Annotated in this window: 62 protein-coding genes and 3 pseudogenes (2 of these 65 cut by a window edge); 19 read left to right on the top strand and 46 right to left on the bottom strand. The window is 67.7% G+C overall.

Translation table 11 applies throughout. The features are described from left to right. Positions 1–179, top strand: partial view of a S8 family peptidase gene (locus ACZ601_RS18375; protein WP_469539502.1) — the final stretch only. 1,033 nt of this gene lie to the left of the window's left edge; only the last 179 of its 1,212 coding nucleotides appear in the window; the start codon falls outside the window, past its left edge; the stop codon is at positions 177–179. 194 nt (positions 180–373) lie between these two features. Continuing rightward, a complete protein-coding gene (locus ACZ601_RS18370) occupies positions 374–601 on the top strand; it encodes a hypothetical protein (protein WP_440574067.1) in 228 nt (75 codons plus the stop codon). Positions 602–690: 89 nt separating this feature from the next. Here ACZ601_RS18370 and ACZ601_RS18365 read toward each other — a convergent pair whose 3' ends face one another. Next, entirely contained in the window at positions 691–1,194 is a 504-nt protein-coding gene (locus ACZ601_RS18365; protein WP_469538985.1) for a DinB family protein, read from the bottom strand. Positions 1,195–1,451: 257 nt separating this feature from the next. Here ACZ601_RS18365 and ACZ601_RS18360 point away from each other — a divergent pair, with 257 nt between their 5' ends. Beyond that, complete coding sequence (locus ACZ601_RS18360; RefSeq protein ID WP_469538982.1) at positions 1,452–2,222, top strand: polysaccharide deacetylase family protein; 771 nt, start codon at positions 1,452–1,454, stop codon at positions 2,220–2,222. A gap of 140 nt (positions 2,223–2,362) precedes the next feature. Here the strand turns inward: ACZ601_RS18360 and ACZ601_RS18355 are convergent, their stop codons facing one another. Then, on the bottom strand, positions 2,363–3,040 hold the full coding sequence (locus tag ACZ601_RS18355) for a hypothetical protein (protein ID WP_469538979.1): 678 nt from the start codon (positions 3,038–3,040) through the stop codon (positions 2,363–2,365). Further along, the gene (locus ACZ601_RS18350) at positions 3,037–3,651 is read right to left on the bottom strand and encodes an RNA polymerase sigma factor (RefSeq protein ID WP_469538977.1); all 615 of its coding nucleotides are present in this window, start codon (positions 3,649–3,651) and stop codon (positions 3,037–3,039) included. The genes ACZ601_RS18355 and ACZ601_RS18350 overlap by 4 nt, the downstream gene beginning before the upstream one ends. 198 nt (positions 3,652–3,849) lie before the next feature. Between ACZ601_RS18350 and ACZ601_RS18345 the strand changes: the two genes are divergently transcribed. Next, on the top strand, positions 3,850–5,121 hold the full coding sequence (locus tag ACZ601_RS18345) for a serine/threonine-protein kinase (protein WP_469538975.1): 1,272 nt from the start codon (positions 3,850–3,852) through the stop codon (positions 5,119–5,121). 44 nt (positions 5,122–5,165) lie between these two features. Continuing rightward, positions 5,166–5,579: a hypothetical protein gene (locus ACZ601_RS18340; protein ID WP_469538972.1), complete on the top strand. Its 414-nt coding sequence runs from the start codon at positions 5,166–5,168 to the stop codon at positions 5,577–5,579. Positions 5,580–5,619: 40 nt separating this feature from the next. Here the strand turns inward: ACZ601_RS18340 and ACZ601_RS18335 are convergent, their stop codons facing one another. From ACZ601_RS18335 to ACZ601_RS18320, 4 genes are all read right to left on the bottom strand, one after another. Next, complete coding sequence (locus ACZ601_RS18335; protein WP_469538969.1) at positions 5,620–6,009, bottom strand: DUF4259 domain-containing protein; 390 nt, start codon at positions 6,007–6,009, stop codon at positions 5,620–5,622. Between the two features lie 95 nt (positions 6,010–6,104). Beyond that, entirely contained in the window at positions 6,105–6,740 is a 636-nt protein-coding gene (locus ACZ601_RS18330) for an antibiotic biosynthesis monooxygenase (protein WP_469538967.1), read from the bottom strand. 121 nt (positions 6,741–6,861) lie between these two features. Then, positions 6,862–7,620, bottom strand: coding sequence for an SDR family NAD(P)-dependent oxidoreductase (locus ACZ601_RS18325; RefSeq protein ID WP_469538964.1), 759 nt, complete (start codon positions 7,618–7,620; stop codon positions 6,862–6,864). Between the two features lie 127 nt (positions 7,621–7,747). Next, positions 7,748–8,347, bottom strand: coding sequence for a TetR/AcrR family transcriptional regulator (locus ACZ601_RS18320; RefSeq protein ID WP_469538962.1), 600 nt, complete (start codon positions 8,345–8,347; stop codon positions 7,748–7,750). A 144-nt stretch (positions 8,348–8,491) separates the two neighbouring features. On the opposite strand from ACZ601_RS18320, the gene ACZ601_RS18315 reads away from it, so the two are divergent. Beyond that, the gene (locus tag ACZ601_RS18315; protein WP_469538960.1) at positions 8,492–9,658 is read left to right on the top strand and encodes a hypothetical protein; all 1,167 of its coding nucleotides are present in this window, start codon (positions 8,492–8,494) and stop codon (positions 9,656–9,658) included. A gap of 59 nt (positions 9,659–9,717) precedes the next feature. Here ACZ601_RS18315 and ACZ601_RS18310 read toward each other — a convergent pair whose 3' ends face one another. The 3 genes from ACZ601_RS18310 to ACZ601_RS18300 all read right to left on the bottom strand — a co-directional run bounded on the left by ACZ601_RS18310 (position 9,718) and on the right by ACZ601_RS18300 (position 11,087). Then, the gene (locus ACZ601_RS18310) at positions 9,718–9,957 is read right to left on the bottom strand and encodes a DUF6243 family protein (protein WP_469538957.1); all 240 of its coding nucleotides are present in this window, start codon (positions 9,955–9,957) and stop codon (positions 9,718–9,720) included. A gap of 274 nt (positions 9,958–10,231) precedes the next feature. Next, positions 10,232–10,606 (bottom strand): hypothetical protein, encoded by a 375-nt coding sequence (locus ACZ601_RS18305; RefSeq protein WP_469538955.1) that lies wholly within the window; start codon positions 10,604–10,606, stop codon positions 10,232–10,234. Positions 10,607–10,715: 109 nt separating this feature from the next. Beyond that, positions 10,716–11,087, bottom strand: a complete 372-nt coding sequence (locus tag ACZ601_RS18300; RefSeq protein WP_469538952.1) for a DUF6193 family natural product biosynthesis protein — start codon at positions 11,085–11,087, stop codon at positions 10,716–10,718. 297 nt (positions 11,088–11,384) lie between these two features. On the opposite strand from ACZ601_RS18300, the gene ACZ601_RS18295 reads away from it, so the two are divergent. Both ACZ601_RS18295 and ACZ601_RS18290 read left to right on the top strand, forming a co-directional pair. Beyond that, positions 11,385–12,011, top strand: a complete 627-nt coding sequence (locus ACZ601_RS18295) for a hypothetical protein (RefSeq protein WP_469538949.1) — start codon at positions 11,385–11,387, stop codon at positions 12,009–12,011. Beyond that, complete coding sequence (locus ACZ601_RS18290) at positions 12,008–12,661, top strand: hypothetical protein (protein ID WP_469538945.1); 654 nt, start codon at positions 12,008–12,010, stop codon at positions 12,659–12,661. The genes ACZ601_RS18295 and ACZ601_RS18290 overlap by 4 nt, the downstream gene beginning before the upstream one ends. Before the next feature lie 27 nt (positions 12,662–12,688). Here ACZ601_RS18290 and ACZ601_RS18285 read toward each other — a convergent pair whose 3' ends face one another. Further along, positions 12,689–13,084, bottom strand: coding sequence for a winged helix-turn-helix transcriptional regulator (locus ACZ601_RS18285; RefSeq protein WP_469538942.1), 396 nt, complete (start codon positions 13,082–13,084; stop codon positions 12,689–12,691). Between the two features lie 159 nt (positions 13,085–13,243). Between ACZ601_RS18285 and ACZ601_RS18280 the strand changes: the two genes are divergently transcribed. Next, on the top strand, positions 13,244–14,011 hold the full coding sequence (locus tag ACZ601_RS18280) for an alpha/beta hydrolase (protein WP_469538939.1): 768 nt from the start codon (positions 13,244–13,246) through the stop codon (positions 14,009–14,011). A gap of 196 nt (positions 14,012–14,207) precedes the next feature. On the opposite strand, the gene ACZ601_RS18275 is transcribed toward ACZ601_RS18280, so the two are convergent. From ACZ601_RS18275 to ACZ601_RS18260, 4 genes are all read right to left on the bottom strand, one after another. Continuing rightward, the gene (locus tag ACZ601_RS18275; RefSeq protein ID WP_469538936.1) at positions 14,208–14,696 is read right to left on the bottom strand and encodes a hypothetical protein; all 489 of its coding nucleotides are present in this window, start codon (positions 14,694–14,696) and stop codon (positions 14,208–14,210) included. Next, on the bottom strand, positions 14,650–15,408 hold the full coding sequence (locus ACZ601_RS18270; RefSeq protein ID WP_469538933.1) for a hypothetical protein: 759 nt from the start codon (positions 15,406–15,408) through the stop codon (positions 14,650–14,652). Before ACZ601_RS18270 ends, ACZ601_RS18275 begins: the two co-directional genes overlap by 47 nt. Beyond that, the gene (locus ACZ601_RS18265) at positions 15,405–15,905 is read right to left on the bottom strand and encodes a hypothetical protein (RefSeq protein WP_469538930.1); all 501 of its coding nucleotides are present in this window, start codon (positions 15,903–15,905) and stop codon (positions 15,405–15,407) included. Before ACZ601_RS18265 ends, ACZ601_RS18270 begins: the two co-directional genes overlap by 4 nt. Before the next feature lie 526 nt (positions 15,906–16,431). Then, positions 16,432–16,680 carry a hypothetical protein gene (locus ACZ601_RS18260; RefSeq protein WP_469538928.1) on the bottom strand — a complete coding sequence of 83 codons (249 nt, stop codon included), beginning with the start codon at positions 16,678–16,680 and terminating at the stop codon, positions 16,432–16,434. 155 nt (positions 16,681–16,835) lie between these two features. Here ACZ601_RS18260 and ACZ601_RS18255 point away from each other — a divergent pair, with 155 nt between their 5' ends. Together ACZ601_RS18255 and ACZ601_RS18250 are read left to right on the top strand one after the other, a co-directional pair. Continuing rightward, positions 16,836–17,504 carry a DUF998 domain-containing protein gene (locus ACZ601_RS18255; protein WP_469538925.1) on the top strand — a complete coding sequence of 223 codons (669 nt, stop codon included), beginning with the start codon at positions 16,836–16,838 and terminating at the stop codon, positions 17,502–17,504. 57 nt (positions 17,505–17,561) lie between these two features. Then, positions 17,562–17,777: a DUF4287 domain-containing protein gene (locus ACZ601_RS18250; protein ID WP_469538923.1), complete on the top strand. Its 216-nt coding sequence runs from the start codon at positions 17,562–17,564 to the stop codon at positions 17,775–17,777. Here ACZ601_RS18250 and ACZ601_RS18245 read toward each other — a convergent pair whose 3' ends face one another. The 5 genes from ACZ601_RS18245 to ACZ601_RS18225 form a co-directional block, all read right to left on the bottom strand. After that, complete coding sequence (locus ACZ601_RS18245; RefSeq protein WP_469538921.1) at positions 17,778–18,758, bottom strand: sigma-70 family RNA polymerase sigma factor; 981 nt, start codon at positions 18,756–18,758, stop codon at positions 17,778–17,780. Between the two features lie 448 nt (positions 18,759–19,206). After that, positions 19,207–19,878 (bottom strand): nucleotidyl transferase AbiEii/AbiGii toxin family protein, encoded by a 672-nt coding sequence (locus tag ACZ601_RS18240; RefSeq protein ID WP_469538918.1) that lies wholly within the window; start codon positions 19,876–19,878, stop codon positions 19,207–19,209. Further along, positions 19,875–20,222, bottom strand: a complete 348-nt coding sequence (locus ACZ601_RS18235; RefSeq protein WP_469538915.1) for a transcriptional regulator — start codon at positions 20,220–20,222, stop codon at positions 19,875–19,877. The genes ACZ601_RS18240 and ACZ601_RS18235 overlap by 4 nt, the downstream gene beginning before the upstream one ends. A 324-nt stretch (positions 20,223–20,546) precedes the next feature. After that, the gene (locus tag ACZ601_RS18230) at positions 20,547–20,948 is read right to left on the bottom strand and encodes a DNA-binding protein (RefSeq protein ID WP_469538913.1); all 402 of its coding nucleotides are present in this window, start codon (positions 20,946–20,948) and stop codon (positions 20,547–20,549) included. Then, a complete protein-coding gene (locus ACZ601_RS18225; RefSeq protein WP_469538910.1) occupies positions 20,945–21,193 on the bottom strand; it encodes a type II toxin-antitoxin system CcdA family antitoxin in 249 nt (82 codons plus the stop codon). Before ACZ601_RS18225 ends, ACZ601_RS18230 begins: the two co-directional genes overlap by 4 nt. Positions 21,194–21,457: 264 nt before the next feature. Between ACZ601_RS18225 and ACZ601_RS18220 the strand changes: the two genes are divergently transcribed. After that, positions 21,458–22,162, top strand: coding sequence for a response regulator transcription factor (locus ACZ601_RS18220; protein WP_469538907.1), 705 nt, complete (start codon positions 21,458–21,460; stop codon positions 22,160–22,162). Continuing rightward, the gene (locus ACZ601_RS18215; RefSeq protein WP_469538905.1) at positions 22,159–23,694 is read left to right on the top strand and encodes a sensor histidine kinase; all 1,536 of its coding nucleotides are present in this window, start codon (positions 22,159–22,161) and stop codon (positions 23,692–23,694) included. Before ACZ601_RS18220 ends, ACZ601_RS18215 begins: the two co-directional genes overlap by 4 nt. Positions 23,695–23,897: 203 nt before the next feature. On the opposite strand, the gene ACZ601_RS18210 is transcribed toward ACZ601_RS18215, so the two are convergent. The 10 genes and pseudogenes from ACZ601_RS18210 to ACZ601_RS18165 form a co-directional block, all read right to left on the bottom strand. Further along, on the bottom strand, positions 23,898–25,151 hold the full coding sequence (locus tag ACZ601_RS18210) for a DUF1501 domain-containing protein (RefSeq protein ID WP_469538902.1): 1,254 nt from the start codon (positions 25,149–25,151) through the stop codon (positions 23,898–23,900). Positions 25,152–25,165: 14 nt separating this feature from the next. Continuing rightward, the gene (locus ACZ601_RS18205) at positions 25,166–26,605 is read right to left on the bottom strand and encodes a DUF1800 domain-containing protein (RefSeq protein WP_469538899.1); all 1,440 of its coding nucleotides are present in this window, start codon (positions 26,603–26,605) and stop codon (positions 25,166–25,168) included. Between the two features lie 234 nt (positions 26,606–26,839). Beyond that, positions 26,840–26,983 carry a hypothetical protein gene (locus tag ACZ601_RS18200; protein ID WP_469538896.1) on the bottom strand — a complete coding sequence of 48 codons (144 nt, stop codon included), beginning with the start codon at positions 26,981–26,983 and terminating at the stop codon, positions 26,840–26,842. Between the two features lie 195 nt (positions 26,984–27,178). After that, positions 27,179–27,541 (bottom strand): annotated as a pseudogene (locus ACZ601_RS18195) (hypothetical protein); the annotation flags it as partial. Positions 27,542–27,569: 28 nt separating this feature from the next. Further along, the gene (locus ACZ601_RS18190; RefSeq protein WP_469538893.1) at positions 27,570–27,764 is read right to left on the bottom strand and encodes a type II toxin-antitoxin system Phd/YefM family antitoxin; all 195 of its coding nucleotides are present in this window, start codon (positions 27,762–27,764) and stop codon (positions 27,570–27,572) included. A gap of 493 nt (positions 27,765–28,257) precedes the next feature. Next, a complete protein-coding gene (locus tag ACZ601_RS18185; RefSeq protein WP_469538890.1) occupies positions 28,258–28,890 on the bottom strand; it encodes a hypothetical protein in 633 nt (210 codons plus the stop codon). Further along, positions 28,887–29,324, bottom strand: a complete 438-nt coding sequence (locus tag ACZ601_RS18180) for a hypothetical protein (RefSeq protein ID WP_469538888.1) — start codon at positions 29,322–29,324, stop codon at positions 28,887–28,889. Before ACZ601_RS18180 ends, ACZ601_RS18185 begins: the two co-directional genes overlap by 4 nt. 652 nt (positions 29,325–29,976) lie before the next feature. Next, a complete protein-coding gene (locus ACZ601_RS18175; protein ID WP_469538885.1) occupies positions 29,977–30,465 on the bottom strand; it encodes a hypothetical protein in 489 nt (162 codons plus the stop codon). Between the two features lie 175 nt (positions 30,466–30,640). Continuing rightward, positions 30,641–30,857, bottom strand: a pseudogene (locus ACZ601_RS18170) (hypothetical protein); the annotation flags it as partial. Between the two features lie 412 nt (positions 30,858–31,269). Beyond that, positions 31,270–31,389, bottom strand: a pseudogene (locus ACZ601_RS18165) (DNA-binding protein); the annotation flags it as partial. A gap of 75 nt (positions 31,390–31,464) precedes the next feature. On the opposite strand from ACZ601_RS18165, the gene ACZ601_RS18160 reads away from it, so the two are divergent. Together ACZ601_RS18160 and ACZ601_RS18155 are read left to right on the top strand one after the other, a co-directional pair. After that, on the top strand, positions 31,465–32,133 hold the full coding sequence (locus ACZ601_RS18160) for a DsbA family protein (protein WP_469538882.1): 669 nt from the start codon (positions 31,465–31,467) through the stop codon (positions 32,131–32,133). Positions 32,134–32,243: 110 nt separating this feature from the next. Then, the gene (locus tag ACZ601_RS18155) at positions 32,244–33,035 is read left to right on the top strand and encodes an NAD(P)-dependent oxidoreductase (protein WP_469538879.1); all 792 of its coding nucleotides are present in this window, start codon (positions 32,244–32,246) and stop codon (positions 33,033–33,035) included. 256 nt (positions 33,036–33,291) lie between these two features. Here the strand turns inward: ACZ601_RS18155 and ACZ601_RS18150 are convergent, their stop codons facing one another. The 14 genes from ACZ601_RS18150 to ACZ601_RS18085 form a co-directional block, all read right to left on the bottom strand. Continuing rightward, positions 33,292–33,837, bottom strand: coding sequence for an ankyrin repeat domain-containing protein (locus ACZ601_RS18150; RefSeq protein ID WP_469538876.1), 546 nt, complete (start codon positions 33,835–33,837; stop codon positions 33,292–33,294). A 792-nt stretch (positions 33,838–34,629) separates the two neighbouring features. Further along, positions 34,630–34,875 (bottom strand): hypothetical protein, encoded by a 246-nt coding sequence (locus tag ACZ601_RS18145; protein ID WP_469538874.1) that lies wholly within the window; start codon positions 34,873–34,875, stop codon positions 34,630–34,632. A gap of 420 nt (positions 34,876–35,295) precedes the next feature. Continuing rightward, positions 35,296–35,691 (bottom strand): Imm7 family immunity protein, encoded by a 396-nt coding sequence (locus tag ACZ601_RS18140; protein ID WP_469538870.1) that lies wholly within the window; start codon positions 35,689–35,691, stop codon positions 35,296–35,298. Positions 35,692–35,696: 5 nt separating this feature from the next. Further along, the gene (locus tag ACZ601_RS18135) at positions 35,697–40,406 is read right to left on the bottom strand and encodes a putative T7SS-secreted protein (RefSeq protein WP_469538867.1); all 4,710 of its coding nucleotides are present in this window, start codon (positions 40,404–40,406) and stop codon (positions 35,697–35,699) included. A 4-nt stretch (positions 40,407–40,410) separates the two neighbouring features. Then, positions 40,411–41,061: a hypothetical protein gene (locus ACZ601_RS18130; RefSeq protein ID WP_469538864.1), complete on the bottom strand. Its 651-nt coding sequence runs from the start codon at positions 41,059–41,061 to the stop codon at positions 40,411–40,413. Next, a complete protein-coding gene (locus ACZ601_RS18125; RefSeq protein WP_469538861.1) occupies positions 41,058–41,525 on the bottom strand; it encodes a hypothetical protein in 468 nt (155 codons plus the stop codon). The genes ACZ601_RS18130 and ACZ601_RS18125 overlap by 4 nt, the downstream gene beginning before the upstream one ends. An 841-nt stretch (positions 41,526–42,366) precedes the next feature. Next, entirely contained in the window at positions 42,367–43,023 is a 657-nt protein-coding gene (locus tag ACZ601_RS18120) for a hypothetical protein (protein WP_469538858.1), read from the bottom strand. Continuing rightward, positions 43,020–43,730 (bottom strand): HNH endonuclease, encoded by a 711-nt coding sequence (locus tag ACZ601_RS18115; protein ID WP_469538855.1) that lies wholly within the window; start codon positions 43,728–43,730, stop codon positions 43,020–43,022. The genes ACZ601_RS18120 and ACZ601_RS18115 overlap by 4 nt, the downstream gene beginning before the upstream one ends. Before the next feature lie 490 nt (positions 43,731–44,220). Continuing rightward, positions 44,221–44,550 (bottom strand): nucleoside triphosphate pyrophosphohydrolase family protein, encoded by a 330-nt coding sequence (locus tag ACZ601_RS18110; RefSeq protein WP_164642703.1) that lies wholly within the window; start codon positions 44,548–44,550, stop codon positions 44,221–44,223. Between the two features lie 26 nt (positions 44,551–44,576). Further along, positions 44,577–45,899, bottom strand: a complete 1,323-nt coding sequence (locus tag ACZ601_RS18105) for a UDP-glucose dehydrogenase family protein (protein WP_469538848.1) — start codon at positions 45,897–45,899, stop codon at positions 44,577–44,579. 104 nt (positions 45,900–46,003) lie between these two features. Next, positions 46,004–47,236 (bottom strand): SIR2 family protein, encoded by a 1,233-nt coding sequence (locus ACZ601_RS18100; RefSeq protein ID WP_469539499.1) that lies wholly within the window; start codon positions 47,234–47,236, stop codon positions 46,004–46,006. 97 nt (positions 47,237–47,333) lie between these two features. Then, the gene (locus ACZ601_RS18095) at positions 47,334–47,546 is read right to left on the bottom strand and encodes a hypothetical protein (protein WP_469538845.1); all 213 of its coding nucleotides are present in this window, start codon (positions 47,544–47,546) and stop codon (positions 47,334–47,336) included. After that, positions 47,543–47,986 (bottom strand): hypothetical protein, encoded by a 444-nt coding sequence (locus ACZ601_RS18090; RefSeq protein ID WP_469538842.1) that lies wholly within the window; start codon positions 47,984–47,986, stop codon positions 47,543–47,545. The genes ACZ601_RS18095 and ACZ601_RS18090 overlap by 4 nt, the downstream gene beginning before the upstream one ends. A 55-nt stretch (positions 47,987–48,041) precedes the next feature. Further along, positions 48,042–49,271 carry a helix-turn-helix domain-containing protein gene (locus tag ACZ601_RS18085; RefSeq protein WP_469538841.1) on the bottom strand — a complete coding sequence of 410 codons (1,230 nt, stop codon included), beginning with the start codon at positions 49,269–49,271 and terminating at the stop codon, positions 48,042–48,044. 226 nt (positions 49,272–49,497) lie between these two features. Between ACZ601_RS18085 and ACZ601_RS18080 the strand changes: the two genes are divergently transcribed. Continuing rightward, complete coding sequence (locus ACZ601_RS18080; protein ID WP_469538838.1) at positions 49,498–50,337, top strand: DUF1932 domain-containing protein; 840 nt, start codon at positions 49,498–49,500, stop codon at positions 50,335–50,337. A 691-nt stretch (positions 50,338–51,028) separates the two neighbouring features. Here the strand turns inward: ACZ601_RS18080 and ACZ601_RS18075 are convergent. Together ACZ601_RS18075 and ACZ601_RS18070 are read right to left on the bottom strand one after the other, a co-directional pair. Next, positions 51,029–51,532 carry a nucleoside deaminase gene (locus ACZ601_RS18075; protein ID WP_469538837.1) on the bottom strand — a complete coding sequence of 168 codons (504 nt, stop codon included), beginning with the start codon at positions 51,530–51,532 and terminating at the stop codon, positions 51,029–51,031. After that, complete coding sequence (locus tag ACZ601_RS18070; RefSeq protein WP_469538834.1) at positions 51,529–52,380, bottom strand: GntR family transcriptional regulator; 852 nt, start codon at positions 52,378–52,380, stop codon at positions 51,529–51,531. Before ACZ601_RS18070 ends, ACZ601_RS18075 begins: the two co-directional genes overlap by 4 nt. A 166-nt stretch (positions 52,381–52,546) precedes the next feature. On the opposite strand from ACZ601_RS18070, the gene ACZ601_RS18065 reads away from it, so the two are divergent. The 3 genes in view from ACZ601_RS18065 to repSA are tightly spaced (at most 26 nt apart) and all read left to right on the top strand, a layout consistent with a single transcriptional unit that may run on beyond the window. Beyond that, on the top strand, positions 52,547–53,098 hold the full coding sequence (locus tag ACZ601_RS18065; protein WP_469538831.1) for a hypothetical protein: 552 nt from the start codon (positions 52,547–52,549) through the stop codon (positions 53,096–53,098). Further along, positions 53,095–53,304, top strand: a complete 210-nt coding sequence (locus ACZ601_RS18060) for a hypothetical protein (protein WP_469538829.1) — start codon at positions 53,095–53,097, stop codon at positions 53,302–53,304. The genes ACZ601_RS18065 and ACZ601_RS18060 overlap by 4 nt, the downstream gene beginning before the upstream one ends. 26 nt (positions 53,305–53,330) lie before the next feature. Further along, positions 53,331–53,633, top strand: the beginning of a protein-coding gene (repSA, locus tag ACZ601_RS18055) for a replication initiator protein RepSA (RefSeq protein WP_469539496.1). The gene runs 1,089 nt beyond the window's last position; the window shows 303 of its 1,392 coding nt (coding positions 1–303); its start codon is at positions 53,331–53,333; its stop codon lies beyond the right edge, outside the window.

The raw sequence follows: 53,633 nt of genomic DNA, 5'->3' as shown, positions 1-53,633 counted from the left end.
GCGACGGCACGTCCTTCGCCGCCCCGCACGTCTCCGGCGCGGCAGCGGTCTACCTGACGAACCACCCCGGCGCCTCCCCGGCGGCCGTGGCCTCGGCGCTCGTGAACGGCGCGACCTCGGGCGTCCTGACGGGCGTCGGATCCGGCTCCCCGAACAAGCTGCTCAAGCTCGTCCCGTAACGGAAGCTGCTCAAGCTCGTCCCGTAACGACCTGACGGCCGGGGGCGCGTGCGGGGTGATCCCCCGCACGCGCCTGTTCGGGCTCCGCCGGCCGGCGGCCGTCGCGGTCCAGCTGCCCACCGGGGCTCCCCCGGGCGGGCCTTGAGGCGTTCCGAGGGCGAGGGGGAACACCCCGGCCGGTAGGCTCGTCCGCCATGCCCCTGCCGATACCCGCTCGGATCACCCCGCGCGGCGCGAGAGCCGCCGCCGTCATCGCTGCCGTATTCGCGTCCGGCTGGTACCTGGGGCAGCCCGTCCTGCCGTCGCGGTGCGAGGGGCCGCCGAGGACCGTGCGGTACAGCGACCACCTGGCGGCCGACACGCTCCCGGACTGCGACGCGAGGCCGCGCCTGCTGGCCTGGTTCGGTGGAACCTTCCGCTGAGCCGGTACGGAACGCGGCGGGGCTCGGGCAGCGGCCCGGGTTCCGGCGCCCAGCCGGAAGCTGCCGGTGCATTGGTATGTGACGGAACGTCAGTAGATCCCGGTACGTCCGTCGATCGTCTCGCGGATGATGTCGGCATGGCCCGCGTGCCGGGCTGTCTCCTCGATCATGTGGTGCAGGACCCAGCGCAGATTCCGGTCCGAGAGGTCGGGGTGCGCGCACGGAGCGTCCAGGGGGAGGCCCGCGGCGATCTCCCTCGAAATGGCCGCCTGCTCCTCGAAGTACGCCGTCCAGTGCTTGACCGTGTCCCGCTCGTCGACACGGAAGTCCTCGTCGAACCGGCCCTCTTCCGCCGTCTCCGGCCACTCACCGGGGAGCACTCGCCCCGCGACGATGACCTGGAACCACCGGCGCTCCCAGAGCGCCGAGTGCTTGAGCAGACCCATCAGGGACAGCGAACTGACCGTCGGCGTCAGGAGGGCGTCCGCGTCGGACACCCCCTCGGTCTTCCGGAGCAGACCGGCGCGCTGCTTGTCGAGGAAGCCGACCAGGGCGTCCCGTTCGTTGGATAGGGAGAACTCTTCGGTTGCCATGTCCAACGACGCTACCGGACCGGTAGGACAGGCCGGGGCGGTGCGGCGCGGCCCGCCATGTCCGGTTCCTCGCAGGCGCCTTGCGTGGTTCTCGGGACCCGTGGACCTGTCGCGGATCGCCTGCGTATGTCGCCGCCCCCCTGCAGCTTTGTCCGCGGTCCGTAACGGAGGGATCTTGCCGGGGCGTTCATGTGTCTTCATAGGGGCAGCGCAGGGCAGGCAGGGCATCGGCGAAGACAACAAAGGGGTGGGCGGACATGGCGAAGCACAAGGGAAGGGGATGGCACGGCAGGCTTCTCGCGGCGGCACTCGGAGTGACGGCGGTGGCCGCGGCCACCTCGGTGTGGACCGCGCAGGCCGACACCACCGGAGGGCGGCAGCCGCAGGCGCGGGCCAGCGCCCCGGCCAACGGGCCCGCCGGCAAGGTCGCGGAGGGCATCGCGCACGCCTCCGACCGCGGCGCCCGCGGCGTCAACATCACCATCGACGACGGCCCCGACCCGACCTGGACCCCGCAGGTGCTCCAGCTCCTGAAGGAGAGCGGCGTCAAGGCCACGTTCTGCATGGTCGGCACCCAGGCCCAGGCCCACCCGGACCTGGTCAAGGCGGTCGTGGCGGGCGGGCACCGGCTGTGCGACCACACAGTCTCGCACGACACCGCCATGGACCACAAGTCCGAGGCCTACCAGTCCCAGCAGATCCTGGACGCCGAGCGCATGATCACCAAGGCGTCCGGCGGTGTCCGGCCGCAGTACTACCGGGCCCCGGGCGGCGCCTTCACCCCGTACAGCCGGCACCTCGCCGCGTCCCGGGGGATGCGGCCGCTGGGCTGGAACGTCGACACCAAGGACTTCGAGCACCCGGGCGTGGCCGCGATCGTCGCCACCGTGAAGAGCGAGATCTCCAACGGGCCGACCATCCTCTTCCACGACGCGGGCGGGGACCGCGCAGAGACCCTCGCCGCGCTGCGCGAGGTGCTGCCCTGGCTCAAGGAGCAGGGGTACACCTTCGGCTTCCCCGTGCGGTAGCAGCCGAAGCCCTCCCGCACTGAAGCTCTGAGCCCCTGCGGACACGCCCTAGCCCCGGCCCCGAGCCCCGTATGTCTGCCCCGCCGCTTCCCCGAAGGCCCCGCACGAGTTCCCCCTCGTGCGGGGCCCGCCGCATTTCGCTATGCGGCCGGCAGGCACGCGGGCACCTGCCGGGACAGGGTGGCCTCCACCATCTGCAGGTCGGGTCCGCCGGACGTGACGATGAAGACCAGATGATCTCCCTCGGGGATCGCCGCGGGATTGATCACGTGGTAGATCCCGCGGGAGTTCCGCTTCACCTCGTCGTTCGGAAGGACCTTGTCGAGCGCCTTGAGGTTGGCGTGGTCGCTGTGGAACGTGGCGTGGCACGAGGCCGAGGGCGTCATGACGGCGGCGGGTACGCCGGCCTTGCGCAGGGTGGCCTGGAGCCCGGGGGCGCCCTTGCGGCGGAACAACTGCACGGAGACCGTGCCGCCCGGTCCGGACTTCACGGCGTAATCGGCGTTGGTGACGTCGAGGCGGGTGCCCTCGCCGGTGTGCGGTGTCGGAGACGCGATGCCCGAGCCCGATTCCTGGGTGGCGGAGGCGTGCGGTGCCGGAGCGGCCTGTGTGGCGTCATCCGGGCCGGACAGCAACGGCAGGGCGGCCACCACCGCGGCGCCGACGGCGGCGAGGCCCGCGGTGAACGCCACCCGGCGGAGCGGCGAGTGGTGCCGGACCGGGGCGTGCCGGACGGTGACGGTGGAGGAGGGCAGCGTGGCGGCGTGGTCGGCCAGCTCGCGGGCGAGCTCTTCCTTGAAGTGCAGGGGGGCGTTCACTGTGCGGCCTCCATGAGGGCTTCGCTGTGGGCTTCGCGTTGGGCTTCGCGTTGGGCTTCGCGGTGGGCGGGACGGCTCGGAACGGTGCCGCGCAGCGCCTTGCGGGCGCGGTGCAGCCGTACCCGGGCGGCGGTCACGGTGATGCCGAGCGACTGGGCCGCTTCGCGGACGGTCAGCCCGTCCAGGGCGACCAGGTCCAGCACCCTGCGCAGGGGTTCCGACAGCGCGGCGTGGGCCGACGCCATGTGCCGGGCGGCGCGGTCGGCGTCGATCCGTGCCTCGATGGCACCGAGGTCCTGCTCGTCCAGCAGCCGGTGCCCGCGGATCCGGGCCACCGCCCGCTGCTCCCGGACGCTGCCCTGGAAGTGGGCGCTCAGGACGTTGCGGGATATGCCGTAGAGCCAGGCGACCGGTACGCCGCGCCGCGCGTCGTAGGTGTGCGCGCTCTCCAGGGCGGCCACGAAGATGTCCGCTGTCAGGTCGGCGGCGAGGTGGGGGTTGTCGACGCGGCGGGTGACGAACCCGAGCACAGCGTCGAACTGCTGCTCGTAGAACGCGGCGAAACCCGCCGGGTCACGTGCGGGTGGTGCTGCCGTACGGTCCGCTGGCACGGATGGCTCCTCAGGACGGATCGGAAGATGCGATCGCTTACACCTCTTCTTGGGAGCTGCGCCGGAAAACGTTACATCCGCCCCTCGCGGTCCGCCCGCCCCCGCCCCGGCAGTTCGCGCCGTCGTGGTGGGACAGCCGTGAGGGGCGGGGTGCCCTGAGTCATACTGGGGCGCCGGACGGGGAGGGGCGTACAGCGTATGAGGTATGGGGCGGACGGTGCGGGCCTGCCGGAACATATCGGCGGGTACACCGTGGAGCGGGAGCTGGGCGCCGGCGGGATGGGCACCGTCTACCTGGCCCGCTCGCGGGGCGGCCGCGCGGTGGCGGTGAAGGTGGCGCGCCCGGAGCTCGCGTCCGACCCGCACTTCCGGGAGCGGTTCCGCGCCGAGGTCGCGGCCGCGCGCAGCGTGGGCGGCTTCCACACGGCACCCGTGGTGGACGCGGACCCGGCGGCGGAAGCGCCCTGGCTGGCCACCGCCTACGTACCGGGCCCGACGCTCGCCGGACTGCTCGACGCCGAGGGGCCGATGGGCGAGGCACGGCTGCGGCAGCTGGGCGCGGCCCTCGCCGAGGCGCTGGAGGCGATCCACCGCTGCGGACTGGTGCACCGCGACCTGAAGCCCGGAAACATCATCATGGCCTCGGACGGCCCGCGGGTCCTGGACTTCGGCATCGCGAGGGCGCTGGAGGCACCCCGGCTGACGGCCACCGGAATGGCCTTCGGCACCCCGGGGTTCCTGGCGCCGGAACAGGCACAGGGCCAGGAAGTGGGCCCCGCCGCCGATGTGTTCGCCCTGGGCGCCGTGCTCGTGGCGGCGGCGGGCGGCAGCGCGTTCGGGGCGGGTACGCCGATGGGCATGATGTACCGCTCGGTGCACGAGCCCCCTGACCTGACCGCCGTGCCGGACGGCCTGCGCCCGGTCGTGGCGTCGTGCCTGGCGAAGAGCCCGGACCAACGGCCGACGCTGGGGCACCTGCTGGACCTGATCGCACCGGCCACCGCGCGGTACTCCCCGCCGGTGGCCATCCCCCCTCCGCCGCCCCATGCGCCGCACATCCCCGCCCCGATGCATCAGACCCCGGCGGGCTACGGATACGGGAACGGAAACGGCTACGGAAGCGGAACCGGGAACGGAAGCGGAACCGGGAACGGAAACGGCTACGGAAGCGGAACCGGGAACGGATGGGCGCCGCCGGCCGACGACCTCGCTTTCCTGGCGGTCGCGCCGGACAGCGCGCTCATGATCGACGAAATGGGCGTGACGATCGACTTCCGGTTCAGGTCGCTGCAGTTCGGCTGGGACGAGATCGCAACGGTCCAGTACGCGCCCGAGGGCCCCAAGCACCTCAGGATCGTCGTCCACCTCCACGACGGCACGGCCCACCCGTGCCTGCTGGCCGCCCGCAGGCGGAGCCGCCTCAAGCAGTGGCTCCAGGACCTGCCGATGATCCTGGCGTGCTTCACCTAGGGTCTTCGGTCCGGATCCGGCCTCCGGCATGAGAGCCTCGCAGCGTGGCTACTGAGGCGGAGGCAGGGGAGCTGCTGCACCGGCGCGGCTGGCGGAAGGCGTTCACGGCCACCGAGATGGTGGAGGCATGGGCCGCCCTGGTGGGGGCCATCGAGCGCGGCTACGCGCACGACATCTACGAGTACACCAACGACCTCTACAGCCGGAACTGGCTGCACGAGGCATGGCTCCTGCTGGACGATCACATCGTCCAGCTCCTGACCCCGAGGATCAAGGCCTTGGACGACCGGTACAAGGCCGCCACCGTCGACGACGACGGCCAGGCCCTCGACCGCATCCACCGCCTGCCCGGCCCCGATCTGTGGTGGTGGCGACGACACCCCCGCATTCTCACCGGAGACCTGGGCGACGAGCTTCGCGCGGCCGGCGCCATCGGTAGGGAACCGGACATGTCGTGACCTCGGACTGACGGCCCGTCCGCCAACGGAGCGGCGGCCGCTACCCCGCCGCAGCTGTTGCCGCTGTTGCTGCCGAAGCGTCGGCCAGCTGCTCGAACGTCTCGTTGAGTATCGCCCTGCGCGCGTCCTTGTACGCGGGCTTCGGCTCCAGTCCGTCGATCGTCCGCTCCCACACCGCGAGGAACATCTCCCGCCAGGTCCGGATCACCTCGGGCGGCGGGAGGGTCACGCCCGCCCAGTCCTGGCGGTGCAGGACGAGCAGCAGTTCAAGGTTGCAGGGGACGGCCACGCCCCAGTACTCGTCCGGCTCCAGCTCCACCGGATCGCCGCCCATCGCCTGCGTCACCTCGGCGACCAGCCGTTCGGCCAGCTCCGCGAGATGGTCCGCCGCCGTGTCGCTGTCGAAGTTGCCCGCGCCCCACGTACCCACTGTTCCGCCTCCGCGTTGTACGTCGTCGATCCCTTCCGCCATCACAGCAGAGGGCACTGACAGCGGGCGCCGCCCGCAGAGCCGGCGGACACGACTCAACCCGCCGAGCCAGGAACTCCCTTCGGGTCTACGGACTCACGGCGGTCATCCTCGAACGCGCGGTGGAGCGTGTACCTCCGGTAGCCGACGCCACCGGAGGAGGCGGCGTCGCGGGCGGCGGCTTCATGGGCGGCGGCGTCGGTCCATTCCGTGACGACCACGGCCTGTTCACCGTCCGGTGTCAGGTGGACGTGCGCGGCGAGCAGGCCCGGCACCGGGGCGACGGTGGCTTCCACGACGTCGTCTTCTGCCGCCACCGTGCTGACGACGTAGACGCCGACCGGCCGATCCGCGTCGTGAACCACGCTGCGGGTGAGCCGGGTGCGGATCAGTCCGGGGCGTTCGATGCCGGGCACGAGCGTGTCGATGCGGCTGACGGCCCCGGCACGGTGGGCGCGGGCCCAGGCGAGGTGGTCCTCATCGCTGGTCCACTGTGCGTAGAAGAGGAGACCGGTGCCGTCGGTGGAGAGGAAGACGTGCTGGGCCAGCCGCCCGGAAGGCGTCCCGGCCGCCGCCCACTCGCCCGCCATCGTGTCGGCGGCCAGGCGGGATCGTTCGGCGGTCCCGGTGAGCCACTCGCTCAGCAGGGCTGTTCCGGCGGCAGGGCGGACGAGGTCCAGGAAGCGTGTCATGGACGTCGACTCTCACGCATCAACCGCACTTGAGGTCAAGGCGCGTGCCGGGACGAGCCGTGCGGTTGCCGTGCCGTTGCCGTTGCCGTGCCGTCAGGGACGCCCGCCGGGAGAAGCCCCGTCAGGCCGATGCCCCGCTGTCGACGACCAGGTCGGTGCCGACCACCGCGCCGGCCATGGGTGAGGCGAGGTAGAGCACGGCAGCCGCCACTTCCTCGGCCTCCGCGACCCGGCCGAGCGGGTTCTGCGACTTCACCCGCTCGGTCCGGTCGGCCTCGGTCTCGCCCGGCAGCAGCGACATGGGGGCGGCGGAAGCACCCGGGCTGACCGCATTGATGCGGATGCCCTGGTGGATGTGGTCGAGAGCGGCGGCGCGGGTCAGCGCGGAGACCGCTGCCTTCGACGTGATGTACGGGGCGAGGTTCGGGATGCGCAGGTGCGCGCCGAGGTTGGAGGAGATGTTGACGATGACCCCGCCACCGTTCTCCTTCATGTGGGCGATCTCGTGCTTCATGGCCAGCCAGACGCCGGTGACGTTGGTCCGCAGTACCGCGTCCCAGTCCTCCTCGCTCACCTCCCCGACAGGAACGGCGCCCCGGAGTATCCCGGCGTTGTTGACCGCGATGTCGAGCCCGCCGAAGCGGGCGACGCTCTCGTGTACGAGGCCCCGGAGCCGGTCCGAGTCGGTGACATCGGCCGTGACGGCGGCAGCCGTGCCGCCGGCCGCTCCGATGAGGCCGACCGTCTCGTCCAGGGAGGCCGCGGTGCGCCCGGCGGCAACCACGGACGCGCCCTCGGCGGCGAAGGCGAGCGCGATCGCGCGCCCGAGGCCGGAGCCCGCACCGGTGACGAGCGCGGTCCTGCCAGTGAAGCGGTTCATTGTTCGGCAACTCCTTGGAATGGTGGAGATGATGGGTTTTTGACCGCTCGTTCCATTATCTGGGCGCGCGGGAGGTGGCTCGCGGATTCGGGTGGATTCCGGTGTGTGACTTGGCCGCGCGGAGGGCTCAGGCGTTGGTGTTCCGGTCCAGCAGGGTCAGGGCCTGCTCTGCCGCGTCCCGCACCCGGGCGGGATCGCCGGATGTCTTGCCGACGACCTTCACGCCCTGCATGAGGACGAGCAGCATGCGGGCCAGCGCGCGCGGATCGCGGTCCTCCGGCAGCTCGCCCTGGGCCCGCGCCCGTGCGAGCGACGACTGCAGCAGGGTCTCGAAGTGTTCCCAGCTGATCTCGACCCGGCGGGCCGCAGCAGGGTCGTGCGGGGCCAGTTCGGCGGCCGTGTTGGTGATGAGGCAGCCGTTCGACCGGTCCGGGGCGGAGGTGGCCTCCGCGGCGAAGCGGCGTACCACCGCGCGCACGGCGGGCAGCGCGGGCCCCGGCTCGGACAGCTCGGAGAGGAGGAGCGGGTCACGCTCCTCCGCGTACCGGTCCAGGGCTTTCAGGTACAGCTCGTGCTTGTTGCCGAAGGTGGCGTAGATGCTGGCGCGACCGATGCCGAGCTGCTCGACGAGGTCGGCGATCGACGTCGCTTCGTAGCCGCGCCGCCAGAACAGCTCAAGGGCCGACTGCAGCGCGGCGTCCGGATCGAATTCCTTGGTCCTGGCCACGTCGGAGACCGTAGACGAATACAGAACGATCGGTCAATAATCGCTTCGGGGTCGGCGCCGGGAAAGCCGGTTGGCCAACGGGTGCCGACCCGGAATGATCCTGATGTGCGGGGACGGAACGGGGACGGGGGAGAGGGACGGGCGATGGCTGACGTGTTCGCGTGTGCGCGGTGCGGTGAGGTGCTGACGGCCCCGGTGACGCGGGTCGCGCTTCCGTCCCGCGCCCACCACCGGTACGGACACGAGATGCTTCCCGCGCTGATGGATCCGGGTACGTACGCCGCCGATCCCGAGCCCTCCGGTCCGCCGTGGCGGCCGTGGAGCGAGCTCTTGCCGGAGGAAGCGGAAGCCCGCGGCGTTTTCGCACCGGTCCACGCGCTGTCCTTCGGCGCACCGGGGGCGGTGGTCGTCGCACCCGGCGACACACGGGGCACGGTCCTGATTCCGGAGCGGTGCGACGGCTACTGCCTGGGGCTGGACGGGCGGGACGGCCCGAACCTGGCGTGTGCCCGATGCGGTCAGCCGGTGGCGACCCGTATCGACGACTGCTCGCTGTGGCAGGCGGTGTGGCTCGCGCCGGGCGCCGTACGCCGCGTTCCCGCCGGGGACCCCACGGGCGGGAGCCCCGAGCGGGAGGCACCGGCGCGGGAGTGGGAATCCACGCCGCCGGTCGAGCCGTCCGGTCAGTGGAGCCCTCGGTGGACGGCGGCGGCCGGCGCGGCGCTGGCACACCTGCTGGCGGCCTCGGCGGGCGCTCCCGTATCGGTCCCTGACGGCCTCGCCGCCCAGACGTTCGGCCGCGCACTCGAAACGCTGCTCCCGCCGGCTCCATTGGCACCGTGGAGTCCATCGGCACCGCCGGGTCCATCGGCACCGTCGGTTTCACGGGGCCCATCGGGGCCATTGGCACCGTTACTTCCCCGAGGTCCGTCGCGTTCGTTGGCGAAGAGCGTGGCCCTTGCCGGACCGGGTCTGCCGGACACGGGTCCCGTTCCTGACATCGCCCTGGTCCCACGGCATCCGCGTACGGGTGAACCGTGGCAGCCGCAGGGCGGCGCGGAGGCCGTGCCGGTGGACGCCGATGTGTGGCAGGGGATGGCCTTCCCCCGCGAACCGCTGCCGATCCCCGCGACAGGCGGAATGCCCGACGGAGTCCTCCGCGACGACCCCCTGCCGCCGTACCCTCACGTGCTGTTCCAGCCCGACCGGAAGGTGTTTCTCCACACGCTGGCACGTCTGCCCGCCGTCCGTGAGCCGTGGCTGCGCCGGATCTACGACCGCGTGAGGCAGCGCCCGTACGACCTCTTCTGAGCAGCCGTACCCGGTCACGGCGTGGGGCTGCCCACCCGGTCGACCTCTGCGGCGGCGCGTCAGCTCTGTGCGGAGTCGTCGCCCGCCTGCCCGGCGCTCTCGGCCGCGTCCTCGGCCGCGCTCTCGGCTCCGCCGGTCTTCTCGCGCATCTTGCGCACCAGCTCCGCCTTCTGGTCGGCGGCACCCTTGCGGTCGAGGTTGCGGTGCGGGCCGTTGTTCTGCCGTTCGGCGCGGGACAGCCTCTTGCGCTGGCCGCCGCCCATGCCTACGGGATTGTTGATGTTCTTGCTCACGGTCATGGGTTCTCCCGGAATGGTGTGAAGTGATCTACGGATTCATCGGTGGGGGACGGGCACGGCGACATCGGGGGACGTCAGCGGGAGCCCGTCACGCGCTCACTCGTAAATCGGCGTCTGGAAGAAGATGGCCGTCTGGAAGAACATGCCAAAGACGTTACCCGGTTCCGTCGGCCCCGCACACCAGCTACTGCCGCCCCGTTCCGGCCGGGCTTCCGGTCGGGACCCGAGGCAGGCGAGCGCGGCCCGAACGAGTAGCGGGGCACGGCAAGGCCCTTCACTTGGACTTGGACGGCCGCAGAAGCTGGATACCGCCCTTCCACGGAAGTTCATCCTCGAAGTCGCATGCCGCGACGGCCCGTGTCTGCGCACCCCACAGAGTTTCGAGAATGCGGGATGCGGCCTCGACCGAAGCCGCCTCCCCGCGCGGTGTCATCGAATCCGTCTCGATCTGGACGGGCCACTGGACAAAGTCGTTCGACGGTTCCTCGTCGTTCCGGGCATCAGGGTTTCGGCGCACCTCGATCTCCAAGTCGCCCACAGTCGGCGTGCGCCGCTCGAAGGTTCCCTCGAAGAGACCGCCGAGAAGGCTTTGAGCTTCGGCGACCGTAACCCCAGCCACCAGGATCCTGCAGTAGGAGTATCGGCTCATTATGTTGACGGGGCCCGAACAGGAGGATTGTCAATAATGTCGAGACGGTCAATATTTCTCGCAGAATTGTGTGGGCTTCGGGGCTCCACAGGAAATGATCCTACGGTGGTCACAGGTCGTCAGCTGTTCCGTTGATTGCGGGGCCACATCCTTCGGGAAGGGTGGCGACGATCAGGTCGATCGCCTCCTCCACCGTCTCGGTCTCGCCGAGGGTGATGCCGTCGGACTGGCGGATCACCACGAACCCGCCGCCACCGCGGGGGAACAGGGAGCCCACGTCGTGCATCCGCGGAAAGCGGATGCACCGGCTGAGGTACAGGGCGCCGTGGCTGACAACGGGGAACAGTTCCCGAAGGCGAGGGTTCACATGCGCTGCCCGTGGCATGGCCGGGTCGATCAGTTCGCTTCCGGAATCGAGGACACTCTTCCATTCCGCTGCGACGATTTCTGCGGCTCGCGTACGTTCCTCATCATCTGTCATTTGATAGTCCATCCCCCTCTGGGCCCAGGTGGTTGTATCCAGGAAATGTCCGGATTCGGGACATCGATTTTCCATTACCCGAGTACCACCGTATTTCCTCCCAGGGGCATCCGAGCGGATCGGGCTCGTTGAGCATCGCGTCGGGCTCGTACATGCGCACATCGCCCGCGACGACACACACCCGAGGCAGCTGCGCCGCTGCAGGGCGCCGTGGAAGGGTCGGGCCCGCTCCGAGTCCGGTGCGGCAGCTGAAAGCCCGTGGCGGTGTAGCAGTGGGTCCTGCATCATCCCCATGTGATGGTGATGCGACCCGTTCTGGAGACCTTTGCTGCCGACGACTTCGCGCTCTGGCCGGTTGACGAGCACGAGTCGTGCGGCTACCTCGCGCTGAACGGGAAGCTCACTCCGGCCGAGGTGGGCACGGCGGTGATGCGGATCGCCGCCTGGAGCCACTTCGAGCCGGGGGAGAAGCACGGGCCGTACCCGACCGACCCGCTCGGCAGATTCCTGCACGGCCTGCTCACCATGCCTGACCTGTTCGCTGCAGGAGGGTTCCGGGTGACCGACACCACCACCGACACCGTCTTCGTCGAGCCGGGCTGCTGCAACGGCCTGGAGACCTGGCGGGACTGGCTGAACGTGCTCGACGGCACCGGCTGCTCCTACTTCGGCCACGACCCGTCCTCGGTGGCCGAACGCGTCGGCGACATCGTCCGGCTGACGCTCGACGCCGATGAGCCGGACGCCGGCCCGGCGGTCGAGCTGCCGGCGGACCAGGTACGCGGGCTCGTCGCGGGCGCCCAGCAGGAGTTGCAGGACTTCCTCAACCTTGCCGGAACCTGGGCTGAACAACACCTGCCGGCACACGCGTCCGCCGTCACGGCCGCCCTGGCACGGGCACTGGACCTGGAGCCCGAACAGTGACCAGCTTCCTGACCCAACGGGCGCACGTGCGCGACGCCCGCCTCCCCCTCCGTCGCCGGCACAGCGCGCTGCGGACCTGCGTCACCCTCTTCGCTCCGTACGGCTTCCGGGCGACGTACCACCACCTCACGCTCAGCGCCGCGATCCCCCGGCGGCTGGAGGCGGACCCGGAGGCGCTGGTGCGGGCGGTGGAGGAACTGCATGAGGCGCGGGTCCTCTGGCTCGCGCGGGCGGAGGAATACGCCGCGCAACGCCGGGCGCAGAAACGGGCGGGGCGGCGGGCCGTACCGAACCCGCGACCGTGGTGGCTGCGGAGCAGCTGGGACGGCCCGGACCGCGCCTGGTACGAAGACCCGTTCCGCCATCCGTCGCTGCGGCTGCCCGAGTACGTCCGGCGACAGAACGCGATCATGGACGGCACCGATCTCCCGGGCTGCCCCGCCTGCGGGGACGAGAGCTCGCGGGTGTCGAGCTCGACCGGGCACGCCTGGGTGGAGCGGTGCCGTGGGTGCGCGCGGGTGCTGGCGCCATGCCCCTGCGGGCAGCGCCACCGCTTCGTCCCGGAGACCCAGTCCAACTGGAAGGGGATCTGGAAGCGGGCGCACATGAGCGACGACGGCACGCCGAACCCGCATTGGCCTGCACGCTAGCGCGACTTCACGGAACAGGGGCCGAGGTCAGGCGGGCGGGGTGTCGGGGCGGGCGTCGTACGCGGAGCGGGCGGCGTCGATGTGCGTCAGGTGCGTGATGCTCCACTCCAGCAGGGGCGCGGTGGCTTCGCGGAGGGTCCTGCCCATCGGAGTGAGTTCGTAACTGACGTGCGGTGGCATGACATTGAGGACCGTCCGGGTGAGGATCCCATCGCGTTCCAGGTCGCGCAGGGTGACGGTGAGCATGCGCTGGCTGATCCCGTCGACGGCCCGCTTGAGTTCGGTGAAACGGCGTGGCCCCTGGCTGAGGTTGCGCACGATCAGCAGCGACCACTTGTCGCCGACGATGCCGAGCACTTCACGGGCCTGGCACGGGTCCGTCGCCCGCGCCGCCCGCGACTCGCCGCCCGCTGCGCCGCTCATGGTTACCTCCAGAGAACCGGGGCACCTAAATGTGCCTTATTGATCGGGATGCGGTAGGTGCAGCACGATGATTACGGTTCCTGAAGAGTACCGAGGCACGAACAGGAACCGTAATGCTCCCGTGCCTCCACGCCCCGAAGAGTAAGAAGACTTCCCCTCATGGCAACTTTTCTGCTGGTACACGGTGCCTGGCACAGCGGTCGGTGCTGGGAGCGGGTGGTCCCGCTGCTGGAGTCGGCCGGACACCGCGTGTTCGCGCCTTCGCTGACCGGCTACGGCGACAAGGCACACCTGCTCGGCCCCGAGGTGGGGCTCGATACGCACGTCGAGGACGTCCTGAAGCTGATCCACGAGGAGGACCTGAGCGAGGTGGTGCTCGTGGGCCACAGCTACGCGGGGCTGGTCATCTCGTCCGTGGCCAACGAGGCGCCGGAACGGATCGCACATCTGGTGTACCTGGACGCGATGGTCCCGGAGCACGGCGAGACGGCCGTCGACGTGCAGCCCATGAGCCAGAACCTGATCGACCTGGCCGCCGAGTCCGACAACGGCTGGCGCATCCCCCCGCTGCCCGAGATGCCTCCGCCCTTCGGGCTGTTCGGGGTCACCGACCCGGCGGACGTCGCATGGCTGCGTGCGACCCTCTCCGACCAGCCGGTGGACTGCCTGCGGCAACCGGTCCGGCTGGACAACCCCGCCCTGGACGCGGTTCCGCGTACGCACATCCACTGCGTCGGCGCAACGCCGGAAGGCATCGTGCGACGGCCCGTCCGCGCGACACAGCCCAACGGCTCCCCGGCACGGATACGGCAACTGCCGACCGGACACGACTGCATGATCACCATGCCGTCGGCCCTGAGCGAACTGCTGCTTGAATCCACTGCCGTGCTCAACGGCGGCACCAGCGGTTCGGTGCCCCGCCGGTAGCAGGGCTCACGTGGGTGTCGAGCTGTCCGAAGGGTGCCCTACTGGGTGCTTACGGTTGCCCTGTGCGCCCTGGCCTGCTGATACGTCACCAACAGGTGCTTTTGTTGTGGTCTCGCGGGACCCGAGTTCACCGCCGTTGTCAGTCCGACTGGGCACGGATGGGGCACGAGTGGAGGAGGCCAAGGCCGAGGGACCCTCACACCCAAGCTGAGCAGTCCTCCAGCGTGATTTCCGCGACGGCCGCGTCCGTGACGGCCTCCACGTCCGGGATGTAGGGGCGAACGTCGGGAAGCGGGGTGCAGAAGGTGACGTTCGAGGTGAGGAGGGCCTCTTCGGTATCGGCGAAGGAGAGGGAGACATACGCCTTCACCTGAGTGTCGCCGAAATTCTCGTGTGCCTTCCGGAGGCAGGCGCACACGTACGCCATGCAGCGTCGGACGAGGAGGGGCGTACGTTCGTGTGGTGCGGCCGGGAGGTCGTAGTCGGTCATTCCTCTCCCGTTGATCGTTGTTTCCTCCGCGAGTCGGTCGGTGTAGGTGCTGGACGTCTCCGGGCGGAGGTCGGTCAGCACCCTTCCACCGGAGGCGGTGACGGACCACCCATGTTCCGCGACCTCACGGAACATGGGAGGAATGTCCTCATCCGTCAGGTCGGAGACCTCTGTCGTCCGCAGGATCTCCCGCATCCGAGGATTGCTTCGCATGCCTATCCCTCGCCGAGTGCGGCGAGCCCCTTTCTGATCCCTGCGATGAAGCCCGGACTGCCTCCGACATCCTTCTCGACGCTGCGTGGAGGCCCTTCGAACTCCCCGTTTTCCTGCTGCTGTTGCCGGGACCGCTCCTCGGGCGACCGAAGTGGTTCATCATCTCGGTCCGCCGGCCGCCGTTCCCCTCGGTCAGCAGCGCCCGCCCGGTGTCCTTCCAGGTCTGCCCGGCCTCGTCCCTCGCCCGTTCGAACGACTCCAGACTGTAGTCGGGGCTGAGGTAGTCCGGCGTGAGCACATCACCCCAGCCCTGCTTGACGACGTCGTCCTCGGAGGCGTTCGGGTTGCCCACGCCGGCGTTGACCACGACCTTCAGCGTGCCCTTGATGTACTGGTCCTCCTCCCGCAGGACCCCGGCGGACAGCCCCAGCTCCGCCGCGATCGTGTTGGCGTCCTGGACCAGAGCCCGAACCTCCCACTCCCACCGCTCGCAGAAGTCCTCGAAATCCACCGACAACCCGAAGTAGCCGACCGCCATACCGGCCATCGACAGGTCCGACAGCCCCTTTCCCAGGACCGCTCCGGTGCCGGTACCGGCTTCCTTCAGCTCGGCCACCGCCGCCCGCAGACCGCTGGTGATCTGCTGGACGCTACCCGGATCTACGTCGAGATCCCCAGTGCCGCCGCCGCTCATCGCTCCCGCTCCCCGCCGCGGCGTGGGGTAGCCGTCGAGCCTTCCCCGCCGGCCGCGGCTTCACTGTCGACGGCGACTTCGTCCGGCACGATTCCCGTCACCGGCGGGAAGAACATTGATCCGTCCGGATCGGCGATATTCACCGCGATCCCCGCGATCCCCGCGATCCCCGCGATCCCCGCGGGTACTCCCATCGCCGAAATGACCTCGTCCAGCAACCGAGCGCCCCGCAGCTCCGCGAACTCGCACGCCCCGTCTGCATGCCCTGGCGCATGGAGCGTGCCCCGGGCCTGTGCGAACCGGGCCAGTGCCGCCTCGTCGGTGAACCCACAGACCCAGCGGACACCGCCGAACTCCGCGCTCCACAGTCCACCACCGTCGATCGGCACCAGCACCAGCACCAGCGCTCGCCGCAACTCGCCCAGCATCGCCCGTGGATCACCGGCACCGACCCGTTGCTCCGCTATCCGCTCGGACAGCGCTGTCACCTCAGCCACGGATCCCCCGTTCCTAGCCGTCGACCCTCCCGGACAGCGCAGGACGGCATCCACGGTACGAACCGGCGGCTCCGTCAGCCGTGACTGATTCCGGCCGGTACAGGACGTGAAGTGGCTCGGTGTGCATCGGCGGTGGACGGCCGGCTCTTGCGCGGACAGCGCCCCATTGGGTGGAACTCAGGAGTCGGCGGGCCCACGCGGGACGCTGTTCGTGGGTCGCACGGGAGAACTCGTGCAGCCTGGACAACAAACAATGCCCTGGTCTCCGACCAGGGCCTTCATCATGGAGCGGGTGACGAGAATCGAACTCGCGCTCTGAGCTTGGGAATCAGCGGCGCTTGGGCCGTTGAAGCGGCTCTGAACTGCGTTTTCGCACGGGCCGGGATGCATAGCTATGGGCTCTGGGGACCGCACCTGACCGCTGTAGTCCGCTCTGCTGGGCATGGATGGGGCACGGGAGTGGGCGGTGCGACGATCCAGGCCGAGAGCCGCTCCGAGTCCAGGACGACGGTCTCGATGCGCTCGCTCACGTGGCATCCGCGCCCTTGGAAGGGCTGGCGGAGCCGAAGATCTTCGCGCGAGCCTCGGTGATTTCCTCGTCGCTGAAGGGGCTGTGCTCTTCCTCATGCCGGCGGAGGTCGTTCCCCAGCAGCTGGTGCCGGATCTGGCGGGCCACGGCTTCCGCCACATAGCCGGAGACGTTGTCCGTGAGCTTGGGGAGCTCTGCCACCTGGCCGCTGGGCAGGGAGACGGTGATGCGAGTCGTGGAGGACATGACTCCAGCATGCTGGAGTATGCGCGGGGTGGCGGGCTTACCCCTGAGGGAGCTCAACCCCTCTTGTGTGAGCTAGGACACGCGCTGGAGGGCGATCATCTTGCCGCTCGTTGTCGGTCATATGGGTGACACCGTCGCAACGAGGAGGGCACGCCATGACCGGCACGTTCACCACACCTGGCCCCATCCACTCGGTAACCACCATTCAGCGATCCACGGCGCGGTGGCTCACGGTCGGTGGTGTGGTGGCAGGTCCACTGTTCCTCGCGGCCGGACTCACCCAGGGCCTCACGCGCGACGGCTTTGACTTCACCCGAAACGCGATCAGCCAACTCGCTCTGGGTGGGGGCGGCTGGGTTCAGACGCTGAGTTTCGTGTTCACCGGAGCGCTGCTGGTCGCCGGCGCGGCCGGGTTGCGTCGGACTCTGCGCAGCGGTCCTGCCGGGAAGTGGGCACCGGCTCTGGTCGGCGTGTTCGGCCTCTCCTTCTGGGCCGCAGCCGCCTTCCCGGCCGACGCCGGTGCGGGCTTCCCTGCAGGCTCCCCGGACACGACGGTGATGAGTGGGCACGGTGCAGCCCACATGGTCGCCGGGATGATCGGCTATGTCGCTCTGTGTGCCGCCTTCGTTGTTCTGGCTGGCCCGCTCGACACCCGAGGTCTCCGGGGCTGGGCCGTGGCGTCGCGTGTCATGCCTATGGCTGTCCTCGCCGGGTTCATGGCCTCTGCCGCGTCGGTTCTGGCGTTCACCACCAGTGCCGGCCTCGGTCTGTTGTGGCTGAGCGCGGTGATGGCGCGGCTGGACGACGCTCCAGGCGACCACTGACCAAACGCCGTTCTCACCGGTACCACCAAGATGATCACGATACGAAACGGAGCATCCATGACCGACAACGCCGTGAAGGGCCCTGCCAGCTACTTCCCGTCCATCGAGAAGAAGTACGGCCGTCCGATCGCCGAGTGGAAAGGGCTCATTCGTTCCTCCCCGCTCACCAAGCACATGGAGCTGGTCGGCTGGCTCAAGTCCGCGCACGGACTCGGCCACGGCCATGCAAATGCCCTCGTCGCCCATACTCTCACCGAGGACAGCACCAAGTGATCAGGTCGGGACGCCGAGGCATGCGTCACCGCTCAGGTATCCCGGCAGGCCGAACAGAGGGAAGAGGAGCGCGGTGTCACGGAATGCCGTGATGCTCGCGATGTGGTCGCCGGAGAACTCGACGACTTGGAGCGCCCAGGGCTCGTAGCCGGTCCCGTCCGTACGGGGCCGGTACTGGCCGAACGCGGGGGAGTCGTTCGCCACGGTCGGGACGAGTCGTGATCCGCGGCAGCCGATGGCTGGTCCGGTCAGCCAGGATTCGATGTCGCCCACTCCGTGCATCCACTTCGCGTACGGCGGCAGGGACAGTGTGGCGTCGACGTGAAGCAGCAAGCCCAGCTCCTCCATGTCGTACCGGGAGAATGCCGAGGCGTACCGCTCGGCCAAGACCCGCCGGACACTGCCGGGTGTCGGCGAGCCGAGTCCGTCGACCCCGTTCCGGCGATCGGCCAGAGTGACGCGGGCCCGCTGCAGGGCGCTGTTGGCGGAGGCGACGGTGCAGCCGTGCAGGTCGGCGACCTCGCGGGCCGAGAAGCCGAGTACGTCCCGCAGGATCAGCGTGGCCCGCTGCTTGGGCGGCAGGTGCTGGAGCGCGGCGACGAACGCCAGCCGCACCGACTCACCGGTCATCGCGGAAGCCGCCGGATCGCCACCGGGCAAGGGGGCGATCCACAGCGCGCTGTCCGCCGGCGCGCCTGGGGGCGCGGCGCCGTCCGACGGCCCGGACAGGTCCATCGGCAGCGCCCGCCGCCTCCCGGCAGCTAGGGCGTCCAGACACACGTTGGTGGCGATTCGGTACACCCATGAGCGCAGGGACGACCTGCCCGCGAACTGCCCGGCGTTCTGCCAAGCTCGGACGAGGGTCTGCTGAGCGGCATCCTCGGCTTCTGCGTACGACCCCAGCATGCGATAGCAGTAGCGAACCAACTCGCCTCGATACGCGTCGAGTTCCAGCACCGTAGCTGGCGCCTTGTCATCCATGTCGCTTCCCCGCTCCCGATGACGCGCCACCTCGGCATGTGGCCAGGCGTGCCCATCCGACCGCCTAACGATAGAGCGGCGGGCACGTGCGGCGATCCCGAGGGCGGACAAGGAGCGACCGCGAGTGCCGCGAAAAGGCGTCGGGTCGTACGGAGATGGTGCAAGGCGCTTAGGAAGGTCTAGGCAACGACGAACCCCAGGTCGATGACCTGGAGGTTCGTGGAAGAGCGGGTGACGAGAATCGAACTCGCGCTCTGAGCTTGGGAATCAATGGTCCTTGGGCCCATGGAAGGGCTCTGAACTGGACTTTTCTGCGGAGAAGCCTGGACTGCCATGATCTCTGGAGGCTGTACCTGACCGCTGTTGTCCGCTCTGCTGGGCACGGATGGGGCACGGCAGAGCGTGGGCCGAGTGTCCTGGCGTGCATTGTGCTGAGCGCATCCGGCCATCAGTCGTCGTGCGGAGTCTCCAGCTCTTGGAGCCGTTCGCCGATGTCGGTGGCCCATGCCTGCGCCCACTGGCGCAGCCCGGTGATCGCTTGTTCGTCGAGTCCGTAGGCGGCGAATTCCGTGTCGTCGATCCAGTCGGCTCCCATCAACCGTGCTTGGAGCTCGCTCAGGTCGAAGGAGTCGCGGGCGTGACGTCGACCGAGCTCTTCGAGTTCGATATGGCTCCAGCGGTTCGCGGCAGCCTGTACGTCGATCAGGTCCCTGGCGAGTCCGCGGTCGAAGAGTGCGCGAACTTTGGTTCCGACGACATCTTCAAGGGACAGCACCAATCCGTGGTCGGTGTGTACGGGCGGTCGCCAGAGCGCTTCCTTGAGGATGTCGACCTCGCACTTTTCGTGACTGGCGGGATCGGTGACGATCAGGCGTGCGGAGAGCGGGTCTGTTTCCAGAGCGCTGACCTGCCACCCGTGTTGTTCCAGGCCGGCGCGCACGGCAGCAGCGATGTCCTCCATGCGATCGGGGTTCTCGGTCGCTACGTCGAGGTCCTGGCTGAGCCGGTCGACCAGGCCGTGTGCCTGAACTGCGTAGCCGCCGGTAAGCGCCAGAGGGTAGGCACCGCCCACGGCGAGTACATCAGCCAGCAGGCGACGGTGCAGATCGGTGAGGTTCACGCAGCAGCCTGGGCGCTGTGAGCCAGCTCGTCGAAGGCGTGTTCCCAGACTTCACGGACATCACGGCTGATCAGTGTGCGCAGCGTGGGCCACAAGCTGACGAGGAGGCCGCGGTTGAGGTACCGGATCAGGTCGTCGTGCTGGCCCTCGGCCAACACGATGCGGTAGTAGCTCATCCGTAGCCGTGGCTGGTCGAGGTCGAACGTGGTCAGTCCCGACCATGCCAGGTGAAGTGGCAGGCGCACCGTGCCGCGCTCGGGGCCGACAAGCTCGGAGAGCGCTGCGGGCGTGCGCCGGGCAAACCTGTCACGGCGGAGATCAGAAAGACTGGGCTGTGATGCCATACGTCGATTATCCAGGGAGAGGCCACCGAAGCCGACCGGACGCATCCGAGGTGGCCCAAACGAAGAAGCCCCAGGCCTCTGAGCTGGGGCTTTCATGTGGAGCGGGTGACGAGAATCGAACTCGCGCTCTGAGCTTGGGAATCAGCGGTGCTTGGGCCGATAGAGAGGCGCTGAACTGTGCTTTTGTGTTGGTCGGCGGGGACGGCCACGGTCTGTTGAAGCCGTGCGTGACCGTTGTTGCCCGCCCTGCTGGGCACGGATGGGGCACGAGGGCGGCGATATAGCGGACCCTGCCATGGGGTGTGTTCGGGGTGGGCCGGCGGGTCAGAGAGGGATGACGCGAACCTGGCTTCCGCAGAGCTTGGTCATGTCGTCGCTGTCGGACGTCAGCAGGGCGACGGGTTTCGGCTGGCGGAGCGCGACCTCGGCGACTGTGGCGTCAATGGCGTACTTGTGCCCGTGCAGCCCGGCGCCTTTGAGGAGCTCAGCCGCCGCCTTCGCCGCCCGGTCAGTGACGGGCTCCACCTTGACACGGGACAGGGCCCAGTTCAGGCGGGGCGTGCTGGTGCGGGAGTGGCTCACTTCCACGATGGTGTTCGCCCCGATCACGAGGTCGGCTCCCATGTCGTGGAAGACCTGAAGCATCGCGAGCAGCTTGCGGTCCTGCGCGATCCAGGCGGAGAGTCCTTCCGAGTCCAGGACAACGGTCTCGACGCGCTCGCTCACGCGGCGTCCGCGCCTGTGGAGGTGCCGGCGGAGCCGAAGATCTTCGCGCGGGCCTCGGCGAGCTCCTCCTCGCTGAAGGGGCCGTGCTCCTCCTCGTGACGGCGGAGGTCGTCGCCCAGGAGCTGGTGCCGGATCTGGCGGGCTACGGCTTCCGCCACATAGCCGGAGACGTTGTCCGTGAGCTTACGGAGCTCCGCCACCTGGTCGCTGGGGAGCGTGACGGTGATACGAGTCGTCGAGGACATGAACCCAAGCATACTGGAGTATGCACGGGTCGTCCCGGATCACTGGCCCCAGTCTTGACGATCGCGGTCGCATGCCCTGGGTGGAGACGTGGGGACGGGCACGACGTCGGCAGCGCGACGAACCCTGCCGGGTGCGGTCCGGGTGGTCGGTGCATCGCTCGGCACGGGCCGGTCCCTCATCGGCTCCTCGTCCCCTGCCCCGGGGGCAAGAACCTCGGGCCCGGTCGGCTCCCCACCCGCCAGAAGATGCCACGATGCGTGTCCATGAGGACAGAGAAAGCACCATCGGGGAGTCGGCTGCTCGTCGTGGACGACGAGCCCGCCATCCTCGATGTCCTGGCGACTTCGCTGCGCTTCCTCGGGTACGAGGTGGCCGAGGCGACGACGGGGCGCGCCGCGCTCGCGGCTGTCCGGGAGCACGCTCCCGACCTCGTGCTGCTCGATGTCATGCTGCCCGACCTGGACGGCTTCGAAGTGGTCCGGCGGCTACGGCAGGGCGGCTCGGACGTGGCCGTGGTGTTCCTGACCGCCCGCGAGAACGGATCCGATGTGGTGGACGGGCTCGATCTTGGCGCCGACGACTACATCACCAAGCCGTTCCGCCTGGCCGAGGTGGCGGCCCGGGTACGGGCGGTGATGCGCCGGGGCGAGGGCAGTAAGGCAGGTGCCGCACTCGTCTGCGCCGACCTCGAAGTGGACACGGACACCTATGAGGTGCGCCGGGCAGGGCAGCGGGTGGACCTGTCTCCCACCGAGTACCGGCTGTTGTGCCATCTGCTGAGGAACCGGGGGAAGGTGCTCACCCACGCACAACTCCTGGAACACGTGTGGGACTTCGCGGACGGGGACCCAGGGGTGGTGAAGACCTACGTCTCCTACCTCCGCCGCAAACTCGACTCACTGGGACCGCCGTTGATCGAGACCCGCCGTGGCATCGGCTACACCCTGCGCGCCCCGGACGGCCGATGAGCCCGCGAAGTGCCGGACGGCTGGTTCTGCGACCCCGCTCGTTGCGCGGTCGTCTCCTGCTGGCGGTTCTGGCGCTCGCCGCAATCGTGCTGCTCGCGCTGGACGCGGTGGTCTACGGGGCCCTTCGCGGCTATCTCATCGACCGTACGGACACCACGCTGCGGGCCGTACGCCAGCGAGTGGCCCAGCAGTTGAGCGAGCCCGGGGCGGAAGCGCGACTCGGTAACGACGTCCGGCTGCTGGGGGCATCCGAGTTCCACGTCCAGCTGTACCGCCCCGACGGAAGGGTGCGAGAGCTGGCGCCGGGGCTGCGCGACCCCTCGGACGCCGCACCGAAGGTCCCCGACCCGCTTCCCCGGCCGGGCGGCCGGGAGCCGGTCACCGTGGGCCCGGCGCGGCCGGGGGGCCCGGAGTACCGCATGCTTACGCAGCGCGTTCCGGGGCGCGGCACCCTCGTCGTCGCCGTACCGCTGGACCAGACACAGGGCACACTGCGACGCCTGCTGATCATCGAGGCGACCGCCACCGGAGGCGCGCTGGTGCTGCTGGCGGGCGCCGGACTGTGGATCCTGCGGCGAGGACTGCGGCCCCTTGAGGGGATGGCGCACGCCGCGGACACCATCGCCGCCGGACACACCGCCGTCGAGGTCGGTCCGGCCGACCCGGGCACCGAGGTGGGCAGACTCGGACTGGCCCTGAACATGATGCTGGCCCGGCAACAGGCCACGCAGGACCGTCTGCGCCGGTTCGTGGCCGACGCCTCGCACGAGCTGCGGACCCCTGTGACGGCCGTGCTCGGCTACGCCGATCTGTACCAGCAGGGTGCCCTCACGGTGCCCGAACAGCGGGACCGGGCGATGGACGGCATCACCCGGGAGGCGCTGCGGATGCGACGCCTGGTGAACGACCTGCTGCTGCTCGCCCGTCTGGATGCCGTACCGACCGGGAACCACCGGCCGGTGGACCTGGCAGCGGTCGTCCACGAGGCGGTGGCGGCGGCCCGCGCCGTCGACCCCGACCGGCCGCTCTCCGTGACGGCGCGGGACGGTACCGAAGTGCACGGCGACGCCGAGCAGTTGCGGCGTGTCCTGGACAACCTGCTGGCCAACGTCCGTAATCACACCCCGCCCGGAACGGGGGCCCGGATCGCTGTACGGACGACCACCGTCACCGACGCCGCGTACGGGACAAGGCCCGGACCACCGGGGAGCGGCCGGCCGTACGACACCGACGCGGCCACGTCCGCAGGCGCGCACATCGAGATCGAGGTCGCCGATGAGGGTCCCGGTATCGGGGCGGAGGCGCTGCCGCAGGTGTTCGAGCGCTTCTACCGCGCTGCCCCGGCCGCCGGCGGCGACGGCAGCGGACTGGGGTTGGCGATCGTGGCAGCGATCGCGGAGGCGCACGGCGGGACGGTCGCCCTCACCAGTGCGCCGGGCGCGGGCACGAGGGTGACGGTGACCCTGCCTGACGACGATCTCCGCGACGACGACGTCCGCGACGACCGGCCGAGGAAGTCGTCGAACGCCTGAGGAAGTCGTCGGGCGACTGATGTACGAGGCCGGACCGGGCTGGATAGGGCGGACCGCCACACCAGGCCCCGGCACCCACCGCCACACCAGGCCCCGGCACCCACCGCCACACCAGGCCCCCGGCACCCACCGCCGCACCAGGCCCCCGGCACCCACCGCCGCACCAGGCCCCCGGCACCCACCGGCGCATAAGGCTCCGGCCCTCACAGGAACGCCAGGCTCCCGGCATGACCGTCCAGGACCCTGTCGGGTTCGGTGTCCAGAACACCGCGCAGCAGCGTGGCGTACACATCGCGGAAATCGGTCGTGGTGCGCAGGTCGTCGTCGGTCAGCTCGGTCAGACTCGGCTGGTCGCCGTAGAAGCCGCCCTTCACCGGCTCGCCGAGGACGAACACCGGCCCCGAGGTGCCGTGGTCGGTGCCCTGGCTGGCGTTTGCGTGGGGGCGGCGGCCGAACTCCGAGTAGACGGCGACGACGACCTGCCGCCCGGCCTTCGTCTTCCGTACGCGTTCCAGGAAGCGGGTCAGGTCCTTGTCGAGCCCGCCGAGCAGCCGGGACTGGGTCGCCTTCTCGTTGGCGTGCGTGTCGAAGCCGCCGAGGCTCACGCTGTAGGCGCGTGTCGACACCCCGGCCTCGATCGCCCGCGCCACGACGTCGAGTTGTGCGCCGAGCGCCCCTTGACCGCCCGCCGAAGCTCCTTCGTTCCCCTCCTTCTCGTCCTCGTCGCGAGGCTCTCCGGGGTCCTGTGTCTTCGGTTCCTCCCCGCCCCCGCCGAAGGAAGAGGAGACCTTCACCAGATCGGACAAGGAGGCCCCGGCCCGCCGGAGCAGCGGGTGGGCGTCCCGCTCGACGTCCGACAACGCGGTGCAGCGGCGCAGCCAGGCATCCGGCAGCTTCCGGCCCCCGAGCCGTACGGCCGCTCCTGCGGTGGTCTCCCCGGCCATCAACGGCGGCAAAGTGGCGCCCACGGACACCCCCTTCAGCGGATCGCCGTCGGCGGCGTGGTCCAGCCAGCGACCCAGCCAGCCGGAGGGCACCGGTCCTGAGGGCGACGCGGTCTGCCAGATTGCCATCGACCGGAAGTGGCTGTGGTCGGGCTTGGGATACGAGACCCCCCGGACGACCGCGAGCCGGCGCTCGTCCCAGAGCTTCTTCAACCCGCTCATGCCCGGGTTCAGCCCGAGCCCCTCCCCGAGGGGCAGGACCTCCTTCTCCGCGTAGGCGAGATCGCCGCGCAGGTCCTGATAGCGGGGATCGGCGGCCGGAACCAGGGTGTTGAGCCCGTCGTTACCGCCGTACAGAGTGACGAGTACGAGCACCGAGGCGTCGGAGTCCGGCTCGCCGGAGCCGGTCGCGAGCAGTTCGTCCACGCCCCACGCGGTCGCTCCGGCGGCGAGTGCGACGCCTCCGGCGACCCCGCTGGTGGTGAGGAACTTGCGTCGGGTCCAGGTGTCCACGGTCGCTGTCTCCTTCAGCTCAGTACGAGGTGTTCGGGGGCGGTCAGCGCGAGAGCCGTGACCTTGCGCGGGTCCTTTGCCGATGCGGCGAGAGCCTCGCGGGTGGCGTCGCCCCAGCCACCGGTGCCCAGCTTCCGGGCGAGCAGCTCGGGGCGTTCGCCTACGGAGGCGCGCTCGACGTCACTCAGATCGGCCTGCCGCACGAGGCCTTCCGCGAACCCGATCCGCACCTGCGCGGCCGCCGTGGTCAGCCAGGCGGCTCCGGCCGGCCAGCCGCCGACGCTCTCGGGCGCGAAGAGGACCTGCCCCAGCCCGCTCAGCGTGCGGATCAGCACCTGCCTCCGTGTCTTCTCCGGCAACTCAGAGGGCTTGACGCCCAACGCGCGCAGACTGCCCACCACGTACTCGACCGGCTGCTTGACGAGCACGCTGTCGGCGTCCGAGAAGGCGGCATCGGTGAACAGGGCCCGGAACATCGCGGTGCTGTCGCGCTGCTTCCCGTAGGCGTCGGTGATTTTTTCCAACGCCGCCTCATCCGGGCCAGTCTCGCTGCTCACGAGCGCGCGCCACATACGCGCCGCCACATGGGTGTGCGAATCCGGGAGACTGACCAGATGGTCGACGAGCGTCTGGGCGGTGAAGCCGGCCTTCACCCCGACCACGGTGCGCGGAGCCGGATCATGCCGACGTGATCGGAATCGAGCCTTCCACGGATGCGCACTGCGGTCCACGGTCCACCCGGTGAGCACCGCTGCCGCCTGCCGCACGTCGGTCTCGGTGTAGTTGCCGACACCCAGGACGAACAGCTCCATCAGCTCCCGGGCCAGGTTCTCGTTGGGTGCCTTCGCCGTACTGCCGCCGGCGTCGAGCCACACCAACAGTGCGGGGTCGACGACCATGGCACGGGCCAGCGCCCGGAAGTCACCGCCGCCGAGGCGCCGCAGCGTCTCGTTCTGCTGGAGCATCGCCGCGCCGGACTTCACCTTCTGGATCGAGGTGGCCCAGTGGTTGTGCCACAGCAGGGTGCGCTTCTCCTCCCACGGATGCTCGGTGGCCACCATCCGGTCCAGCCACCACAAGGTCAGCTCCTCCCGCTGCTCACGCAGAGCCTGGCGGTACGCCTTCCGCACGGGGTCGTCCGCCTTACTCGCGGCGTCGTCCGTTCCGCCGGCCTCTGACGCCGAGGGGGCGGGATCGGAGGCACCGCCGGAGCGCCGTTCCTGCCCGCGCCCCTTCTGCCTCTCCCGCGCCTCCGCGTTGCGAGGTGGCAACGGCCCCAACCGAGGCGCGGGTGTGGCATCGAGACCGACGTCGACCGCCTTTCCCAGCACCCGGTCGAGGGTCGCGTCGAACCCGTCCCGCGCGGCGGCGTCCACCGCATCCGCACCGGCGTCGAACCCCGCGCGCTGAAGCAGGCGCGTGACCCGCGCCCTGGTATCGAGTGTGCGTCCCATGCCGTTGAGCGTGCCGGGCCACTGTCCCGAGCAGGTCGGGGGAGCGTGGGAAATCGGTGTGAATCCCCAGCGTCCGACGAACCGCCCTACGCGCGACCGGTGATGCCGTCCGCTCTGCTGGGCACGGTTGGGGCACGTCCACGCGGGTCACCGGTCTGAGGTTCTGTGCTGGAGCGGGTGACGGAGAACGGAACGGAAGCCACTTGTGCTGCGGACGCTGCGGTGTCACCGACGTCAGGCCCAGAAGGCTTCGGTGACGACGATCTGGGGATCGGCGTGGCGCCGCATGAAGGTGTAGATGAGCCAGCCGCGTCCACCGGCCAGGTCCACAATGTGGGGGCCACCGGGGCTCTTGGAGGCCAGGGGCCGGACAGTCATCCAGCCGGACAGTCATCCAGTACGTGAGCGAGGCATCGGCGTCGATTCCCCGGAAGTACGGGTCATCGGCTGTGATCAGTTCCGCACGTGCGCTCAGCACCAGGTCTCTGGCCTAGGCGGGCATGTTCCGGAAGTCGTGTTGCGCCTGCTTCGTCCAATCCATCTGCCAAGGCGGCCGGGGAGGTTCGTCGATCGCTCTCCGGGCTCCCTGTCAGCGGCTTCGTGCCGGAGGCGGCTGTACTCCTCCAGAAGCCGGATGGACTCCTCGGGGTCCTCGGACTTGGCGGCGCGGGCTTCGAGGTCGCGAAGGTGCGAGTCGGGGACGGGATTCCGGGCGATGGCGTACTGCGTCCACCACAGGCGCATGAAGGCGGGCACTGGGGTGATGTTGAAGGCGTCGCCGATGACGCGCTTCCAGTGCGCCTCAAAGTCAGGGAGGAGGTGCGGAGTGTGTTCCTGAATCGCCAACCGAAGTGCTTGAGGCGTGTGTTCGGGCATGGGCGGCAACCGCAGGGGTTCCCCCTCGTACCCATCGAAGTGGAGTGCGTGGGCGGGCATGGTTCGTGCTCCTTGGTGTGGGGGTGGGTCAGGCCGCCTCGTGTCGGTCCTCGTGTGGCTGGCGCCCGCGGCCCATCTCCTCGAACCACTCGGCCGGCACCAGGTAGGCAACCGTCTTACCCTTGCGGGTGATGGCGGCGGCCTCACCGGCGATCCGAGTCCGGTCCAGGATCTCGCCCATCCCCTTGCGCAGGTCCATGGTTGTGTACGTCTTCGTCTCCATACGCTGAAGCGTATAGCAACTATCATAGTTGACATAGGTGTCCGTGGGGTGCATCAGCTGGAGGAAGCCGACGGGCACGTCGGGTGCAGAGCGGGCACAGGGTGCCTGATTGGGCTTGTGGCAACAAAAAAGCCCCCGGCCGCTGGCCTGGGGCTTCTCGAAGAGCGGGTGACGAGAATCGAACTCGCGCTCTGAGCTTGGGAATCAACCGGTGCTTGGTCTCGTGTATAGCGTCTGACCTGAAGGAACGCGTACCGGTGGCATCGGCCCGGCTACTCCGTCAGCCCTTTGGTGACCGCTGTTTACCGTCCCTTCTGGCACGTTGTGGCACGGGCGCCCGTGTGGGCAACCGCTCGGACGGGCGTCCGGTCTGGGTTGCGCGGCCGATGGCGATCGTCGGGTGGCCACCATCAGGATGCGGTTGCGCCGATGGGCTGGGGGCAGATGCAGCGGGCCAGCTCTCAGGGCGTCCTGGTGCGGTGTGGCCGGGTCGTTACCAGGTGGTCAGGTCGACTGCGTGGACACAGTGGGGGTCGGATGTGTCTGTCACCCAGCGTTCCTCTTCGCCGATGAGTGAGGGCAGGGCGGCCAGCAGTGCGGTCAACGCGCCGGTGAGCTGTACGTCGGCCGCGATCAGGCCCTCGGTCTTCTCGACCGCGAGGTAGAGACGCATGCTGTCCCGTCCGGTGAAGAGGAACCCGCAGAGTGCCGGGCTGGGCGGGGTCTCGACGAAAGGCCAGGCCAACGTGCGCAGCACGCGTAGCACTTGATCCGTGCGGGTCGAGTCGGCGGGTTCGAGGGCGGTGGTGTCCACCGGGACAAGCGGCATGCCCATCACGGTCGCGTCCGTGTGGGGGAGAGGGCCGGATGTGAGCGTGCGTGTCCAGCCAAGGACCAGGGGGGCGGTCACCGGCTCCCCGTCCTCGTCCGACAACGGGACTTCATAGGAGACCAGTTCGTGTGGCCCAATCGCGTCGGCAACTCCGGTCACGACCCGGACCGCATCCCGCGTCGGCAGCACACCGCGTAGGAAGGTCCCCTCGGTAAGGGGCACCGCTGTGAAATCGAGGAGAAAGCGCGTGATGTGCGCCTGTTGCTCAACCGTTTCCCCGTCGAGGTCATTCACTCGTTGATCCAGTCCGGGCACCTGTTCATGCCCTTGCAATAGGCCGTGATGACACCGATCTTCTTGCCCCTGCCTGCGTCGTACTCGCCATCGGCCGTACGGCGCGCGTACTGCACGATGACCACGATCTCGACCAGCTTGGTCTGGTTGCGGGCAACCCCGTAGTACTCGAGTCTGCCTCCGTTCTTCTTGTCGACCTTCCCGGCCAGGGCCGCGTCGACCACCCGGCACTTCTTGATGTTGTGCTTACCCGAGAAGTGATTCCAGCCGAGATCGGCGTTTCCGTAACGGGTAGGGATCACCCGTCCCTCGGGATCGGTCTCCTCGCACTTCACGCTCTTGTTCCAGTGCGGCGCCGCTGACGCCTCGCCCAAGGGTGTGGCTGCGAGGCAGGCGCTGGCGACAACTGCGGTCAGAGTCTTGATCATCTTCATGACCGGACAGTGCCACCCCACCGCAGGGCATAGTCCCTCCTCGCGGCCAGGATCGTTTCTTGTCCCCTGGATGGACGAGGTCCGATGCGGCTGAGCGAACATGTCCGGGTCTGTCTCAGCGTCGTCAGCCGCCTCGCGCAGGTTGCTAGGGGCGGCGGTGGTTGCGCTCCCGGGCACCGGGACCCGGACCCGTGGCCACAGCAGAGGGGTCCCGCCTGTCCGACTGTCAGGTTCTGGCACGGCGCTGCGCGGCATAGCCAAGAGAGCGACGTGCGTGAGAGGCATCTGTCCATCCCGGAAGTGGCCTGAGCTTCTGGGCATGGCCGAGCGCTTCCCTTGGCGGTTTGTGAAGGTCTCTGGCGGCTGAAAGGGGGCGAGGCGGTGCGCAGATGGTGCGCGATGATTAGACCGGTCCAGACAACAAAGAAGCCCCCGGCCGCTGGCCTGGGGCTTTTTCATGGAGCGGGTGACGAGAATCGAACTCGCGCTCTGAGCTTGGGAATCAGCGGTTCTTGAACGGCCGTATCGGCTCTGACCTGCATGTTTGGTCGAGGCGTGTGAGGTTGGTATGACCTCCCGGCGCCGTACACGACTGCTGTTGTCCGCTCCGCTGGGCACGGATAGGGCACGAGCAGAGGGGGCCAAAGGGCCCTCATGGCCAAGCCGGGCAGTCCTCCAGCGAGATCTCCGCGACGGCCGCGTCCGTAACAGCCTCCAGGTCCGGGATGTAGGGACGGACGTCGGGAAGCGGCGTGCAGAAGGTGACGTTGGAGGTGAGGAGGCCCTCCTCGGTATCGGCGAAGGAGAGGGAGACGTACGCCTTCACCTGCGTGTCACCGAACTCCTCCTGCGCTTTCCGAAGGCAGGCGCACACATACGCCAGGCACCTCCGGACGAGAAGGGGCGTACGTTCGTCCGGTGCGGCCGGGACGTCGTAGCCGGTCATCCCCCTCCCGTTGATCGTCGTCTCCTCCGTGAGTCGGTCGACATAGGTGCCAGGTGCCTCCGGACAGAGGTCGGTCAGCACGCGCCCACCGGCAGCCGTGAGGGACCATCCGCGCTCCACGACCTGAAGGAACATGGGGGGAATGTCTTGATCGCTCAGGTCGGAGATGTCTGTCGTCCGCAGGATCTCCCGCATCCGAGGATTGCTTCGCATGCCTATCCCTCGCCGAGTGCGGCGAGCCCCTTTCTGATTCCTGCGATGAAGACCGGAGCGCTTCCGACGGCTTTCGCGAAGCTGCGTGGAAGCCCTTCGAACTTTCCCGTATCGAAGTCGTACTGGTACTTCGCGCCCTTGTTGCTCTGGTCCTGGAAGTGGAGATGCCCCCGGTCGCCTCCACCACAGCCCGCTCCGCCGCGAACCGGGCCAACGCCGCCTCATCGGTGATTCCGCACACCCACCGCCCCACCAAATTCGGCGGTCTACAACCCACCCCGGTCGTAGGGCATCAGCACGAGTGCCCGCCGCAGTTCACCCACCAGAGCCCGCGCATCACCGACCCCGGCCCGCCGCTCGGCAATCCGATCCATCAGCGCTCCCCGTCACCCGCTGGAAGCCCGCCCCGCCCGCGAGCTGTGATCATTCACGTCTGCACACGTTAGAACGCCACGTTCGCCGGCGACCCCGTAGTTCTAGCCGTCCCATAGCCTCCACAGTCGGGCCGACCCCGAGCACAAGAAAGGCCCCGGTCGCTGACCGGGGGCCTTCATCAAAGAGCGGGTGACGAGAATCGAACTCGCGCTCTGAGCTTGGGAATCAGCGGTTCCTGAACGACTGTATCGGCTCTGACCTGCGAATTTGGTCGAGACGTGTGACGTCGAAGCAGTCCCCCGGGTTGTCATACATGACCGTTGTTGTCCGCTCCGCTGGGCACGGATGGGGCACGAGTGGCGTAGCCGCAACAGCACCTGCCGAGGTACATGCTCCGGGTGGGCTGGTGGGTCATAGGGGGATGACGCGGACCTGGTTGCCGCAGGGCTTGGTCATGTCGTCGCTGTCGGAGGTCAGCAGGGCGACCGGCTTCGACTGGCGGAGCGCGACCTCGGCGACCGTGACGTCGATGGTGGAAGAGCTGGTGCTCCGGCTTGCGGGCCGCCACGTATAATCCGGGCCATTCGCCATCGGGGAGGGGCATCTATGCAGGTGAAGCGCGGGATCCGAGGGCCGGTATTCGCCGTCCTCCTTGGGATGTTCCTCCTGGCCTGTGGGGTGCGTACGGGTTATGCCACCGACGCTGACATACCTGAGTCTCTAGGCGCGGACGGGACGACCGTAGTGGTCGGTGATGAGGGCGCGGGTACCACCGTCCAGCTTTTTGAGGATCCGCGCTGCCCGGCCTGTCAGGAGTTCGAGACACAGGACGCCGGGGCTGAACTGCACGAACTGACTCGGGACGGTTCAGTACAGGTCCACTACACACTCGCGTCTTTTCTCGACGGCAAGTTGGGCGGCAACGGCTCGAAGAAAGCCGTGAACGCGTTGCGCGCCGCACTGGCAGAGGACCGGTTCGTCGAGTATCACCAGGTTCTCTATGCAAATCAGCCGAATGAAGCAGTGGATGGCTTTACCAACGATTTCCTCCTGAAGATGGCGTCCCGCGTCGAGGGTCTGCGCGGGCCAGGCTTCGATGGTGCCGTCCGGACGATGAAGTACCAAGCCTTCGTCGACGCGTCCGAGAGTGCCTTCCAGAACTCCAGTGCCGGCGGTACGCCGACACTCGAGGTCAGTGGAGTAGAACGGCCAGAGTTCGAGAGCGGCTACCTCGCCCTCTACATCGAGAAGCCCTTCTGGATCTCAAGGCTCTAATACCTTCCAGTCTGCTTCAGCGCCTGGCGACAGGCTGACTTGAGCCCTGAGTTACCCTTTCGTACTCCGCAGTCGAGGAAGTGCGAGGGCGGACTGCGCCATTCGAGCTGATGATCGACCAGATCGATCAGTCCCACAGCCGTTCCAACTGCCCGGACTACGGGCAGCGAAGTCGCGCCAAGCTCTTGGTGGGGCCGGGGGCGGTCCCGGGCGAGGGCGAGCCCGACTTCCAGGCGCCCGCGGTTGTTCTCTCGGTCTGTCCACCACAGGCGGCGGAGGACGTTGCAGCGGCGGTGGTCGCACACGGCTTCTCGGGGGTGTACGTCGATGTCAACGCCATCAGCCCTCAACGCGTACGGCGCATCGCCGAGGAGATTCGCCCCGGCTCCGCAGTCGTCGACGGTGCCGTTTTCGGTCAGCCGCCAGGCGAGGGGCGCACGGCACGGCTCTATCTCGCAGGGGTCGGCCCCGCCGTCGAGCCGGTCGCGTCGTTGTTTACCGACTCCGCCCTGAAAGTGCGCCGGGTCGGTGAAGCCGTCGGTTCCGCTTCCGCTCTGAAGATGGCCTTCGCCAGTTACCAGAAGGCCGCTCGCACCCTCGCCGGCGTCGCCCATGCGCTCGCCGACGCCCATGGAGTCGGTGATCAGCTCACAGGCGAAGCCGAGATCATGGTTTCCGCGATCCTCTCCGATCCGGAGTACTTGCCGAGCGTGGCAGCCCGGGCCTGGCGCTGGGCGCCCGAGATGGACGAGGTCGCCGACACTCTTCGCCCGGCTGGCCTGCCCACGGACATGGCCGAGGCCGCGGCTCGAGTGCTCTCCATCTGGGAGCGAGACAAGGACCAGGACGACTTGTCGGTCGTGCACGTCCTCTCTCAGCTCCGGTCGGGAAGAAGCAGTTGATTCGTGCACGCTGCGGTGCCGCTGTCCCGTGCCATAGACCTGGACCGTTTGCCATCGAAGTTGGACGACCGGTGGTTTCGTAAGAGCAAAGCCGAACGGGGCCGGCGGCCCAGATTCCGCGCGTCCACTACGCCTGATTCTTGACTTCCGTACCGGGACCATCCTGCTCACGTAGATGCCGAACGACCTGTTCCGCGCCGGCCGTGGCGCCCGCCCTGAGCGGCACGGCGGCGAGGCGCCCGGTCTTCCGCCGCCACTACGGATCAAGGTCGGTGGGCTCACACGCGTTGGTCAGAGCCTGGGTCGACGGGGCGGCGCCGCGGCTGAGCAGGTGGCGCACCATCGGTATCTGTCCGAACCTGGCCGCCCAGTCGAGGGCGGTCTTGCGCTTCATCACCGCGTTGACATCCGCCCCGTGGTCCAGCAACAGATCTACCGTCTCCGGGTACCCCTCGTTCCCAGCCGTGGCTGCCAACACCAGCGGCACATAGCCCATCCTGCCCTGGGCTCCGGTACGGGCGCCGGCATCGAGCAGAGCCCCCACGACTGCCGTGTGCCCACGGATCGCCGCCAGGCACAGCGGCGTCGACTCCTCGTACTCACCCGCCCGCTGCTCCAGTTCGGCCCCCGCAGCAATGAGTAGACGGACGACATCGGCATGTCCCCGCCCCGCTGCCACATCCAGCGCCGTACGCCCGCTCGTGTCCGGCGCATCCACCCCAGTACCCAGCTCCAGCTGCCGCGCTACCGAGATCACGTCGCCGGCGTCCGCCGATCGCACCAGTTGATCCGCCACGTCCATATGCCGATCATTCCGCGTCTTCGGACCGAGGGAAACAAGTGAGGCATTCAACCCTCCGACTGCCGGTCGTTCAACTTGATGGCAGACGATCCAGGTTCGATGACGCGGGGCAGCCGCCGAGAGGCGGTCACCTCCGCCGAGGGCGAGATGTAGATGTGGGAGCGGTGGGCGTGGCCGACGCCGCAGGCTTCGACGAAACGACTGGGCGTAGAACGGTGCTGTGTGCCTGGGCAGTGAGAGCTCGCTGGCCCGGCGTGGGTCGCGGAGAGAGCCGATGTACGCGTCAGGCCAGTGTGTGTGCTGGGGAGCGGGCGTCGTCGAGGGCGCGTTCGTCTGCTGCCTGCTGCAACAGGAGTTCGGGATCGTGGCCTGCGGTCTCCGCGGCGGCCAATGCGGCGGTCAGTGCATCTGTGGCGGGGTCGGCGAGGGTTTGGTCGGCGTGTGTGGGGGCGGTCTGGCGGATGAGCTGGGCGTACCGGACTGCGACCTTCTGAGGCGGTCGATGCTGGCCGGCGGCAAGCAGGTGCCCGGATGAGGTTCGGTCGTAGGCGGTCTGGAGGTGGAGCAGAGTCTGGTGGGCGGCTGCGGTCTGCTGGTTGTGCTGTCGTTGGTCGTGCCAGCGAGCGGCGGCGATGACGGCCAGGAGCGCGGACGCCCATGTGCCTTCCAGCCAGCCGTCAGCGTGAGGTTCGCGGACGTGGGGCAGGGCTGCCGACCCTGCCCCACGTAGCCGTGGCGCTTGGCCTCCAGCTGGGTTTGGGTCTTCGCGTAGCGAAAAAGGGCGGAGATTCTTCAGCTGAGAAGTGCCTCGATCGCACTTCGAAGTGATCCGGCGAGCGAGGTCAGGGACGTGGCGGACCCGAGCGAGAGGCTCAGCATCTCCAGGGTCTCGGTGAGCCGGCGTCCGTCGGGCGCCGGCTCGCGGAGCTCCTCATCAATTCTAGCTACGGCCTGGCGGCAACTGCCGATGCTGTGCACCTCGTCAGCGTGGGTATCGAGGGCAGCTACCAGCTCGGCGAGTCTGGTTTGTGCAGCCAACAGTCTGGGATCGTTTGCTGCGGTCCCCGAGACGTGGACTTGGCGCACGACACTCGACAAGAGGTCTAGACAACAAGAAAGCCCCCGGCCGCTGGCCTGGGGCTTTTTCATGGAGCGGGTGACGAGAATCGAACTCGCGCTCTGAGCTTGGGAATCAGCGGTTCTTGGGTCGATAAAGGGGATGTGAAATGGGGTTTCGTGGTGGGCAAGTGAATAGCCCTCGGCCCCTGGGAGCCGTATCTGACCGCTGTTGTCCGCTCTGATGGGCATGGATGGGGCACGGCTGGCGGCAGTGCAGCAGAACCTGGAGAACCGCCACAGGAGCGGCCGTCCGGAAAACCGCCCTGCCCGGAACCAAATATCCACCCTGAAAGCGATTATATCGCGTGATCAGAGATCACGCGGTGAATCGAGGCTGAGTCAGTCTTCGATAACCGGCTGAACGGGCGACAAGAAAGGGTCCAGGTGAATGCGAATCTGACCCCTGGCCATCACTCGAACGCGAAAGGCTCCTTGCCCTGGTGGTGTCTCCATGTCAGGCGAACGTTCGTAGAGCAGCCCCCAGGATCCGGGGAAACGCACACAGATGTGGTGAAGGATTTTGTCCAGCTCCTCCGCCTCATCGCGGCGGCGATTCATCAGCCCGTTGGTAATTAGGAAGAACTCGCCGTTGTGCGTTTTTAGTGCAACCTCGCCGGTGGCCCAGTCGATGTTCCTGATATCCGCACGCAATTCCGAAATTCCCGCATCAAGGCTTCCGGTATCAGATTCTTCTGGCGATTCGGCGATTCCGAACCAACCGTGAAATTCGTACACAGATATCACTCCAGAGGTGTGGTGTCGATGACGGGCTCGATTCCGTAACGACGGCCGTACTCCTTCAACTTGTCGATGACGCCGGGTCCTGGTTCGCCGTCGAAGTGGAAGTACGGTGTCCGGCCGGATTGTATCGCATACTCGAATGTCGCTTTCGCTTGGTTTCGCAGAGCGCTTCCCATCTGCATCCCTCCCGGCTTCGATTGTGCGACGTAATCATCGCTGATTGCGTCGATCTCACGTCCTTTCGGGTCATTTTCGAATCTGACCCGAGATTCCCCGCCGAGCCGCTCGGCCAAAGCGTCGGCTGCTGGGTCCGGCTTGTGCACCTTGACTAACTGGCCGAGTCCACCGTTGTTCTCGTAGGGCGACAGGCCGAGGGGGTCGCTCCAGGTGTGCGGGTTATGCACATAGGCGGCGGGGTTGGGGGACGGAGCAAGGCCCAGCGGGTCGGCAGAGGTGTAGTGGGCTGTTTCTGGGTCGTAGTAGCGGTGGTAGTTGTAATGGAGGCCCGTCTCGGGGTCGTAATACTGACCGGGGAACCGGAGCGGGGTATATGCGGTAGCGTCCGCGTTCCACGTGGTGGTGCCCCACAAGCTGGTGCGGCTGCGCCAAGCTATGCCGCCTTGGTCGTCCAGGAGCTCGGTGGGGGTGCCGATAAGGTCTGTGGCAATGGCGAAGAAGCGTGTGTCGATCTCGCGCTGGCTCGCTGAGTCCTTGATCCGTTCTGTTTGGGCGATGGGGGCGAGGCCCTGATGGTCCCAGGTCAGTGTGACCACGTGCGGCTCTCCCGCGCGGGTCGTGGTCTCTTCTGCGAGGACCGTCCCGTCCCACGTGAAACCGGTCTGTTCCAACACGGTTTTACCATCGTGAGTCAAACGCTCTTTACGTGTACGGCGGCCCAGCGGATCGTATCGATAGCGCCATACCGTGCCGTCGGGCGTGACGACCTCGGTGAGCCGATCTTCAGGGTCGTAGGAATAGCGCCAAGTGTCCCGTGTGCGGGACAATCGCGTTTTGGAACGTTGGACCAGACGTCCTGCGTCATCGTATTCATAGCGGTAAGCGCCAGCGCGGACAATTCGCGTGCCCTTGTACCCACGAGCACCCCGGGCCTCCAGACCGGCATGCTGATCTGGCCAGGCAGCGGTGGTCTGATTGCCGCTCCTGTCGTAGACGTACGACTCGACCCACCCTGAGGCGGTGACTGCGGTGACCCGGCCTACCGGGTCCAGGTCGAAACGGCGCCGTCCGTTCAGTTCGTCGTCAATCTCCACCAGGTGGCTGTCGCCGTTGTACGTGTACCGGCGGCGATTGACAGGGCGTCCGCCAACTGAGATCGCTTCCGCGGCAACTCGTCCCAAGCTGTCTCGCACCGAGGAGATAGTCAGCGCCTCGCCGATCCGACGTGATAGTTCGCGACCCGACTTGTCACGCGTGAAGTGAAACTCGGTCTTGCCGGACCTGAATAGAGCTGGACGTCCTGCGGCATCATAGGCGTAGGAGGTCCGCTGACCACCGGGCATGAATCGGCTGGTACGTCGTCCGACCGCGTCGTATGTATAGGTGACGGTACGCCCGTCGACAAGTTCGGACTTCACCCGGCCTTCACGGTCGTATCGATAGATCAACTCGCTTCCCGGGGATGATGCCTGGAGCAGTCTGCCCGCTGGATCATAGGAGTAAGCCGTGACCTGGCCAGCCACATTCTTTCTGGTCACTCGGCCGAGGTTGTCCCGCTCGTAGCGGATAGTCTGGCCGAGCGGGGTGATTCGAGTGGAAATCCGCCCCAGGGAGTCAACCTCGTAGTTCGTCGTCCGCCCGTCGAAGTCGGTCTCGGCCGTCAGACGGCCCGCACCGTCGTACACGTACAACCACTGCAGACCCTGTGGGTTCACCACCTGAGTCAACCGTAGCTCGGTGTCGTGGACAAATTCGTAGCGAGCACCGTCCGGGTCGGTGCGAGCCGCTAGCAGATCGAAATGGGTGTACTGGAAATGGGTGGTCCGGCCCATGGCGTCCGTGTAGCTCGTGCAGTTTCCTTCGCCGTCGTATTCCCATACCTCGGTTGCGCCGTCGGGACCGGTGCGACGTGTCGGCCGACCCTCCACGGACCACTCAAAAACGGTCACGGCACCGTCCGGGTCTAGGAGTTCGGTGATTCGGCCGAAGATATCCCTGCGGTACAGTGTTATTCCGCCGCTTGGGTCCACACGTTCAGTGAGTAGGCCAGCCAGGTTCCGTCGCATTCGTGTTGTGGCCCCTAGAGCGTCGGTGACCGAGATGAGGTCACCCAGGGGACCGTACGAATAGCGGGTGGTGCGACCACTCGGGTCGGTGACGCAAAGCCGATTTCCCCGCTCGTCGAACTCCTGCTTCCAGCTGGCACCATCCTCTTGGACCAGCTCGATAGGCAGCCCCAAGTCGTTGTGGGTGGCTTGCATCTGTCTGCCGTCAGCACGAGTGATGAGAGTGAGGCATCCGGCGTTGTCATACTCGAATACGGTCGTCGTGCCCAGTGGGTCGGTCCGTGTCAGCAGCCGGTTGAAACGGTCGTAGGTGGTACGGACAACAGCACCAGTGGGGTCGGATTCGGCGACTACCTGGAGCCGGTTGTTCACCGTGTAGCGCCATAGATGGCCGAGAGAGTCGGTGACGGTGGTGGTGCGCAGGCCCGTCTCGGGGTCGGGCTGGGAGTACTGGAAGTCCGATCGTAGATGGCCCTCTCCGCCGGTCTGGGTCACACAACGATCATGCTCGTCGTAGGCGAAGGTGAATCGGGAGCCGTTGGTGTCGGTCCATGCCGTGATCCGACTTTCGGTGTCGTACTCGAAGGACAGCGGAAGGCCCGATGACCGGGTGACTTCGGTGAGGAGACCGCCTCTGTAGCCGTAACGGATGAGATCGGTGCCTCCGGCAGCGCTTACGCAGTCGTCGGCTGCGTAAGCCGGCTCAGTATCATTCAGCCGCAGCGAAGTGATCCGCCCTTCCTCGGTGGTGAAGGTGAGCCGGTAGCCACAGGAATGGGTGAGTGCGAGCGGAGTGCCTTCGTCGTCGTAGTCAGCCGTGATGGTGTGGCCGTTACGGTCCATCACATCCGCCAGGAGGGCGGTTCCGTTCCCTCCTGGAACTGCGCCCGGCGGAGGTAGGAAGGACCGTATATGACCCGTGCTCGGGTCGGTGAGGACGTAGCTGCCGTCCGCATGCCGCTCCAGGGGCCATTGAGGTCCGGCTTCGGCGAAAACCGGTAGTCCGGGCGCAGGGTGGGGGAAAGCCAGCAGCAGGTTGTCCTCGCCATGGAAAACCACGCCCAGAGGGTCAATCAACAGCCGTTGGTCGATGGTGGACGACCAGGTAGGGCCGAACCAGCGGCCCGCTCGATACGACGACTCGTAGGAGCGGCGGAAGTCCAGCGGGAGGCCGGCCGGGAGGGTGACGTCGGTTTCGGTCAGAAGCATGCGTCCTGTCGCGAAGTCCACCGGCTCACGACCGCAGCACTTGTCCTTAAATTTGCGGCTGGCATCGGCGATGTCGTCCGCTCTCCGGGCATCAGAGGCCAGGTCGGCGAGTTCTTTGGCGGTTCGGGCTCCCTTGACCGCGGCTCCGCCTCCTCCAGTGGCAGCGGTGAGGACGAGGTCGGGGACGAGGCGGCCGAGGCCTTCGGCGGGGTCCTTCATGAAGTCGGTGACCATCTGCTTGCCGGCGCCCCAGGGGTCGTTGGCGACCTGGACGAGTCCGGCGGCGGTGTTGTTCAGCGAGAGGGCGTACTCGGCGGGGTGGGTGAGGTTGTACGGGTCCATCGGGTTGACGCTGCGCACGAAGTTGAGCATTCCGGCTGTGCCCTTGGCGATCCCGCCGAGGAAGTGGGTGTTCATCAACTGGAACTCGGCGGCCCCGTCCACGGCCTGCTCGGCGTAGGTGGGCTTCTTCGGCGCGGCGTCCCGGGCGGCAGCCACCGCGGTACGGGCGGTCTCCCCGGCGGTGTTGCGCTGCGTCCGGGCCTCCGTGAGGAGTTGCTGCGCCTCCTCCATCTGGGCCTTGCCAGGGTCCTTGAACTCGCCGGGCTTGGGCGGCAGCGTGGCCGGGTCGCGTTTGTCGGAGGGCAGGGCGTTGTACTTGTCGACGGCCTTGTTGTAGGTGTCGCACTGGTCCTTGTGGGCGTCCATGGCCTCCTCGGAGGCTTTGGTGCCCGCCTTCCACTGGTCGATCGCCAGCTGGGCCTGGCCCTGAGCCCATTGGACCGTCCCGGCGAACGACTCCAGGGCGCCCGCGGCTTTCTCGAAGGCGTCGGCGGCTTTGAACCACTTCGGCGGCTCGATGGATACGGAGTCCCGGAAGGCGTCGGCCGTCTTGCCTTTGAGTGTGGAGGCGTCCAGCCCTTTGAGCCCTCCGCCGACTTGGTCGAACGCGCCCTGCATTGCCTTGAGGTGGGCGGCGGTGGAGCGGAGTCCGGAGGGGCTTCCGTAGACCAGTTTCGTCTTGTCCTCGGTCTGTCCGAGGTCCAGCTCGTCGACCTCGGCGCCCATCCGGTTCGCCACTGAGCGCGACTGTTCGCGCACCCAGTCCGCGCCGGAGTCCCAGCCCACGTCCTCCAGCCGGTCGGCCGTCCAGTCCCCGACGTCCTCGACCCGGTCACCGACCCACTCGGTGCCGTCTTCGACGGCGTCCTCGATGACGTCCGGAGTGAGGTCGCTGACAATGTCCCCGATGCCCATGGCTTCAGTTCCCCCCGTTGTCCTGCTGCTGTTGCCGGGCACGCTCCTCGGGCGAGGGCCCGAACACCTCGTCCACATCCCGGTCGAAGGTCTCCTGGTCGCGCCCGAGCAGGTTGTTCATCTGGTCGCTGTACCGGCCGCCGTTCCCCTCGGTCAGCAGCGCCCGCCCGGTGTCCTTCCAGGTCTGCCCGGCCTCGTCCTTCGCTCGCTCGAACGACTCGGGGCTGTAGTCGGGGCTGAGGTAGTCCGGGGTGAGCACATCACCCCAGCCCTGCTTGACGACGTCGGCCTCGGAGGCGTTCGGGTTGCCCACGCCGGCGTTGACCACGACCTTCAGTGTGCCCTTGATGTACTGGTCCTCCTCCCACAGGACCCCGGCGGACAGCCCCAGCTCCGCCGCGATCGTGTTGGCGTCCTGGACCAGCGCCCGGACCCCCCACTCCCACCGCTCGCAGAAGTCCTCGAATTCCACCGACAACCCGTAGTAGCCGACCGTCATACCGGTCATCGACAGGTCCGACAGCCCCTTGCCCAGGGCCGCTCCGGTGCCGGTGCCGACCTCCTTCAGCTCGGCCACCGCTGCCCGCAGACCGCTGGTGATCTGCTTGACGCTCCCCGGATCGACGTTGAGATCCCCCGTGCCGCCGCCGCTCATCGGTCCCGCTCCCCGCCATGGCCTGGAGCGGCCGTAGAGCCTGCCCCGTCGGCTGCGGCCGCTCTGTCGACGGCGACTGCGTCCGGCACGATTCCCGTCACCGGCGGGAAGAGCATCGAGCCGTCCGGATCTGCGATGTTCACCGCGACCCCTGCGGGCACTCCCATCGACGGAATGACCTCGTCCAGCAACCGAGCGCCCCGCAGCTCCGCGAACTCCCATGCCCCGTCTGCATGCCCTGGCGCATGGAGCGTGCCCCGGGCCTGTGCGAACCGGGCCAGCGCCGCCTCGTCAGTGAACCCGCACACCCAGCGGACCCCGCCGAGCTCAGCGGTCCACAACCCACCACCATCGACAGGCACCAGAACCAACGCCCGACGCAACTCACCCAACATCGCCCGCGGATCACCGCCACCAACCCGCTGCTCCGCTATTCGCTCCGACAGGGCCGTCCCCTCAGCCACGGATCCCCCGTTCCTAGCCGCCTATCGGTTCCATGCAGCGTAGGACAGCGCCCACGGCACGAACCGGCGGCTCCGGCCACCGTGGCTGATTCCGGCCGGTGCACGACGTGGAGTGGCTCGGAGTAGGGGGCCCACCCGGCGGAGGATGGCCCGGTCGCGCGCGGGAAGCGTCCATGGGGCCGCGCTCAGAAGCTGGTGAAGCACCCGAGAGACCTTCGTGCGGCCTGGACAACAAACAAGGCCTTGGTCTCCGACCAGGGCCTTCATCAAAGAGCGGGTGACGAGAATCGAACTCGCGCTCTGAGCTTGGGAATCAGCGGTTCTTGGGCTGCTAGAGGGCCCTCACCTGCACCTTTGCGTGTTGCAGGCGGATGGCCCCGGTCTCTGGGGGCCGTATCTGACCGCTGCTGTCTGCTCTGCTGGGCACGGTTGGGGCACGGCCCCAACTTGGACGGGACTAGTTGCGACGGCTCTTCGACGCTTGCACGGAGGTGTCACCGGGACCTCGGCAAGAGGCCATTGCAAGACGCGGCGTTACTCGGCGAATCGACCAAGGCATGCTACTGGCGTGCCTACGCCAAACGCACCGCGCCGGTGTGTCTAACGAACTCATACTCGTCGACTTCCCGTCGTGTCATGGCGATGATGTGGAACGGTGGGGCTACATCCTCCCAGTCGGCCATATTGCGTAGAGCCACCACCGCTGAGCGATCCTCGTAAATCAGCAATATGTCCAGATCCGCAGGGCGTTCGGATCGAAGAGCTGAGCCGAAGAGCCAAACTTGCAGGGAGGGCAGTTTATGGGCTTCCTCAATCAAAAGATTTAGATGAGGCCAACGGTTCAGGTCCACTTGGTCCCGAGGTCATTAAGGAAGTCGTTCAGGCGAGCTAGAGGGATCCCTACCTGGGCGGCAGCCTGAGTCGAGTCAGTGGAAAAGCCCCTGCAATTGGGGTTAGTGCTGACGATCACATCGGGACGGATGCCTTCGTAGCTCTCTACGATGGTGTACAAGCGGTCTGCAGTGAACTCGTAAACGTTGGTCGTGATTACGGTGAGTGGCCGGAGTCCCTTCCGCTGAATTTCGTAGGCGTGGTAGCCTTTCCGCTTAATGGAAGCGACGACTATATTGCTGACCAGTCGACGTCGCTCGTACTGTTCCTGGCTATCGACATGCTTGGCCATGTCTTCGTCGTGGTGCAGAGCGCTGATGAGTTCACCAAAGCCCGCCACGCAGACGCCGAGCTCCTCGGCTCGTTCGTATGCAGCGTGCGTGATGGCAGTCGGTACCACCACGATGAAATCAGTGCCGGGCACATCCGTGACGGCAGCATCTAGGTCTTCGATGTCGAACGCTTTCCCCTTCTCGAGTCCTACACATAGGACACGAGCATTCGAGTAGGAGGTACGCGCGATCTCCAATTGTTGATCCGGTAGCCTTGTTGAGGAGAAGCGGCTTTCTGCCAGTTTGCTTTCGATCCAGCCTCGTACATCGTTCATGTCCGGCTCGTCAGTTCCTCGTTTAGGAAAATATTCTGGATACCTTCAGGGAAACGCTCGGTGCCGGTTGTGAAGTCGTCGAGTACATGCCGGCTCTCGAATTGCTCGACGTGTAGACGGTAAATCGCCAGAGTCTGTTGTTCTTCCGGTGTCATCAAGTGCCGGTTTGCATCTAGTGCGCGCAGGACTCTGCGGTTGTTGGGGACGATCGTGGACCGCGCATGCCGGATCCAGAGGATCGGGTCGCCTTGTCGATATGGGTCGCCCACTGGGCCGTACCTTGCATGGATCAAGGAATTGTCATCCAGTAAGCCTTGGATATGAGATCGTACCTCGGCTCGATTCTGAAAAACTGGGGTGGAGACGGCGATTTGGATCTCTTCTACCCGCTCCAGCTTCCAGCCGTACAACATCTCGGCGGGGTAGGGTGCCGGAGCTTTATCGATCGTTGTGTGGCAGTTGGCGCACAGCAGGATCAAGTTGCTGTGGTGACCGCGGTCCTTCGCAGATACCTCTGATAGAGGCACACCACGAGGGCCGTCGGGGGAGGCAGGGATGACGTGGGCGAGTTCCCCGAAATCGACGTCGAGGTCGTCCGGAAACAGATATGTTCGGCACTTGGGGTTTCCGCAGTAGCCGCCAGAGTCGCCCCACAGGCGACGCCGACTGTTCACATCCGGATTGACCCTGCACGAGGTGCTTGCCATCGCTTCGTCCCAGCCTTCAGTTCGGGATGACAGCTTACGTGCGAGCCTGGCCCTGGTGCGTGGTGTTGTCCCATATCGCTGATCGCGACCAGGCGGCCAGGTCGTCGATTGGGACGGTCCGGCGTGCTGTCCACGGACGAGGTGCGGGAACTGACCCCAGCAGATGTCGGGTGGCCACGGATGCCGGGTGCCGGGATCTCCGACCCTCTGGCGCTGGGCGTCCCTGCCGCCGTCCTGCCATCCGCGAAGACGGCCCAGGGGGCCGCCCCGCGTGCGCGGAGAGCCTACGGCTCTGACCAGGTCAGAGCCGTAGGCATAAAATTTCCCGCCGACTTCGTCAGGCTTTGGGCAGCGCGGCGAGCGGAGCGAGCCGCCTTGATGAAGTAGGGAAAGTTCTACTGCGCTGGGAGCAGGTCCTGGCGCAGCTTGTGTGTCGGACTTGGCCGTCGACCGCGCCCAACTGGAGCGGTAGATGACCAAGTCCGGGCCGTCAGGCCGCGGCAGCGGCCTCGCGGCCCCTGCGCGTCCTGCGGTGGAAGATCTCGTCGAAGGTGGCGCGGGCGCCTGTGGGGTCGATGTAGTGCATCGCCAGGAGGGCGGCGATGACGGCGCCGACCAGGTCGTTCTGGACCTCGGACCAGGTGTGGTCGTCGTCGCAGGTGGTGAGGCCCTTCAGGCCGTGGAGGGCGTGCATGGCCTCGCCGGCTTCCTCGGCGACCTTGCCGACCTGAAGGGCCTTGAGCTCCTCGTCGGGGAGATGGGCGCCAGCCGCTCGGCAGACGGCGGAGAGCTTCTCGATGTTGTCCCACAGGGTGTCCACGTCGGACCTCCGATCGATGGGTTCGGTTATTCCTGTGCGGGGCGTCCGAGCTGGCGCACGGTCCATCCGGCCATGCGCCAGGCGTCGGCGTCGATGAGGTTGCGGAGGTCGACGAGGACCGGGGCCGCGACCTGTGGGGCGAGGGCCTTGGGGTCGGCCTCGCGGAAGTGGGGCCATTCCGTGGCCAGGACGATCAGTTCGGCGTCCTGGACGGAGGCGTCGAGGGTGTCGGCGTAGTCGAGTTCGGGGTTACGGCGTAGCGCACTGGGTACGGCGTGCGGGTCGTGGACGGTGACCGTCGCGCCGCGCTGGTGCATCAGCGCGGCGATCGCCAGGGCTGGGGATTCGCGTACGTCGTTGGTGCCGGCCTTGAAGGACGCGCCCCACACGGTCACGCGTACGCCGTCCACCGGGCGGCCGAGGGTCTGCTCGATGAGCTTCAGCGCGGCGGTGGGGCGGGACTCGTTAACCCCTTCCGCTGCGCGCAGCAGGGTCGCGGCCTCCGTGGCGCCCAAGGTGCGGGCGGAAGCGGTGAAGGCGCGGACGTCCTTGGGGAGGCAGCCGCCGCCGTAGCCGGGGCCGGCGTTCAGGCCGCCGCGGCCGATGCGCGGGTCGACGCCGATGGCCTCGGTGAGCTGCTGGACGTCGGCCCCCGCCGCGGCGCACATGTCGGCGACGCCGTTGATGAAGGAGATCTTCATGCCGAGGTACGCGTTCGCCGCGCCCTTGATCAGCTCGGCCGTGGCCGGGTCGGTGACGAACAGCGGGATGCCGTCGGCCAGGAGCGGCGCGTACACATGGCGTACGACGTCCTCGGCGCGGGCCGAGGGGACGCCGACCACGATCCGGTCGGGGCGCAGGGTGTCGTCGATGGCATGGCCCTCGCGCAGGAACTCCGGGTTCCAGACGACCTCCACGTCCTCACCGGCCGGGGAGAGCCGGGCGAGAAGTGCGCCGAGGTCGCGGGAGGTGCCGACGGTGACCGTCGACTTGCCGATGATCACCGTCGGGCGGGTCAGGTGCGGGGCCAGCGCGCGGGCGGCGCCGAAGACCTGGCCGGTGTCGTAGCTCCGCCCGTCCGCGTTGATCGGCGTGCCCACGGCCAGGAAGTGGACGTCCGCGAACTCGCCCGCCTCGGCGAGGCTGGTGGTGAACCGCAGCCGCCCGGACGCGGTGTGCGTAGCCAGGAGTTCCGGCAGGCCCTCCTCGTAGATCGGGCACTCGCCGGCGTTGAGGCGGTCGATCTTCGCCTGGTCCAGGTCCACGCCGATGACCTCGTGGCCGATCTCGGCCATGGCAGCGGCGTGGGGGATGCCCAGGTGACCGCAGCCGATGACGGATACGCGCATGGTCGACGCTCCTTTCCCTGTACTCGCCCGCCCGGTGAGTCCGGGCCGGCCGGGTGCGCCACGCTAGCGCCCACACCCGGCGCGACCCTCTTCGTGCAGGTGGGTCAACCTCGCTGCTGCTTCAGGACGTTGACGAGAGCGGGCAGCGCTTCGGCGGCGGTGGCCCGGCACACCAGGTCCCCGTCCTGGGGCCCTTCCAGCGGGTACGGCATGAACTCGCCGTCGTGCCAGAAGCCCTCCGGGTCGAGGTAGACGACCTGCATGCCCCGCTCGCGGGCGCGAGCCTGCACCTTGCGCCGGTCGGCATGCAGACCGACGACGAGGAGGGCCTTGGTGCCGTCGGCCCATTCGACATCGGGCACCGCCTGGTCGTACCGGCGCATGAAGCACTCGTCGAGTCCGGCGCGGGCGGCCAGGACGTCGAAGTTGTTGGTGATGACCGGCCCGACCAGGTGGCCGGCGTCCTTCAGCTCCTTGAGCGCCCGCATCGCAGGGGTGGGCTCGGCGAGGAAGCAGGCGCGGAACATCTCGACGAACTCCGCCGCCTTCTCCTCCGGCTCAGTCAGGACCTCGTGGAGGAGCGTGTCGGCCATCGGCGCGAGCGTGAAGCGGTGCTCGCGAGGTTCGTGCCCCTGGCGGTCGGTGACCCGGTAGATCTCGTGGAGCCGGTGCAGGGGCGGGATGCCCGCCTCCACGGACGTACCGCAGCCGATCTCCACCTGGAACGGTTGCAGGTCCGCCAGCACTGACAGATCCGGGATGCGCGTCGGCGTGCCTGGGCGGTCTTTGCGTCGGATACCGGTGGACAGCACGTTCCACGGGAGTTGCCGGACTGCGGGCGGAGGGGCATAGGCCACTGAGGCGATCTGCACGTCCAGGCTCTGGTAGCCAGGGGGCAGCGTGCGGCCGACAGCCGCGTCTTGGGGGTGGACGTCGTGTTCGGTGATGCGGCACTTCAGGTCCCGGCGGGTCCATAAGAAGCCGCCAGGTGCTTCTCTCCAACCGCCGGCGGCGAGCGAGTCCAGGAGCGCGTCATGGTGCGCGTCGATCTCGTCGGCCGGGGCGGACGTGGAGTGGTAGAGGTACAGGTCGGTCAAGCCGATGGCCGGTGCCGCTGTGGTGGGCACCAGGCCGTACCGGTAACGGTAGTGAATGATCCGCCGCCGGGCGTCGTCGGAGGTTGCCCAGCCGGACTGGCCGGCGGTGTCCTTCTCCTGGGTGCGGCGCCAGATGCCCTCCTCGATGTAGCGGGGGCGGTCGGCGTCACCGAAGTAGGTGTTCCAGACTCGCTGCTGCTCGGGGACGAGCTGGTCGATGACGATGTACGGGATGTCCACGATTCCTCCCTGAAGAATCACGCGTGGATGTTCCAGATGGCTGACAGGGTGCGGCTGCGCGGCAGACGGATCGCGCTGTGCTGGAGCCGGAGCGGCCTCAGCGGTCCGAGGACGGACTCGCGTCCGCTGCGATGGCAGAGGACCGGTGGCCGGCGTCGTCGAGAAGCGGAGCGGCCTGCTCGTGCAGCGCCCAGGCCGGACCGACCAGGCCGACGACGGTCAGGAACACGAGCGCGAGCCGGTCCCCGCCGTCGGGCCGTGGGGTGATGGATGCGGCGCTTCGGGCGCGGCGGTGTCGAGCCCCGGTCACGGGGTGCCGCCGAGAGCGCGTTCGTGCGCCTCCAGGAGGCGGCTGGTCTGCGCGTACAGCCGCTCCAGCTCCGCCGTGGTGAGGATGAGTGCGCCGTCAAGGGTTGAGCCGTCGTCGAAGTGGAACTCGACGGGGACCGATCCCTGCCGGGCCCTCCGGTCGTAGACCGCGTCCCGGCCGGCCAGCGTTGCGTGCGTGGCCTTCGCCGGCACGGGCCTGAGCGTCGTCCCGTCGGCGGGCGCGGACCACTGGGTTCCGCCTCCGGGCGGACGCAAGTGGTAGGTCGTGGCGGAGCCCTCACCGGGGAGGGCGACCACGACACCGACACGACCCTCACGGGCGCTGTCGGTGGCGAGGTCGCCGAGCCGCGGAACGAAGTGGGATGCCGTACCTAACTCGGCTCCCCGCGAAGGGAGATGAGGAGAGGGTTGTCGCGTCATGCTCTGAAGTTAGGGACACGACGACCCTCGAATATGAGCCGGAGGAATACGACCCCTATCCGTCCAGGTGGAAGCGGTCGGACATGCGCCGCAACTTCTCCCGCGTGACTGCTCGTTCCGCGTAGACGATGCTGCGCAGCGTCGAACGGGCGATGGGATGATTCCGCACGAGCTGGGGCGCGATCCGCTCGGCTGCCTCCAGCTCGGCCAGGGCCTTTATCCGATTCCCGTCCCACAGCCAGGCACGCGCGACATCCATGTGGTGGTGTCCCTGACGGGAGTTGGGCAGCGACCCGACCAGGTCTGGGCTGGTACGACGGTTTATCTCAAGGGCCTTGCCCTGCTTGCCCATCTCCAGAGCCACGCTGATCGCGTGGATCTGCACGTTCCCGGCGGAGAAGGTCAGCGAGTGCCGGTCGTACACCGGCGCTCCGACGTACGCGTCCATGCGTTCGGCAGCAGCTTTCGCGTGACCGATCCGGTCCTCGGCCTCCGAGGTGCGGCCGGCTCGGGCGGCGGAGACCGCAGCTCGCAGCTGCAGCGTGCCCCACGCTCGTACGGCCAGCGGTTCGCCACGGTCGTACTCCTGCTCCACCGAGGTGATCGCCTTGTCCGAGAGCGTCAGGGCGTCCGTCCAGTCAGCCGTCGCCCACATGTCCCAGACCCGCATCCAGTCGGCGACGGCGGGCAACACGGGGTCCCCCGACAGCCTGGCCGACCACGCGGCCCGCTCGCACGCCATGGCGACCAGTTCGGGATGCCCGAGGGCATGGGCGGCTGTGTGCGCGAACTTGCAGCACACGGCATAGACGGCGTACGCCTCCTCCCGCTCGTGCCCCTCCGACTCCTCTGCCAGGGCACGCGCCTCGCGGAACAGGTCGGGGAGAACCCGGAGAATCGCCACGTTGGAAGCGGTGTCCCGCAGGCGGTGCAGCCGTGTCACTTCACGCCACAGCTGCGACGAGGGTCGCGGAGTCCCATCGAAAACGGGGACGAGGTCGTAACGGCGCAGTTCGCGCAGAATCGATGAGGCGGCGACCTGCCACTGGTTGTCGTCGGGGGAGTTGCTGTACGGGCGCCCGATCAGGTCGTTCGGGTGGACGTGCAGCTCGGCGGCCACCTGGTTGAGGAGCCCGACCCGATCCAGCTCGATCAGGCCACGCTCCATCTTCGACACCCAGCCCTGCGACTTCCCGAGGGCCGTCGCCAGGTCGGCCTGCGGCATGCCCAACCGCAGCCTCGCCCTGCGAGCGCGCTTGCCGATCTCCTCGGCTTCCTCCAGCATCAGGACACCTCCCGGCCGCCGGACGATCCGGCGCGACCGCCGGTCTGTCCGTACAGAGTTCGTCTTCTGCACGGTACCCATGACGCGGCCTCCGCGTGAGAGACCTCGTCCCGTACCGGCGGGCGGCCGCTCGTCCGAGCCAGGCGCCGAGTCCTCCGCTGTGCTGCACCACGGCAGAGGATCATGTCGATGAGACACCCCTCGTTGCATTCCGCCGGAGGCACCAGTGACTGTCGTAACCGTCTTGCACCCTGGAGCCATGGGCGCGGCGGTCAGCGCCGAGCTTGTCGGCGGCGGCCACGAGGTGCTGTGGGTGCCGAAGGAGCGCAGCGCGGAGACGCGGCGCCGCGCGAGGGAGGCCCAAACCACAGCCTGTGACTCGCTTGCGGAAGCTCTGTCCCGTAGCGCGGTTGTTCTCTCGGTCTGTCCACCGCAGGCGGCCGAGGACGTGGCCGGGGCCGTAGCTGCGCACGCTTTCGACGGGGTGTACGTCGATGTCAACGCCATTAGCCCTCAGCGCGTACGGAGGATCGACGAGGAGATCCGCCCCGGCTCCGTAGTCGTCGACGGTTCCGTTTTCGGTCAACCGCCGGGGGAGGGGCGTACGGCGCGGTTCTATGTTGCAGGGTCCGGCTCCGCCGTCGACCTGGTCGAGTCGTTGTTCACGGACACGGCCCTGCATGTGTGCCGGGTCGGTGACGTGGTCGGTTCCGCTTCCGCTCTGAAGATGGCCTTTGCCAGTTACCAGAAGGCCGCTCGCACGCTCGCCGGCGTCGCGCACGCGCTGGCCGACGTCCATGGGGTCGGGGAGCAGCTGACGGCCGAAGCGGAGGTCATGGTCTCCGCGATTCTCTCCGATCCGGAGTACCTGCCGAGCGTGGCAGCTCGGGCCTGGCGGTGGGCGCCTGAGATGGAGGAGGTCGCCGATGCGCTTCGTGCCGCCGGTCTACCTGCAGACATGGCCGAAGCGGCGGGCACGGTTCTCTCCTGCTGGGACGGGGGCCGGGGCCAGTACGGCATGACCGTCGCAGAAGTCCTGTCCCAGTTACGCAGTCGGACGACTTAACAGAAAAGGCCCTGGTCTCCGACCAGGGCCTTCATCAAAGAGCGGGTGACGAGAATCGAACTCGCGCTCTGAGCTTGGGAATCACCGCATGAATGACTTCGATCATGCATCTGAACTGGGGAAACTCACCTTTGGGGCACTCGTCCGCGGACTTGCGTTGCCCGGCATTGACCGTGGCTTACCGCCTGTTCTGGTGCGCATCTGGTGCGGTGGTCGGCCTGCTTCCCGCACTCGCCTCCTACCTCATCCCACCACCTACCCCGGCTCCCATCCCGTCCGCCTTCGACCCACACTCCGTGGAGCGGTCGTGGTTCAGGGCGTCAAGGTGGAGCGCGCCACTGTACGAACGACCTTGACGCCCTGGGCCGCGACTGCTCGGCTCTGCCTGGGTCGAAGGTGGTCGGGATGGGAGCCCCGCGACGCTCGCCCCGCTCCGGTCGGCACTCGCGAACGGCGCCCCGACCATCCCGGAGTCTGAGCGCCCCCGCCGGAGGCATCGTCTTGAAGCCGCGGGCTTGGTTCTCGTCTCATGCCCCTCGGGCCTATCCACTGCGGGCGCGCGTCGGCGGCGGCAGCGCCGAGCGGGCCGGAGGCAGGAGCGCGGGCGCAGCCAGAGCCGGGAAGCGCGCCCGGCGGAGCGGAGCGCAGCCGGGTGCCTTGATGAGGTAGAGAAATCTGTAACCCTGAGCGGTCATAGCTTGGGCTGCACCGGCTCGGGCAAGCGCTCTGTCCAGTCCGTCAGGACGTCAAGGGCGAGCCTGTGATGCTTGTGGCTCTGAGCCTGGTGGATGACGTTGCGGTGTTCGGTCGGGAGAGCCAATTCTCTGTAGAACTGGACGTCCTCAAAGCCATTGCGGGCAACGTCCAGGCTGTCGGCGCCATACACAAGTCGCGGAATTCGAGCCCAGAGACACGCAGCCAAACACATAGGGCATGGCTCACTGCTCGCGTACATGACGCCATCTTCGAACAAGTGGCGCTTCAATTTCTCACCTGCTTTTCGTAGCGCCACGACTTCAGCATGGGCCGTTGGGTCCCATTTTTCCACCACACTACTTTCCCCCTCGCTGACAATCTCGCCCTGAACGACGATAATTGCACCGAAAGGTGTGCCCCCTCGTTCCAGAGAATGCCTGGAAACCTGGATAGCGCGATGGAGGAACCTCTCGTCCTCTTCTTTGACGTCTTTACTCACTTCACCCCTCCTTCTCGACCTGACCTTGACCTCTTACGCCATGGCTTGAGGGGGGTCACGAACCGAAGTTCTGCCCTGTCTGCCGGGTACTCTGCATCTGAAATCTCGACCACCCGGTCGTTATGGTCGAGGGAGATTCGACGGCAAAGGATCAAGGGAATACCTTCAGTCAAGCCCCACGCTTGCGCCTCCACCGTGGTGGGCATACGGCCCGTCACCTCATCCACAATGGTCATGACCTCAATTCCCACAGTGGAAAGTTGGTGCATGGTGCCACCGGGCCAGGGTTCATTATCGGCGTCCAGCAGTTCAGGGTTTTTCTCGATCAAGCCCAACGGAATGAAGGATGTACTAAGGGAAAGCAGTAGTCCGTTTTGCTGATCGGTCGATTTGTAAACTCGACGGAGAACTGAATCTCCGACTTTCAGATTCAAAGCGCTTGCGAGAGATTCTTTCGCTGTCACGATGTCGTAGGCCGTACTGAACGCCTGCTCGTGTATCGACATGCCGTGGTTTGTTTCAGCTTCTCCGACCGTTGATCGCTCGCGCTCCGGTCGCCGGGCGAGATCCTTCTCGGCCTGATGACGCTCGGAGGTTCGAACCACTCGCGCCGGCGCTACGCGCACCCTCGGCGCCTTGCCTCGCCCGGCCGTGATGAGTCCCTGAGCCTTGAGGAGAGAGACGGCTCCGCGTGCAGAGTTCATCGAGCATGACCAACGCTGGCAGATGTCGGCCAGAGTCGGGAGCGCATCTCCGGGGAGGAGTTCACCCCGTTCGATCTGCATGCGGATGTGGTCTGCGATCTGCAACTGGATGGGGCGAGTCGCGGCGGTCGGTTGCGGGTCCATGGAGCCATGATGCGGCTTCGCGGGTTTGTGGGCAAACCTCTTGCGCAACCTTCAGCGGCTGGCTAACCTTCAGTTAGTTCGCGGGTTTGCCCACAAACTAGCTCGGGGCGGCGCCCCAACCGCCAAGTAAGCGCGCCGCCCCTCGTCCCCTGAGGGAGCTTCCATCATGCCTGCAACGCTCATTGCTCCGCCCATCCTCCCGGACACCTTCGACGCTGTTTCTCCCGTTTCGGTAGGGGAGCTGTCGAACGTGGAACGGATGGTCGCGCTGTACGCCTCCGACATGCCGAACCGCTACCGCTTCGGCAAGGGCGACGATGCCCAGCTCGGGTCCTGGATCGTTCAGGGTGTGGCCCGGCTGGGGCTGGAAGAGGTGTACCGCTCGGCCGCGTACGCCCAGAGCTACCGGCTCCTGTCGCTGGCCAACCTCACCACGGCCGATCAGACCCGGGCCCACTCCGCTCGTTTCACCAACCTTCGTCGGCTGGACCGCGCGGAGTCGGTCGCTGGCATTTCGAGCATCGGTCCCGGCAGCATCCCCGTCTCCGCCTCGGCGGTCGCCCGCAGTCGACGCCCGATGGTCGAAGGAGGCTGCCCCTGCGGCGGTACCGGGTGGATGGAGCTCCAGGTACTTGACGGTGAGGCGCTCTCGCGGTCCTGCCCGGCACACAACCCGACCGGGAACCTCGTCAATCGGCGTGTGGCGGTGACCGGATGAGCTTCCCCGACGACGCCCTGCACGCCGCTGAATGGGCCGACGAGAAGCGGGCCGAACAGATCGGCATGTACCTCGACGCCCACGACGTACGCCCCTACACCCGCTTCTTCACCGTGATCGATGACGCCCACTACGCCGAGGAAGACGCCAAGGTACGCGGGCTCTACCCGCCGATCGGGCACGGCTACCCGAGGGAGGACCAGTGACGGTCTTCCCCGTCGAGCCTTCGGCCGTGGCCGGTACTGCTGCGGTCGTGGGCACCGACCCTCTGACCCTGGCCGACCTCTTACGGGTCGCCAACGCTCCCGGCTTCGAGCGGTGGCAGGAGCAGGTCCGCCGTACCGGTGGCTGCTCGGACCCCATCCACCTGGAAGGGATGACCACCACCCGCGATGCGAAGTCGGGGCAGGTGCTCTACTCCTACAGCACCCAGGGCGAGCCCGGCGGACGCCTCCGGGTGGCGTGCGGGAACCGGCGTGCCTCCCGGTGTCCCTCCTGTGCCTGGACCTACGCCGGGGACACCTTCCACCTGATC

Source organism: Streptomyces sp. NPDC104307 (genome assembly GCF_055584045.1).
This window is presented reverse-complemented; position numbering and strand designations above follow the sequence as displayed.

Excerpts from the sequence above, each read along its gene's own strand:
- ACZ601_RS18370 (WP_440574067.1), top strand. The coding sequence starts at position 374 with ATGCCCCTGCCGATACCCGCTCGGATCACCCCGCGCGGCGCGAGAGCC.
- ACZ601_RS18365 (WP_469538985.1), bottom strand. The coding sequence starts at position 1,194 with ATGGCAACCGAAGAGTTCTCCCTATCCAACGAACGGGACGCCCTGGTC.
- ACZ601_RS18360 (WP_469538982.1), top strand. The coding sequence starts at position 1,452 with ATGGCGAAGCACAAGGGAAGGGGATGGCACGGCAGGCTTCTCGCGGCG.
- ACZ601_RS18345 (WP_469538975.1), top strand. The coding sequence starts at position 3,850 with ATGAGGTATGGGGCGGACGGTGCGGGCCTGCCGGAACATATCGGCGGG.
- ACZ601_RS18330 (WP_469538967.1), bottom strand. The coding sequence starts at position 6,740 with ATGACACGCTTCCTGGACCTCGTCCGCCCTGCCGCCGGAACAGCCCTG.
- ACZ601_RS18325 (WP_469538964.1), bottom strand. The coding sequence starts at position 7,620 with ATGAACCGCTTCACTGGCAGGACCGCGCTCGTCACCGGTGCGGGCTCC.
- ACZ601_RS18315 (WP_469538960.1), top strand. The coding sequence starts at position 8,492 with ATGGCTGACGTGTTCGCGTGTGCGCGGTGCGGTGAGGTGCTGACGGCC.
- ACZ601_RS18310 (WP_469538957.1), bottom strand. The coding sequence starts at position 9,957 with ATGACCGTGAGCAAGAACATCAACAATCCCGTAGGCATGGGCGGCGGC.
- ACZ601_RS18305 (WP_469538955.1), bottom strand. The coding sequence starts at position 10,606 with ATGAGCCGATACTCCTACTGCAGGATCCTGGTGGCTGGGGTTACGGTC.
- ACZ601_RS18300 (WP_469538952.1), bottom strand. The coding sequence starts at position 11,087 with ATGACAGATGATGAGGAACGTACGCGAGCCGCAGAAATCGTCGCAGCG.
- ACZ601_RS18295 (WP_469538949.1), top strand. The coding sequence starts at position 11,385 with ATGGTGATGCGACCCGTTCTGGAGACCTTTGCTGCCGACGACTTCGCG.
- ACZ601_RS18285 (WP_469538942.1), bottom strand. The coding sequence starts at position 13,084 with ATGAGCGGCGCAGCGGGCGGCGAGTCGCGGGCGGCGCGGGCGACGGAC.
- ACZ601_RS18280 (WP_469538939.1), top strand. The coding sequence starts at position 13,244 with ATGGCAACTTTTCTGCTGGTACACGGTGCCTGGCACAGCGGTCGGTGC.
- ACZ601_RS18275 (WP_469538936.1), bottom strand. The coding sequence starts at position 14,696 with ATGCGGGAGATCCTGCGGACGACAGAGGTCTCCGACCTGACGGATGAG.
- ACZ601_RS18270 (WP_469538933.1), bottom strand. The coding sequence starts at position 15,408 with ATGAGCGGCGGCGGCACTGGGGATCTCGACGTAGATCCGGGTAGCGTC.
- ACZ601_RS18260 (WP_469538928.1), bottom strand. The coding sequence starts at position 16,680 with ATGTCCTCCACGACTCGCATCACCGTCTCCCTGCCCAGCGGCCAGGTG.
- ACZ601_RS18255 (WP_469538925.1), top strand. The coding sequence starts at position 16,836 with ATGACCGGCACGTTCACCACACCTGGCCCCATCCACTCGGTAACCACC.
- ACZ601_RS18250 (WP_469538923.1), top strand. The coding sequence starts at position 17,562 with ATGACCGACAACGCCGTGAAGGGCCCTGCCAGCTACTTCCCGTCCATC.
- ACZ601_RS18245 (WP_469538921.1), bottom strand. The coding sequence starts at position 18,758 with ATGGATGACAAGGCGCCAGCTACGGTGCTGGAACTCGACGCGTATCGA.
- ACZ601_RS18235 (WP_469538915.1), bottom strand. The coding sequence starts at position 20,222 with ATGGCATCACAGCCCAGTCTTTCTGATCTCCGCCGTGACAGGTTTGCC.
- ACZ601_RS18225 (WP_469538910.1), bottom strand. The coding sequence starts at position 21,193 with ATGTCCTCGACGACTCGTATCACCGTCACGCTCCCCAGCGACCAGGTG.
- ACZ601_RS18220 (WP_469538907.1), top strand. The coding sequence starts at position 21,458 with ATGAGGACAGAGAAAGCACCATCGGGGAGTCGGCTGCTCGTCGTGGAC.
- ACZ601_RS18215 (WP_469538905.1), top strand. The coding sequence starts at position 22,159 with ATGAGCCCGCGAAGTGCCGGACGGCTGGTTCTGCGACCCCGCTCGTTG.
- ACZ601_RS18205 (WP_469538899.1), bottom strand. The coding sequence starts at position 26,605 with ATGGGACGCACACTCGATACCAGGGCGCGGGTCACGCGCCTGCTTCAG.
- ACZ601_RS18200 (WP_469538896.1), bottom strand. The coding sequence starts at position 26,983 with ATGACTGTCCGGCCCCTGGCCTCCAAGAGCCCCGGTGGCCCCCACATT.
- ACZ601_RS18190 (WP_469538893.1), bottom strand. The coding sequence starts at position 27,764 with ATGGAGACGAAGACGTACACAACCATGGACCTGCGCAAGGGGATGGGC.
- ACZ601_RS18180 (WP_469538888.1), bottom strand. The coding sequence starts at position 29,324 with ATGAAGATGATCAAGACTCTGACCGCAGTTGTCGCCAGCGCCTGCCTC.
- ACZ601_RS18175 (WP_469538885.1), bottom strand. The coding sequence starts at position 30,465 with ATGCGGGAGATCCTGCGGACGACAGACATCTCCGACCTGAGCGATCAA.
- ACZ601_RS18160 (WP_469538882.1), top strand. The coding sequence starts at position 31,465 with ATGCAGGTGAAGCGCGGGATCCGAGGGCCGGTATTCGCCGTCCTCCTT.
- ACZ601_RS18155 (WP_469538879.1), top strand. The coding sequence starts at position 32,244 with ATGATCGACCAGATCGATCAGTCCCACAGCCGTTCCAACTGCCCGGAC.
- ACZ601_RS18150 (WP_469538876.1), bottom strand. The coding sequence starts at position 33,837 with ATGGACGTGGCGGATCAACTGGTGCGATCGGCGGACGCCGGCGACGTG.
- ACZ601_RS18135 (WP_469538867.1), bottom strand. The coding sequence starts at position 40,406 with ATGGGCATCGGGGACATTGTCAGCGACCTCACTCCGGACGTCATCGAG.
- ACZ601_RS18130 (WP_469538864.1), bottom strand. The coding sequence starts at position 41,061 with ATGAGCGGCGGCGGCACGGGGGATCTCAACGTCGATCCGGGGAGCGTC.
- ACZ601_RS18120 (WP_469538858.1), bottom strand. The coding sequence starts at position 43,023 with ATGAACGATGTACGAGGCTGGATCGAAAGCAAACTGGCAGAAAGCCGC.
- ACZ601_RS18115 (WP_469538855.1), bottom strand. The coding sequence starts at position 43,730 with ATGGCAAGCACCTCGTGCAGGGTCAATCCGGATGTGAACAGTCGGCGT.
- ACZ601_RS18105 (WP_469538848.1), bottom strand. The coding sequence starts at position 45,899 with ATGCGCGTATCCGTCATCGGCTGCGGTCACCTGGGCATCCCCCACGCC.
- ACZ601_RS18090 (WP_469538842.1), bottom strand. The coding sequence starts at position 47,986 with ATGACGCGACAACCCTCTCCTCATCTCCCTTCGCGGGGAGCCGAGTTA.
- ACZ601_RS18085 (WP_469538841.1), bottom strand. The coding sequence starts at position 49,271 with ATGCTGGAGGAAGCCGAGGAGATCGGCAAGCGCGCTCGCAGGGCGAGG.
- ACZ601_RS18070 (WP_469538834.1), bottom strand. The coding sequence starts at position 52,380 with ATGGACCCGCAACCGACCGCCGCGACTCGCCCCATCCAGTTGCAGATC.
- ACZ601_RS18065 (WP_469538831.1), top strand. The coding sequence starts at position 52,547 with ATGCCTGCAACGCTCATTGCTCCGCCCATCCTCCCGGACACCTTCGAC.
- ACZ601_RS18060 (WP_469538829.1), top strand. The coding sequence starts at position 53,095 with ATGAGCTTCCCCGACGACGCCCTGCACGCCGCTGAATGGGCCGACGAG.